65 protein-coding genes, 6 tRNA genes and 2 pseudogenes (2 of these 73 only partly in view) are annotated in these 54981 nt (G+C 46.8%); 52 read left to right on the top strand and 21 right to left on the bottom strand.

The features are described from left to right. Positions 1–427, bottom strand: the 5' portion of a protein-coding gene (locus tag H6780_01705; GenBank protein ID USN89114.1) for a DUF2202 domain-containing protein. 338 nt of this gene lie to the left of the window's left edge; 427 of the gene's 765 nt are visible here — the first part of the coding sequence; it begins with the start codon at positions 425–427; the stop codon falls past the left edge of the window. Positions 428–437: 10 nt separating this feature from the next. Next, complete coding sequence (locus H6780_01700; protein USN89113.1) at positions 438–695, bottom strand: metal-sensitive transcriptional regulator; 258 nt, start codon at positions 693–695, stop codon at positions 438–440. A gap of 83 nt (positions 696–778) precedes the next feature. Here H6780_01700 and H6780_01695 point away from each other — a divergent pair, with 83 nt between their 5' ends. Genes H6780_01695 through H6780_01685 form a run of 3 tightly spaced genes read left to right on the top strand, consistent with a single transcriptional unit; the run spans position 779 to position 5791 of the window. Then, the gene (locus H6780_01695) at positions 779–2350 is read left to right on the top strand and encodes an HlyD family efflux transporter periplasmic adaptor subunit (GenBank protein ID USN89112.1); all 1572 of its coding nucleotides are present in this window, start codon (positions 779–781) and stop codon (positions 2348–2350) included. A 3-nt stretch (positions 2351–2353) separates the two neighbouring features. Then, positions 2354–5542: an efflux RND transporter permease subunit gene (locus tag H6780_01690; GenBank protein USN89111.1), complete on the top strand. Its 3189-nt coding sequence runs from the start codon at positions 2354–2356 to the stop codon at positions 5540–5542. A gap of 18 nt (positions 5543–5560) precedes the next feature. Then, the gene (locus H6780_01685) at positions 5561–5791 is read left to right on the top strand and encodes a hypothetical protein (protein USN89110.1); all 231 of its coding nucleotides are present in this window, start codon (positions 5561–5563) and stop codon (positions 5789–5791) included. Between the two features lie 36 nt (positions 5792–5827). Here the strand turns inward: H6780_01685 and H6780_01680 are convergent. Continuing rightward, a tRNA-Ser gene (locus H6780_01680) sits at positions 5828–5914 on the bottom strand. Between the two features lie 244 nt (positions 5915–6158). Here H6780_01680 and H6780_01675 point away from each other — a divergent pair. Beyond that, positions 6159–6629 (top strand): hypothetical protein, encoded by a 471-nt coding sequence (locus H6780_01675; protein ID USN89109.1) that lies wholly within the window; start codon positions 6159–6161, stop codon positions 6627–6629. 187 nt (positions 6630–6816) lie between these two features. Beyond that, positions 6817–6888: transfer RNA gene (locus H6780_01670), tRNA-Arg, on the top strand. Positions 6889–7406: 518 nt separating this feature from the next. Here H6780_01670 and H6780_01665 read toward each other — a convergent pair. The 3 genes and pseudogenes from H6780_01665 to H6780_01655 form a co-directional block, all read right to left on the bottom strand. After that, positions 7407–7739, bottom strand: a pseudogene (locus H6780_01665) (recombinase zinc beta ribbon domain-containing protein). Between the two features lie 204 nt (positions 7740–7943). After that, a pseudogene (locus H6780_01660) lies at positions 7944–8402 on the bottom strand (recombinase family protein). A gap of 32 nt (positions 8403–8434) precedes the next feature. Beyond that, a complete protein-coding gene (locus H6780_01655; GenBank protein ID USN89108.1) occupies positions 8435–8842 on the bottom strand; it encodes a hypothetical protein in 408 nt (135 codons plus the stop codon). Between the two features lie 65 nt (positions 8843–8907). Here H6780_01655 and H6780_01650 point away from each other — a divergent pair, with 65 nt between their 5' ends. From H6780_01650 to H6780_01570, 17 genes are all read left to right on the top strand, one after another. Then, the gene (locus H6780_01650) at positions 8908–9114 is read left to right on the top strand and encodes a helix-turn-helix transcriptional regulator (protein USN89107.1); all 207 of its coding nucleotides are present in this window, start codon (positions 8908–8910) and stop codon (positions 9112–9114) included. A gap of 4 nt (positions 9115–9118) precedes the next feature. Continuing rightward, positions 9119–10108: a DNA cytosine methyltransferase gene (locus H6780_01645; protein ID USN89106.1), complete on the top strand. Its 990-nt coding sequence runs from the start codon at positions 9119–9121 to the stop codon at positions 10106–10108. A gap of 1 nt (position 10109) precedes the next feature. Further along, positions 10110–11153 (top strand): hypothetical protein, encoded by a 1044-nt coding sequence (locus tag H6780_01640; protein USN89105.1) that lies wholly within the window; start codon positions 10110–10112, stop codon positions 11151–11153. After that, complete coding sequence (gene vsr, locus H6780_01635) at positions 11137–11595, top strand: DNA mismatch endonuclease Vsr (protein ID USN89104.1); 459 nt, start codon at positions 11137–11139, stop codon at positions 11593–11595. The genes H6780_01640 and vsr overlap by 17 nt, the downstream gene beginning before the upstream one ends. 4 nt (positions 11596–11599) lie before the next feature. Further along, the gene (gene radC, locus H6780_01630) at positions 11600–12244 is read left to right on the top strand and encodes a DNA repair protein RadC (GenBank protein USN89103.1); all 645 of its coding nucleotides are present in this window, start codon (positions 11600–11602) and stop codon (positions 12242–12244) included. Between the two features lie 883 nt (positions 12245–13127). After that, the gene (locus H6780_01625; protein ID USN89102.1) at positions 13128–14642 is read left to right on the top strand and encodes an HlyD family efflux transporter periplasmic adaptor subunit; all 1515 of its coding nucleotides are present in this window, start codon (positions 13128–13130) and stop codon (positions 14640–14642) included. A gap of 2 nt (positions 14643–14644) precedes the next feature. After that, positions 14645–15892, top strand: coding sequence for an ABC transporter permease (locus H6780_01620; protein USN89101.1), 1248 nt, complete (start codon positions 14645–14647; stop codon positions 15890–15892). Positions 15893–15894: 2 nt separating this feature from the next. Next, on the top strand, positions 15895–16602 hold the full coding sequence (locus tag H6780_01615; protein ID USN89100.1) for an ABC transporter ATP-binding protein: 708 nt from the start codon (positions 15895–15897) through the stop codon (positions 16600–16602). Between the two features lie 61 nt (positions 16603–16663). Next, entirely contained in the window at positions 16664–17050 is a 387-nt protein-coding gene (gene ruvX, locus H6780_01610; GenBank protein USN89099.1) for a Holliday junction resolvase RuvX, read from the top strand. Positions 17051–17053: 3 nt separating this feature from the next. Then, complete coding sequence (locus tag H6780_01605; protein ID USN89098.1) at positions 17054–17383, top strand: tRNA-binding protein; 330 nt, start codon at positions 17054–17056, stop codon at positions 17381–17383. Positions 17384–17387: 4 nt separating this feature from the next. Further along, the gene (locus H6780_01600; protein USN89097.1) at positions 17388–18002 is read left to right on the top strand and encodes a hypothetical protein; all 615 of its coding nucleotides are present in this window, start codon (positions 17388–17390) and stop codon (positions 18000–18002) included. A gap of 60 nt (positions 18003–18062) precedes the next feature. Then, entirely contained in the window at positions 18063–19151 is a 1089-nt protein-coding gene (gene pilM / locus H6780_01595; protein USN89096.1) for a pilus assembly protein PilM, read from the top strand. A gap of 2 nt (positions 19152–19153) precedes the next feature. Further along, positions 19154–19699: a hypothetical protein gene (locus H6780_01590; GenBank protein ID USN89095.1), complete on the top strand. Its 546-nt coding sequence runs from the start codon at positions 19154–19156 to the stop codon at positions 19697–19699. After that, positions 19696–20229 carry a hypothetical protein gene (locus H6780_01585; protein ID USN89094.1) on the top strand — a complete coding sequence of 178 codons (534 nt, stop codon included), beginning with the start codon at positions 19696–19698 and terminating at the stop codon, positions 20227–20229. The genes H6780_01590 and H6780_01585 overlap by 4 nt, the downstream gene beginning before the upstream one ends. Beyond that, entirely contained in the window at positions 20216–20668 is a 453-nt protein-coding gene (locus H6780_01580; protein USN89093.1) for a hypothetical protein, read from the top strand. The genes H6780_01585 and H6780_01580 overlap by 14 nt, the downstream gene beginning before the upstream one ends. A 338-nt stretch (positions 20669–21006) precedes the next feature. After that, positions 21007–21660 (top strand): SGNH/GDSL hydrolase family protein, encoded by a 654-nt coding sequence (locus H6780_01575; protein ID USN89092.1) that lies wholly within the window; start codon positions 21007–21009, stop codon positions 21658–21660. After that, a complete protein-coding gene (locus tag H6780_01570) occupies positions 21657–22178 on the top strand; it encodes an NUDIX domain-containing protein (protein USN89091.1) in 522 nt (173 codons plus the stop codon). The genes H6780_01575 and H6780_01570 overlap by 4 nt, the downstream gene beginning before the upstream one ends. Positions 22179–22415: 237 nt before the next feature. On the opposite strand, the gene H6780_01565 is transcribed toward H6780_01570, so the two are convergent. The 4 genes from H6780_01565 to H6780_01550 all read right to left on the bottom strand — a co-directional run bounded on the left by H6780_01565 (position 22416) and on the right by H6780_01550 (position 24002). After that, positions 22416–22487, bottom strand: a tRNA-Arg gene (locus H6780_01565). 175 nt (positions 22488–22662) lie between these two features. Then, on the bottom strand, positions 22663–23034 hold the full coding sequence (locus H6780_01560) for a hypothetical protein (protein USN89090.1): 372 nt from the start codon (positions 23032–23034) through the stop codon (positions 22663–22665). A 122-nt stretch (positions 23035–23156) separates the two neighbouring features. Further along, positions 23157–23585 carry an NUDIX domain-containing protein gene (locus tag H6780_01555; GenBank protein USN89089.1) on the bottom strand — a complete coding sequence of 143 codons (429 nt, stop codon included), beginning with the start codon at positions 23583–23585 and terminating at the stop codon, positions 23157–23159. Between the two features lie 344 nt (positions 23586–23929). Further along, positions 23930–24002, bottom strand: a tRNA-Val gene (locus tag H6780_01550). A gap of 108 nt (positions 24003–24110) precedes the next feature. On the opposite strand from H6780_01550, the gene H6780_01545 reads away from it, so the two are divergent. From H6780_01545 to rplS, 4 genes are all read left to right on the top strand, one after another. Further along, positions 24111–24383: an acylphosphatase gene (locus H6780_01545; protein ID USN89088.1), complete on the top strand. Its 273-nt coding sequence runs from the start codon at positions 24111–24113 to the stop codon at positions 24381–24383. Positions 24384–24388: 5 nt separating this feature from the next. After that, complete coding sequence (gene uppS, locus H6780_01540; GenBank protein USN89087.1) at positions 24389–25069, top strand: di-trans,poly-cis-decaprenylcistransferase; 681 nt, start codon at positions 24389–24391, stop codon at positions 25067–25069. After that, a complete protein-coding gene (locus H6780_01535; GenBank protein ID USN89086.1) occupies positions 25038–25811 on the top strand; it encodes an RluA family pseudouridine synthase in 774 nt (257 codons plus the stop codon). The genes uppS and H6780_01535 overlap by 32 nt, the downstream gene beginning before the upstream one ends. Before the next feature lie 129 nt (positions 25812–25940). Next, positions 25941–26501, top strand: a complete 561-nt coding sequence (rplS, locus tag H6780_01530) for a 50S ribosomal protein L19 (protein USN89253.1) — start codon at positions 25941–25943, stop codon at positions 26499–26501. Between the two features lie 105 nt (positions 26502–26606). Here rplS and H6780_01525 read toward each other — a convergent pair whose 3' ends face one another. Then, positions 26607–28541 carry a peptidoglycan-binding protein gene (locus tag H6780_01525; protein USN89085.1) on the bottom strand — a complete coding sequence of 645 codons (1935 nt, stop codon included), beginning with the start codon at positions 28539–28541 and terminating at the stop codon, positions 26607–26609. A gap of 163 nt (positions 28542–28704) precedes the next feature. On the opposite strand from H6780_01525, the gene H6780_01520 reads away from it, so the two are divergent. The 3 genes from H6780_01520 to H6780_01510 all read left to right on the top strand — a co-directional run bounded on the left by H6780_01520 (position 28705) and on the right by H6780_01510 (position 29920). After that, positions 28705–28788 (top strand) — tRNA-Leu (locus tag H6780_01520). 57 nt (positions 28789–28845) lie between these two features. Continuing rightward, complete coding sequence (locus tag H6780_01515) at positions 28846–29289, top strand: NUDIX domain-containing protein (GenBank protein ID USN89084.1); 444 nt, start codon at positions 28846–28848, stop codon at positions 29287–29289. An 88-nt stretch (positions 29290–29377) separates the two neighbouring features. After that, positions 29378–29920, top strand: a complete 543-nt coding sequence (locus tag H6780_01510; GenBank protein USN89083.1) for a hypothetical protein — start codon at positions 29378–29380, stop codon at positions 29918–29920. 122 nt (positions 29921–30042) lie between these two features. Here H6780_01510 and H6780_01505 read toward each other — a convergent pair whose 3' ends face one another. Next, the gene (locus tag H6780_01505; GenBank protein ID USN89082.1) at positions 30043–30414 is read right to left on the bottom strand and encodes a response regulator; all 372 of its coding nucleotides are present in this window, start codon (positions 30412–30414) and stop codon (positions 30043–30045) included. Positions 30415–30495: 81 nt separating this feature from the next. On the opposite strand from H6780_01505, the gene H6780_01500 reads away from it, so the two are divergent. Then, positions 30496–31776: a hypothetical protein gene (locus tag H6780_01500; GenBank protein USN89081.1), complete on the top strand. Its 1281-nt coding sequence runs from the start codon at positions 30496–30498 to the stop codon at positions 31774–31776. Between the two features lie 9 nt (positions 31777–31785). Continuing rightward, positions 31786–32670, top strand: coding sequence for a hypothetical protein (locus H6780_01495; protein ID USN89080.1), 885 nt, complete (start codon positions 31786–31788; stop codon positions 32668–32670). Position 32671: 1 nt separating this feature from the next. Here the strand turns inward: H6780_01495 and H6780_01490 are convergent, their stop codons facing one another. From H6780_01490 to H6780_01475, 4 genes are all read right to left on the bottom strand, one after another. Next, positions 32672–33781 carry a hypothetical protein gene (locus H6780_01490; protein ID USN89079.1) on the bottom strand — a complete coding sequence of 370 codons (1110 nt, stop codon included), beginning with the start codon at positions 33779–33781 and terminating at the stop codon, positions 32672–32674. A 50-nt stretch (positions 33782–33831) separates the two neighbouring features. Continuing rightward, on the bottom strand, positions 33832–34278 hold the full coding sequence (locus tag H6780_01485) for a pyridoxamine 5'-phosphate oxidase family protein (GenBank protein USN89078.1): 447 nt from the start codon (positions 34276–34278) through the stop codon (positions 33832–33834). Positions 34279–34407: 129 nt separating this feature from the next. Further along, positions 34408–34629, bottom strand: coding sequence for a hypothetical protein (locus tag H6780_01480; GenBank protein USN89077.1), 222 nt, complete (start codon positions 34627–34629; stop codon positions 34408–34410). 147 nt (positions 34630–34776) lie between these two features. Next, positions 34777–35106, bottom strand: a complete 330-nt coding sequence (locus tag H6780_01475; protein ID USN89076.1) for a hypothetical protein — start codon at positions 35104–35106, stop codon at positions 34777–34779. Positions 35107–35280: 174 nt separating this feature from the next. On the opposite strand from H6780_01475, the gene H6780_01470 reads away from it, so the two are divergent. From H6780_01470 to cyaB, 5 genes are all read left to right on the top strand, one after another. Beyond that, positions 35281–36354: a metallophosphoesterase gene (locus tag H6780_01470; GenBank protein USN89075.1), complete on the top strand. Its 1074-nt coding sequence runs from the start codon at positions 35281–35283 to the stop codon at positions 36352–36354. Between the two features lie 68 nt (positions 36355–36422). Further along, positions 36423–36953, top strand: coding sequence for an NUDIX domain-containing protein (locus tag H6780_01465; GenBank protein USN89074.1), 531 nt, complete (start codon positions 36423–36425; stop codon positions 36951–36953). Positions 36954–37245: 292 nt separating this feature from the next. After that, the gene (locus H6780_01460; protein ID USN89073.1) at positions 37246–37887 is read left to right on the top strand and encodes a nucleoside monophosphate kinase; all 642 of its coding nucleotides are present in this window, start codon (positions 37246–37248) and stop codon (positions 37885–37887) included. Between the two features lie 2 nt (positions 37888–37889). Further along, entirely contained in the window at positions 37890–38837 is a 948-nt protein-coding gene (locus H6780_01455; GenBank protein ID USN89072.1) for a radical SAM protein, read from the top strand. 21 nt (positions 38838–38858) lie between these two features. After that, complete coding sequence (gene cyaB, locus H6780_01450) at positions 38859–39410, top strand: class IV adenylate cyclase (protein ID USN89071.1); 552 nt, start codon at positions 38859–38861, stop codon at positions 39408–39410. 71 nt (positions 39411–39481) lie between these two features. On the opposite strand, the gene H6780_01445 is transcribed toward cyaB, so the two are convergent. Both H6780_01445 and H6780_01440 read right to left on the bottom strand, forming a co-directional pair. Continuing rightward, the gene (locus tag H6780_01445; protein USN89070.1) at positions 39482–39955 is read right to left on the bottom strand and encodes an NUDIX domain-containing protein; all 474 of its coding nucleotides are present in this window, start codon (positions 39953–39955) and stop codon (positions 39482–39484) included. 120 nt (positions 39956–40075) lie between these two features. After that, positions 40076–40147, bottom strand: a tRNA-His gene (locus H6780_01440). A 206-nt stretch (positions 40148–40353) separates the two neighbouring features. On the opposite strand from H6780_01440, the gene H6780_01435 reads away from it, so the two are divergent. After that, positions 40354–41493 carry a YibE/F family protein gene (locus tag H6780_01435; GenBank protein USN89069.1) on the top strand — a complete coding sequence of 380 codons (1140 nt, stop codon included), beginning with the start codon at positions 40354–40356 and terminating at the stop codon, positions 41491–41493. 42 nt (positions 41494–41535) lie between these two features. After that, positions 41536–41934 carry a large-conductance mechanosensitive channel protein MscL gene (gene mscL / locus H6780_01430; protein ID USN89068.1) on the top strand — a complete coding sequence of 133 codons (399 nt, stop codon included), beginning with the start codon at positions 41536–41538 and terminating at the stop codon, positions 41932–41934. A gap of 34 nt (positions 41935–41968) precedes the next feature. Here the strand turns inward: mscL and H6780_01425 are convergent, their stop codons facing one another. After that, positions 41969–42259 (bottom strand): hypothetical protein, encoded by a 291-nt coding sequence (locus tag H6780_01425; GenBank protein USN89067.1) that lies wholly within the window; start codon positions 42257–42259, stop codon positions 41969–41971. A 476-nt stretch (positions 42260–42735) separates the two neighbouring features. On the opposite strand from H6780_01425, the gene H6780_01420 reads away from it, so the two are divergent. The 10 genes from H6780_01420 to rplK all read left to right on the top strand — a co-directional run bounded on the left by H6780_01420 (position 42736) and on the right by rplK (position 51201). Next, the gene (locus H6780_01420; protein ID USN89066.1) at positions 42736–44049 is read left to right on the top strand and encodes a ribonucleotide-diphosphate reductase subunit beta; all 1314 of its coding nucleotides are present in this window, start codon (positions 42736–42738) and stop codon (positions 44047–44049) included. Between the two features lie 37 nt (positions 44050–44086). Then, positions 44087–45769 carry a ribonucleoside-diphosphate reductase subunit alpha gene (locus H6780_01415; protein USN89065.1) on the top strand — a complete coding sequence of 561 codons (1683 nt, stop codon included), beginning with the start codon at positions 44087–44089 and terminating at the stop codon, positions 45767–45769. A gap of 104 nt (positions 45770–45873) precedes the next feature. Next, on the top strand, positions 45874–46419 hold the full coding sequence (locus H6780_01410; GenBank protein USN89064.1) for a hypothetical protein: 546 nt from the start codon (positions 45874–45876) through the stop codon (positions 46417–46419). 121 nt (positions 46420–46540) lie between these two features. Next, on the top strand, positions 46541–46924 hold the full coding sequence (locus H6780_01405) for a pyridoxamine 5'-phosphate oxidase family protein (protein USN89063.1): 384 nt from the start codon (positions 46541–46543) through the stop codon (positions 46922–46924). Between the two features lie 220 nt (positions 46925–47144). Beyond that, positions 47145–48080 carry a matrixin family metalloprotease gene (locus H6780_01400; protein ID USN89062.1) on the top strand — a complete coding sequence of 312 codons (936 nt, stop codon included), beginning with the start codon at positions 47145–47147 and terminating at the stop codon, positions 48078–48080. A gap of 7 nt (positions 48081–48087) precedes the next feature. After that, positions 48088–48882: an SIMPL domain-containing protein gene (locus tag H6780_01395; protein USN89061.1), complete on the top strand. Its 795-nt coding sequence runs from the start codon at positions 48088–48090 to the stop codon at positions 48880–48882. Positions 48883–49158: 276 nt separating this feature from the next. After that, positions 49159–49347, top strand: a complete 189-nt coding sequence (gene secE, locus H6780_01390) for a preprotein translocase subunit SecE (GenBank protein ID USN89060.1) — start codon at positions 49159–49161, stop codon at positions 49345–49347. A 3-nt stretch (positions 49348–49350) separates the two neighbouring features. Continuing rightward, positions 49351–49896 carry a transcription termination/antitermination factor NusG gene (gene nusG, locus H6780_01385; protein USN89059.1) on the top strand — a complete coding sequence of 182 codons (546 nt, stop codon included), beginning with the start codon at positions 49351–49353 and terminating at the stop codon, positions 49894–49896. A 110-nt stretch (positions 49897–50006) separates the two neighbouring features. Then, positions 50007–50630: a hypothetical protein gene (locus tag H6780_01380; GenBank protein USN89058.1), complete on the top strand. Its 624-nt coding sequence runs from the start codon at positions 50007–50009 to the stop codon at positions 50628–50630. A 145-nt stretch (positions 50631–50775) separates the two neighbouring features. After that, complete coding sequence (gene rplK / locus H6780_01375) at positions 50776–51201, top strand: 50S ribosomal protein L11 (GenBank protein USN89057.1); 426 nt, start codon at positions 50776–50778, stop codon at positions 51199–51201. A gap of 50 nt (positions 51202–51251) precedes the next feature. Here rplK and H6780_01370 read toward each other — a convergent pair whose 3' ends face one another. Both H6780_01370 and H6780_01365 read right to left on the bottom strand, forming a co-directional pair. Beyond that, the gene (locus H6780_01370) at positions 51252–51758 is read right to left on the bottom strand and encodes a dihydrofolate reductase (GenBank protein ID USN89056.1); all 507 of its coding nucleotides are present in this window, start codon (positions 51756–51758) and stop codon (positions 51252–51254) included. Positions 51759–51817: 59 nt separating this feature from the next. After that, entirely contained in the window at positions 51818–52645 is an 828-nt protein-coding gene (locus H6780_01365; protein ID USN89055.1) for a thymidylate synthase, read from the bottom strand. 201 nt (positions 52646–52846) lie between these two features. Here H6780_01365 and H6780_01360 point away from each other — a divergent pair, with 201 nt between their 5' ends. The 4 genes from H6780_01360 to H6780_01345 form a co-directional block, all read left to right on the top strand. Further along, positions 52847–53503, top strand: a complete 657-nt coding sequence (locus H6780_01360; protein ID USN89054.1) for a thymidylate kinase — start codon at positions 52847–52849, stop codon at positions 53501–53503. A gap of 99 nt (positions 53504–53602) precedes the next feature. Next, on the top strand, positions 53603–54007 hold the full coding sequence (locus tag H6780_01355) for a hypothetical protein (protein ID USN89053.1): 405 nt from the start codon (positions 53603–53605) through the stop codon (positions 54005–54007). 48 nt (positions 54008–54055) lie between these two features. Next, positions 54056–54715 carry a dTMP kinase gene (tmk, locus tag H6780_01350; GenBank protein ID USN89052.1) on the top strand — a complete coding sequence of 220 codons (660 nt, stop codon included), beginning with the start codon at positions 54056–54058 and terminating at the stop codon, positions 54713–54715. Positions 54716–54726: 11 nt separating this feature from the next. Beyond that, positions 54727–54981, top strand: partial view of a dUTP diphosphatase gene (locus tag H6780_01345; GenBank protein ID USN89051.1) — the 5' portion only. Its footprint extends 141 nt past the window's final position; 255 of the gene's 396 nt are visible here — the first part of the coding sequence; its start codon is at positions 54727–54729; its stop codon lies beyond the right edge, outside the window.

Below are 54981 nucleotides of genomic sequence, written 5' to 3'. Positions count from 1 at the left end.
TGTAGAGATTAGCCAACGTTTCGTTGGTAAAGACGCCAATTGTGTCGTCAGTCACTGGATCATCTAGATTATATTTCTCCAATAAGTCTCGAACTGCTTCGGTGTGCGTTTGTTCACTTTGCGCAATGTTTGCAAAGGTGCGAATATGCCACGTTTCGTAGAGAGTTTGATATACGTCTCGAGCGAGCTTCTCTTCTTCACGCATAAAGAGTAGTCCAGCGATTTCTTCCTCAGACAATGTTTCGTTCGGTAGAGTAGCAACTTCCGGTCGAAGCGAAACATAATCAGCGGCTTGTGGCGCTTCGGCAAGTATTTGGGTGCGCGTCGCTTCAACGCGTGCATTTGTGTCGTTGTTGGTAATAGTGGTTCCGGCTGCCCAGCCTCCAATGAGGGCGACAATGGCAGCAATAATGGCGGTTGTGTTCATATATTATTTTTTAATCACTCGCGAGTACCTTTAAGGCTTCTTCGATTTGCTGCTCTCGTTCTTTCTGAGGAAGGGCTTGGCAGGCGTGAATATGCTTGAGAACAAACTGTTCGCTAGTGCGTTTAAGAGCCGTGCGAGCGGCTTTAATTTGTGAAATAAAGGCTTTGCAATCGCACACCTCATCAGCCTCAAGGGCTTTTCTAAGGGCGCGGACTTGTCCCTCAGCACGACTTAAGCGGTCGATGAGGGATTTGGTTTCGATATCCATAGGTGAGATGGCGAGTTATGTTTTCTAAATAAGGAGGGGAGTGGGACTTTACAGAATATACCCCCTGGGGTATATTACCACACATGAAAAAATGGACAAGTATTTCAATGCTGCAATTGGTAGCAGCCTTGGCTGGAGTTGGTTTGGTAGTCTTTGTGGCAATATTGTTTCGCTCTGAAGCAACAGTCGAGAATGTGCTGTCGCCAAAAGTTGCGGAAGCAATGTATCTTGCGACATCAACGCTGCCACTTCGCGTGAGTGGTGTAGTGGAAGCAGCTGATAGCGTGGTGGTGTATGCACAGGCCGCTGGTGTGGTGACCGAGCTCACAGCGCGCGAGGGTGCGTTGGTAGAGCAGGGGGGTTTGCTTTCAGTACAATCTACACCGGTAGCCAATGCGCAAGTGGCACTGGCGGCTGCAGAACGAGACTTATCGCTCTTGCAGCAAGGTTTGGCGGTTGAGACTGCCGTCGGTGGGGTAGAGAAGGCAACAGTCGCTGCATATTCTGCCGACGAAATCGCGCGACTTCGGTTCTCAGGAAATGATAATCGTGTACAGGAAGCGAGTGACGCGCTTCGAGTTGCACTCACTGGAGCGGCGAATACTGCTGTGGCAGGTATTTCATATGTCGACGCACAACGCCCGCTTTTTACGAGTACAGGTCTTGAAGAGTATGAGTCTGTGACGACAGAGCTGTATGGCCAGATGCCTGATTATTTTGATAATGGACTTCGCACGAGTGGTACGGCAGTGGATGCGACCGCGATTCTTAAAACACTGCGAGCAGACGCTGCTTTATCTTCCTCTGACGTGTTGGTGCTTAGTAGTGTTTTAGGAACGCAACTTCAGTCACTACATGAGGTGCTGCAAACGGCAGAGTCTGACGTGTTTGAGGATTTGTCTGCTGGAGAAGTGGCTGAGTATCTTGGTGTGCGTCAGGAAGTTGTCGCGGCGCTGCAGTCAGTTGTTGCGTCAACGGCTGCATTCCAACAGGTGGCGGATACTGTGCTTGAAGATGCGGCCTTACTGGATCAGTCGGTTGCAATTACAGCGCTCGATGAGTCAGTTGCCCGTGTGACCAGTCGGTACACTAGTCTTATTGAATCACAAACAGCGGTAGTAGGCAGTGCGGCTGTGGGAGTGGCTGAAGCAGCTCGTTCGCTTGGAGTGGTAAGAGCGCCATTTTCTGGTCGAGTTGGTGAGGTATACGCTTCGGTAGGTGAATACGTCACGCCAGGTGCGCCACTGATGAGTTTGGCAGGAAATGGCGCGCGAGAAGTCGAGGTGACCGTACCAGCCACATTCGTTCCCTTTATCAAGATAGGCACATCTTTTGTGCACGAGGGCGAAACGATTGGAACGGTAAGTCGAGTTGGTGGAGTAGTGACTGGCGGTCGAGGAGTGGTGGTTATTGCTTTGCAGACAGATGTTCTGGTTGGTGCAACGGTGACCGGTCAATTGCAAGTACGTACTGATGACGTTTTTGTGTTGCCACGAAAGTTTGTGTTTTTTGATGTAGATGGGCCGTACCTTACCTATACTGACGGAGAAGTGTCTCGGATTGAAATTGTCTATGACGCAGGCGCTAAACTATACGTGACTGTTTCGGCGGTAAAGGTCGAGGCGCTGGTACCAGCGATAAGTATTTCACTCTAGTGTATGACAGATGTACATATTGCCGGGCGTATTAGTCATTTCTTTGCGGTCAATCGACCACTTTCAATATTACTGCTTTTGGCGGCCCTTGTATTTGGGTTGGTAGCATTTTTTCTGACTCCGAAACAATACAATCCAGAAATTACCCGCCCAGCCTTTGCTGTCACTATCGCGTATCCCGGCTCCGATACTGAAACGGCAATTAATCGAGTAGTGTACGAACTTGTTGAAAAAATCGATACGGTGCCTGGGGTGGAGGATGTGTATACAGAAGTGCATGACGGTTCAGTTATTAATACGACCGTTATCTTTGCAGTTGGGTACGATAAAACTAAGGCGAAAGTAGACTTACTGTCCCAGCTCAACCAACATAGCTACCTAGCGCGCGGCAATATTCAGACTCCGTCGGTGATGGAGATTAATCCAGAGACCATTCCGGTTTTGCAGATAGTTTTTGGTTCCAACTCTCTCGATGTGGCGGAATTGCGAGCGCGGGTGCAGGGATTGGTGCACGAACTCTCGCTTGTGTCTGACGTAAGTGAGCTCTCTGTCTATGGTGGCTATGTTCCAACGATGGTGGTGGAGGTTGATCCGGTTCGGCTTGCGCAAGCTGGTAGCACACTTGATGCTGTTTCTGCCGTACTTGCTAGCAGCCAATCTCATTCACGGTTGTCAGGAGTGCGCAGTGGCGGCTATGTGCTCGATGTGGTATTTGACGGCTTGGCAACATCACCGGCTGAGCTTGGTGATGTGTATATTGGAAATGGCGTAAAGTTACGCGATGTTGCCAAAGTATATGAAGGAGCAGGAAGCGATCGCTCGTATGTATATTTCGATGCCGGCGCTGGTCGCGGGGAGGTAGTGATGGTATCAGTGGCGAAAGTTGAGGGAGCGAGTGCGCCGGTGGTAACGAAAGCATTTTTGGCGACACTTGATGCGACGCTTGCGAAAAGTGAATATGCTGACCTGAGCTATCAAGTGGTAGGGAATGATGGTCAGACTGCAGAAGCAGAAATTTATGGACTGACGCAAAATCTCGTTACGTCAATTGCGATTGTAGCGGTGGTGTTGCTTTTATTTCTCTCAACCAGAGCGGCGTTGGTGGTCTTGATTGCAATTCCTGTCACACTTCTTGTGGTGTTTGGCTTGGGACTCTTATTCGGTCAAACCATCAATCGCATTACGCTCTTTGCGTTAATTTTATCGCTCGGTCTGTTGGTCGACTCAGCGATTGTGGCAGTAGAAAATATCTACACGCATCTTCGGCGGTGGCGACACGATCCGTCTGTAGCAACTAAAGAGCGTGTCGTAGCTGTGGCGATAGATGAGATTGGAGTAGGGTTGTTACTTTCGACGCTCACGTCAGTGATTGTGTTTCTACCGATGAATTACATCACCGGCATGATGGGGCCATACATGGGACCGATTGCTTTTTTTGTGCCGGCAGCGCTAATAGTTTCATTTCTTGTGGCAATTGTGGTGACGCCGTTTATTGCGAGTCATGTACTACATGTAGAGGACCGCCAAAGCAAAGTGTCGGTTTGGTTTGGGGTATTGATGCAGCGGATTACAAATTGCTACACAAAATTCTTAAAACAGGTACTTGAAAGTAGAACGCTGCAAAACAAGCTGTTGCTTGGTGCGCTAGGAGTTTTCATGATATCGCTTATTTTACCGCTCACTGGACTGGTGCATTTCCAGATGTTGCCACGCGCAGACAGGGATCAATTCTACGTGTACCTCGATTTGCCTGTCGGTACGGATATTGAAGTAACAAATCATGTGGCCAATGAACTGGCGACAGTGCTGCTTGGGGATGATGAGGTGCAGCATGTGCAGGAGTTTGTTGGGACGGCGCCGGTGCTTGATTTTAATGGAATGTTTAAGGGTGCAAACGGACGAATCGAGCCTTGGCAAGCGACCTTGCGCGTGAATGTATCTCCGGCAGGGAAACGTTCACTTAGTTCTACAGATATTACGAGTCGGTTGCGTCGTCAGGTGCGTGAACAGCTTGGTGATGTTTCTTCGGCTGTCCGGTTTATTGAAGAACCGCCAGGGCCACCGGTGCGAGCGACTTTGGTGGCGAAAGTGTCGGCGGGAGATAATGATACGCAAGTACAGGCCGCTGCAGATATCAAGAGATTTATTGCTGGTGTTTCTGGGGTGGTGGATACGTATGTTAGTGACGAGGCGGCGGTTGGACGGGTGCGATATCAGTTTGATTACGCGGCCGCCGCCTCGCTTGGTGTATCACCTGAGGCGGCAATGCGGACGCTTGGTATACTAAATGGTGGATATGGAGTGACAGAACTGATTGGTGGCGCGCAGCGTGAGTACACGCCAATTGAACTACGTCTGCTGGCTGAAGTTACTGCAACACCTAACTTTATTGATGTGCTCAGCGTGGTAAGTGATGCGGGTGATATCGTGTCACTTCGTTCAGTTTTAACAGTGGGAGAAGAGTTACGGCCATCGTCCGTACAGTTTGAGGATGCTAAGCGACTATCGTATGTAACGGCCGAAGTAGAAGGTAAATCTATTATGTACGTCACGATTGATGTATTGAAGCAGTTGCTGGCAGGTACAATGAGTGGCTATCAGGTGATTGATTGGAATCTCTGGAGTCTGACCTTAGAGGATGAAGGTGGGCAAATTATTGATCTAGTGTGGGGCGGTGAATGGGAAATGACCCTAGAGAATTTTCGTGACCTAGGGATTGCAATGGGGGTGGCACTCTTGATGGTGTACGCGCTCTTGGTGGCGCAGTACAATCGCTTTGATACACCAGGATACGTCTTGGTTACGGTGCCGCTTGGGCTGGTCGGTATTCTTTGGGGATTCTTAGTACTCGACGGAGGCTTTGGTATTTATCTTACCGCTACTGCCTTGATTGGCTTTATTGCGCTGATCGGCATTGTGGTTAATAACGCAATTATCTTCTTGGAGTACGTCGATCAGTCAGTGGCCGCAGGCGCGATGTACAAGGAGGCGCTCATTGCGGCAGGGGAAGCGCGCCTGCGGCCAATCTTCCTCACCTCCCTCACCACCGTGCTTGGATCGCTCACAATCGCGAGCGATCCAGTCTGGTCCGGTCTGGCGTGGTCGATTGTGTTCGGGTTATCATTTTCGACAGTGCTGACGTTGGTAGTGTATCCAACGCTCCTTATTCGATTTGCTCGGCATGAAGATTAAAATGTAATTAGGTATTTTATGTACACACTGAAAACAAAAGGTTTAACTGAAACAGTCACTCTTAAAAATCTCCCATCACTTCGCATTGCGTTTGTGGTGGCGTCACTTTTGATTGTGGTGAGCTATCTCTTTGAAGGGAAGTACCCAGTCCTGCACTGGTTGCCGCTTTTGCCGGCATTTGGTCTTATGTTGGCTGGCCTCTCTGGCTTTTGTCCAATGGTCTACTTTGTACAAAAGTTAATGAAGTAAAACAAAAAAACCGCCAAAGGCGGTTTTTGTATTGTGCGGAGAGAGAGGGATTCGAACCCTCGAAGAGCTTTCACCCTTAACGGTTTTCAAGACCGCCGCCTTCAACCACTCAGCCATCTCTCCGTGATATTTGATTGTATTGTAGTAGGTGGTTGAATATTTCATCCACCTCATGCCTCATAAATATTGGCACGTCCGCGCTCTAAAGATCGCGGAACGGAAGAAAAATGAAGCAGTTCATTTTTCTTCCACTCAGCCATCTCTCCAAATACGTGTATGTTCCAAGTGTCCTGGTGGGGAAGATAGTATCAGAATATACGTGAATTGTACACCATTTTGGTTTTTGTGTTGTGGTACAATTTTTGCAATGGAACCTGCATTACGAAGTATTACTTGGGAAGCTCCCGAGCATCACCATATTGAAAAAGGAAATGATTGGTTTTTTGCCCTAGCTATTATCGTTGTCTCTTTGGTGGTGGTAGCAGTGATGCTCAACGATGTGTTGTTTGCGTTGCTGCTTGGTCTTGCCGGTGGTGCGCTCGCGGTTTCAGCGGCAAAGCGTCCATCTATTATCCCGTACGCAGTTACAGTCCGTGGAGTGACTATTGGCGATCGCATTTACCCATACTCTGCACTTGAGAGTTATCGTATTGATGAGGACGACCCCCATGGTCCGCAGCTTCTTCTCAAGTCCAATCATCGTTTCATGCCGCTTATGGTTATGCCCCTTCCGGTTGAGCAGATTGATAATATCGACGACATTCTCAAAGAGCGACTGATTGAAGAAGATTTGCACGAACCTCTCTTCGTCAAGGTACTGGAATTATTTGGATTTTAATGTATTATGTGGCGCACCTGTAGAGATACGGGTCTGCATGCTGAGAGCTGCACTCGCAACACAAAAGAAAGTTGGCTTTCTTTTGGTCACTCGTTTGCTCTACTGTCTTCTTCGGCTAGCGCCTACGAAGGACAAGAGCTTCGTTCAAATCTTGAGTGAAAATAAATTTTCACTCATTCCTTCACTCGCTCTCGTAGTTTAATGGATAAAATGCTGGTTTGCGGTACCAGCGCTCCAGGTTCGATTCCTGGCGAGAGCACATAACAAGACTTCTGACGAAGTCAATGAGCGCGGCGAAGCCGTGCGAGAAAAAGAAAAAGGAGAAATACGCCGTCGCTCCGCAACGAAATGGCTGGGCGACGGCACGGAAAAGCGGGCAGTTTTGTCACGAACCGCATGGTTCGTTCCGATTTTTTGGACGAAGTCGGCAATTTCGGAGAAATTGTCAGACGAGGACAAAAAAGCGGCTTGTTTCGTATCTTTTACCCACTCCCGCAATGGTTCGATCCAAGTATTTCCCCGACGTTCACAATCTTTCAATTTCTCCTTCAAAGTGGCGAGAGAGCGCATGGTAGCATCCTTCTTTTTTAGATAAATCTCTTTGGGTATGTCTCCGTCTAAATACGCAGATACTAGTTTTTCCATGCGCTCCTCGTCCGCTTTGATTCTATCGGAAAGATTTTGAACATCACTTTGCGATGAGCTAGTTTCTTCGTGCTCCCATTCGTCAATTTTCGCTAACATCCAATCAACGTACTCATCGCAAAGCGATATTGTTTGAAGCCGATTTTTGATTTGTGCAACGAGGTCTTTTTCTTGCACATACCCTTGCGAGCAAGCGCCGTGCTTTTTGGTGCAACGATAATAGCGATACATACCGCCATTGCCTTTTGCGTGTTGTGCCGTAAACATACCACCACACTCACCACAACGGAACAATCCCAAAAATGGAAAATCATGGCGATTTCTTCGCTTCGGCGCACGCGCCTTGCTCGCAAGAACTTTTTGCACGGCTTCAAACAATGTCGGGGAAATGATTGGCTCAAATGTGCCGTCAAACCATTCTCCGTTATGGCGTACAAACCCGAGATATGCTCGATTGCTCAACATATGTTTGACGGCACATTTGGCAAGTGGCTTTCCTTTAGAACTGGTAACGCCTAAATCCGCCAAAAACTGCGACAAAGAAACAAGCCCATGTGTACCTTTCGCATATTCCTCAAAAGCGCGAGCAACAATCTTTGAATTAGTTGGATGAGGTTCGATATTCCGCGTACGCGGATTATTCACATACCCAAATGGCGCTTTTGTGAGCCACTCACCTCGTCGCAGTTTTTGGCGGATGCCTCTTTTCACATTTTGCACCAGATTATCCGAGTAATATTTAGACTGCCCAAAAGCCACTTGCAACATAAAGAGCCCTTGCGGAGTGGGTTCAAACCAAAATGTCGGAAAGCGCAAAGACACAATTTTCTCGGTATCAACCGCATAGATGACGCGCCCACCATCAATACTATTTCTCGCCAGGCGGTCTGGGTGCCACGCTAAAATCCCGCTTGCTTCACCAGCTTCAATGCGCGTCATCATCTCGTTAAAAACTGGACGGCCGGGTGTCTTCGCGCTTTTCGACTCTTGAAATTCCACTAGGATTTCAAGATTTTCTCTGCTCGCAAATTCACGAAGCTCAAAAAGCTGTGCCTCGATAGACATGACTTGTTTATCATCATCTTCGGTGCTCTTGCGAGCGTAGAGAAAATATTTTGGTTTGATCATAATTTTTTCCTATTAAAAAAGATTGATAAAAATTATGCGAACAAAACAAGAGACAAAACTGCCCGCTTTTCCGTGCCGTCGCCCAGCCATTTCGTTGCGGAGCGACGGCGTATTTCTCCTTTTTCTTTTTCTCGCACGGCTTCGCCGCGCTCATTGACTTCGTCAGAAGTCTTGTTATGTGCGGAAATACTGACCTTTGCTCGAACCCATTTCGAGAAAGGACAATGATCGTGCCGCGCGGAGCGCGTGGTGATGCGAGAGCGAAGCGTACGCATTGGGGAATACATGCGCCTTGGGACGCGCTCCGCTATCGCTGCGCGCGTGCATCCCACCACCATTTCCTTTGCCTTTTTAATGCGGCTCCTCCCCAAACCCCTCCGCCGAAGGCCAAAATATTGAAAAGGAAATGGTTGGTGGGTGCGGGGGTGAGTTATCAACATGTGTTGTATTATATAACATTGGATAGTAAAACAATAGTAAGTATAATTAAAACTGTGGAAATGTTATGACGACTGCAATAGAAAAGCTGGCTAAAAATATTAAGATTATTAGGGAATTAAAAAACATGTCACAAGGTGACATCTGTAGAGATCTGGGCTGTGACCGTTCTTTCATAAGTAACATTGAGGCTGGTAAATCAAACCCAACGCTTATGACCATAGAACGTATCGCCGCCGCTCTCGGTGTTACTTGTGATGAGCTTTTGAAATAAACGCATGTCTAAAAGAGGAGAAAAAAAGAAATATAGTGTCACGTCACTTTTTGCGGGATGTGGGGGGCTCGATTTGGGCTTTTTGGGTGATTTTGAATCTCTTGGAAAAAAGTACTCGAAAAGGAATTTTTATATAGATTGGGCTAATGACGTTGATCCATCAGCTTGCTTAACGTTCAAAAATTACTTCAACCACGACATAGTATGCGGTAGCATAGTCCATATTTTAGATGGTACACATAACTCTATTTTTGACATGCCCATTCCAAAGTCAACGGATGTAGTCTTGGGTGGCTTCCCCTGCCAAGAATTTAGTCACGCAGGCAAAAGGCGTGGCTTCAATAGCGAAAAGGGGGTTTTGTATAGGAGTATGGCAGAAGTCATAAAGAGAACAAAACCGATGGTGTTTATAGCAGAAAATGTTAAAGGTCTGCTCACTATTGATGGTGGTACTGCTATCGATATTATCAAGGAAGACTTTGCTTCGCTTGGTTATCATGTAAATCACAAACTGCTGTTTGCGGCTGATTATGGCGTGCCTCAAACACGAGAACGAGTGATAATTGTTGGAACAAAAAAAGGTGTTTTGCCGAGATTTGAAGATAGTGATTACCCAAAGCCAACACATGCCAATAAGCATGTTTCTGTGGGAGAAGCGCTGTCTGATTTAGAAAGCGTCGAGGAAGGTGGCTTTTCCAATCATTATTGGTCGAAGGCAAAAAAGAATAAGGGGCAAGGAAATAATGTTATTCACAAAGACAAACCGGGGCCAACAATGAGAACAGAACATCATGGAAACATAGAATTTCACTGGAACGGAAAACGTAGATTATCAGCGCGTGAAGCTGCTCGTATACAATCATTTCCTGATGATATGGAATTTCTACCATCTACCTCTCAAGCATATAAACAAATAGGCAATGCCGTACCCCCTATTTTAGGGTGGCACGTGGCAAAATCCGTAGAATCATTCCTAAACAGAAACTTGAAATAACATGATATACGCAGAAAAAGAAAATCCGAGCGAAGAAGTTTTTCTAGAGTTACTGGAAAATTCAAAAAATGGTTTGGTTGAAAAACTGCAAAACGATGAACCTTTGCCAAACTCAACGCAATTTGAAGTTTTGGTCTGCGAAGTAATGCAAGGAAGAGCAGTTGGTACAGAGTTCGAAGGAACAATTAGACAAACAGGAGTTGCGGCTTTCCCAGATATTGTTGCAAACGGTTACTTTGGCGTTGAAGTTAAAATGACCATAAAAGATCACTGGCGTTCTACTGGTAACAGCGTCCTAGAAAGTTTACGTGAAGAAGCTGTTGAGAAGATTTATATAATGTTTGGAAAGTTGGGCGGTACTCCTGATGTTAAATATCGTCTATATCAAGAATGTTTACCCTCGGTTAGCGTAACCCATTCGCCTCGTTATCAAATCGATATGAATCTAGCTTTGGGAAATTCCATTTTTGACAAAATGGGTACTTCTTATGATGAATTAAGAACAAGTGGAGACACTATTCAGATAATCAAATCATACTACAGGGGTCAACTTAAGGAAGGTGAAGGTCTGTGGTGGATTGACGAAGAATCAGAGGCTCCTTCACCAGTGATTAAACAATTTCGAACTTTGGAAACTGGAGACAAGGAAAGGTTTAAGATTGATTGCATGATTTTCTTTCCTGAATTGTTTAGAAATAGAGCAAATTACGATCGTGCCGCCGCATACCTTATCACCGAGTTTGGTGCTGTTTCAGCAAGTCTGAGAGATGAGTTCAGTGCGGGTGGTCGACAAGAAGTGATGGTTGCGAGAGAAAAAAGAAGTGTTTCGCAAGTACTTTCGCAACTTCGAGGATATGCCCCACAAATCACAGCTCGAATCCAAGAGCTTGACGAGGGCCTTTTAAAATTTTATTGGAAAGTCTCGTCCATAGAAGAAGACAGGATTCAACAATGGAAAGGTTTGATTGACAAAGCGGCTGCGGTCGGTCTTGGTGATGATCTTCCCTCAGAAGTTTTTGAATCAGGTCATGAAGAAGCGAACTAACAACAACCTAAATCGTAATTTTTCAAAAGAAAGAAATTCGGATACATTAACGGTTCGTGAGAGGTCAAAGCGCATGTCGCTTATACGTTCAAAATCAACAAAATTTGAGAGGGATTTTATTGAAGAGCTTAAAAAGAAAACACGTAAAACTTTTACCGCAAACGATACGAGCGTTTTTGGTAAGCCAGACGTGGTGTTTAACAAATACAAGGTCTGTATATTTCTCGATAGTAATTTTTGGCATGGGTGGCAATATCCGAGATGGAAGCATTTACTTAAAGATGATTTTTGGAGAGAGAAAATTGAAAGAAATAGAAAACGTGACAAAAAAGTAACACGTAGGCTTCGTGCCGAGGGGTGGATTGTGTTTCGTTTTTGGGAGCATAAACTTAATAAGAGTCAGACTAATTGCATAGAAAAAGTTTTGGATAGTTTAAAATAAAGTTATGAAAGTCACTGAACTAAAGAAAACAGAACTTCCTAGAGAAAAGATGGAAAAGTATGGAGCAAAACGCCTCAAGAATTTTGAGTTGATTGCGATTGTTTTGGGTTCTGGAATCAAGGGTTGTAACGTACTAGAATTAGCAAGAAAAATTGAAAAACTCATTATTCAAAAATCAGCAAACAACGTAACTCTTGAAGATTTGCGGAAGATTCGTGGGTTGGGAAAAACAAAAGCTATACAAGTTCTTGCCATAATTTCTCTCGTCGACCGCTTAGGAAGCGGACAAAATTCAAACATATTATCCATTAAAGACGTTTGGAATTTATGTTCTGATTTTCGATCGTCAAAAAAAGAACACATCGTTGCTTTTTATCTTGATACTCAACAAAAACTAATCGAGAGGCGAATAATTTCCGTTGGAACGCTCGATACCTCTCTTGCGCACCCGCGAGAAGTTTTTGAGCCTGCCTTGCAACTCTCTGCCGCTGGTGTGGTCTTAGCACACAACCACCCGTCAGGAAGCGTTGAGCCATCGGATGATGACATTGCCATTACGAAACGCATGGCGGATGCAGGCGATTTACTGGGCATTACACTTATCGATCACATTATCGTCTCTGATAAAGAATTTCGAGCAATAGACTAAATTAAGGTTGGAAAATAACTCTATTTAAAGTAAAATCGGGAAAGAGCGGTGGTTTGGGAGACGTGTTCACTCATTCGCGTTTACGCGAGATAAGGTGGTCACTTATCTCCTTTATCAGAACATTTAACTTTAAGCTACAATGCCTAAAACCAAATGTCGTCCGACTCGGACTACTGGTAAGCCAGGACCAAAAACGGTCACGGTTAAACCGCATAAACGCTCTACACCGAAACCACTGAAGAAGTGCTAGTAGGAAGAATCGGACGGCGACGTAAGTCGTCGTTCGTTTCGTTAGAGTAAACCTCGCATAAAGCGAACATCCGACAGTACCGAGCAGGCCACGCGAACGAATGTGAGCGGCTCATGCGAGGTAGTGGCGGATTTGTGAGCGCTGGTTGATATTACCCACCACACTCGAACGACGAGCGCCTTGGACGCCACAAGGACGAAGAAAGGCGAAGTGAAAAACTCTCAAGTTGTATGGAGATTTGAATGAAGCTTTTTGAAGGACGATGTGGCGAGCAGACCACCAACCATTTCCTTTTCAATATTTTGGCCTTCGGCGGAGGGGTTTGGGGAGGAGCCGCATTAAAAAGGCAAAGGAAATGGTGGTGGGATGCACGCGCGCAGCGATAGCGGAGCGCGTCCCAAGGCGCATGTATTCCCCAATGCGTACGCTTCGCTCTCGCATCACCACGCGCTCCGCGCGGCACGATCATTGTCCTTTCTCGAAATGGGTTCGAGCAAAGGTCAGTATTTCCGCACCATAAAAAAAGCCGGCTTGCAGCCGGCTTTTCTGATATCTGTGAACACCGGCTTCAGACAGTGTAAAGAACAGGGTCGAAAAAATCTGTTACGCAAATGATATACTGAAGTGGTATCTATGCGATTACTTTTTGCGCGCTATTTTTGGTGGTATGTTCTGCTTGTATTCATGTTTGTGGCTGCTGCGTGGTTTGGCTGGCTGACTGCCGGAACAGCTTCCGGACCGACAGTCGACAGCGTGCAGGTCACGAGAGGGGATGTTATTAGACTCGTTACTGCTTCCGCTCGTGTTGAGGCAAAAGAGATTGCTCGATTGGGTTTTCCTGTGTCGGGCACTATTCAATCGGTATACAAGGAAGCTGGACAGCCAGTAGAAGCAGGAGAGGTGATTGCGTCACTCACCAGTGATTCATTGATTGCTGAGTACAACGCCGCACGTGAACGAGTGCGTCTGCATGAAGAGCAGAAAGCAGAACTACTAAGAGGCGCCAAATCAGAAGAGCGGGTGGTAGCCTCTCGCGAAGTTTCGGTAGCGGAAGTGACGTTGCAAAAAACAATTCAAGAGTATGACCAGGCTATTTCTAATGCTTGGCATGATTTGCTTACGACCGATATTCGAGCATACCCAGAAAAGGATGACGTAGACGATGTTCCGCCGACTATCTCAGGGAATTATTTGTGCAACAATCCTGGCACGTATCGTCTAGACCTATTTGCTTCTTCTGCTCAAGCTGGTTTTTCATATCGACTTTCTGGTATGGCCACCGGCACCTTCCCTGGGAACGTTGTGACTCCAGACCGACTTGGTGATTGTGGTTTGTATATAAAATTTGACCCTAATGAAGTGTATCGTGACGCGACGTGGATCATAGAAATTCCAAATAAGCGCGGAACCGGCTACGTTGCTCTTAAGAACGCACACGAATTGCTTCGCACTCAAAAAGAAACAGCAGTTCGATATGCGGAGCAAGAACTGGCAGTGGCCAGGAGCGCAGAACAAGTAGTCAATGCAGGTGCAGGATCTGAAGAGTTGGCACAAGCGGATGCGGCTATTGCTGAAGCAAAAGAGCAACTTGCTATTTACAGTGCGCGGATTGCTGATTATACAATTAGAGCGCCATTTTCTGGTTTGGTATCAGCCGTGGCTATGAAAGTAGGAGAGCCGGCTGGAGTGCAGCATACCGTAACCATCGTTAACGAGGGCGGATTTGATTTAAAAGCAAAAGTGCCAGAAATCGATATTACAAAAGTAAAGGAAGGGGCTTCAGTTGAAGTAGTATTTGATGCCGAAACAAACACAGCTTTTGTTGGCGTGGTTACTTTTGTGTCTCCTGTTTCGACAGATGTAAGTGGCGTTTCGTATTATGATGCGTACATTTCTCTCGACCAAGCTCCCGAATGGATGCGCGAAGGACTAAATGCTGACGTGATGATTGTCGCTGACAGGCTTACTAACGCGCTAGTTTTGCCTGCGCGATATATTGGCACTGATGCACAAGGCTCGTGGGTCTTGCGGCAGACTGAACAGGGCATTGAAAAGGTTCGGATTGAGACAGGGCTTGTCGGTACCAATGATACGGTCGAGGTATACAATTTATCAGTCGGAACTACGGTCTTGCTGCCAAGTCAGTAAATATGCGTGCATTTCGACTCGGAGTATTTCTTGGCTGGAGACAAATCCAACATGCAAGTATGTGGGCAACGGGGTTGATTGTGGTCATTATCTTGTTTACCTTTTTAAATCTCGTCGCACTGAGTGGTATCTTGCTTGGAATCGTTGATGGTGCACTGGATCAAGTTCGAACGCAGGCGCTTGGTGATATCAATGTATCGCCGCTTGATGGTGAGACAAGGGTTTTGGAAACAGAGCGTTTCCTGCAGATACTTGAAACATACCCTGAGATAAAAGCATATTCAGCTCGATATGGGGGGTTGGTGACGATTGAGGCAAATTACAAAGAGCGACGCAGCCTGAATCAAGACCCAGATATTATCGCGGTCAATGTGACAGGAATTGATCCAGTAGCAGAAGCGGCCACTACTGATCTTGAAGATTTGGTGGCCGAAGGAGAGTATCTTGATCCGAATGAAAGTGGATACATTTTGCTTGGGAAGTACAATGTGGACCGGTACGCGGCCGAGTATGGCAATGTGTATGATTCACTAAAAAAGATTAAGCCAGGGTCACCAGTTAAAGTCACTGTCGGTGATGAGACACGAGATTTTATTGTAAAGGGGATTATTGATTCCAAAGTCGATTTGATTTCTGTGTCAGTGTATATGCCTGAACGGGAGTTTCGTCGAATGTTTGATCGATATGATCATAACGCAAACCAGATTGCAGTACGGCTGGTCGACGGTGTTGATGAGGCAGCGGTCAAAGCGAAGCTTGAATCGAGTGATCTGAGTGCACTTGGAGAGATTAGTTATTTTAGTGAAGACATACCAAAGTTTGTGGTCGATGTGCGCGATACCTTCCAGAAGCTATCACTTATTGTGGGAGTAATCGGTATCACGGTAGCCTCGATTACTATTTTTATTGTTATTTTTATAAATGCATTATCTCGAAGACGTCAGATAGGTATTTTAAAAGCGATTGGTATCACCCGTCGAACGATTGAATTTGCCTACATTACCCAAGCTTCTTTTTACGTAATCATTGGCTCAGTTATCGGTATTTTGGTAACCAAATTTGGATTGGTGCCGTATTTTATGGAGCATCCAATTGATTTTCCTTATGCGGACACTGCCTTGCTTATTGATGATGCTGGGCTTTTGCTACGGTTCGGTGCGCTGCTCTTGGTGGCGCTTGTAGCTGGCTTCATACCAGCGTGGATGATTACCAGGCAAAATACGCTCGATGCGATTTTAGGTAGAAAATAGGTATGAATATTATTGAAACAGTTGGATTGCGTAAGACATTTACGAATGGCGACGTTGAGCAGGAAGTTTTGAAGGGTGTTGACGTGAGTGTTGCTGCTGGTGAATTTGTGGCGATTATGGGTAGATCTGGGGCGGGAAAGTCAACTTTGCTGTATCAGTTGTCTGCCCTCGATGAACCAACGACTGGTCGTGTGGTGGTTGATGGACAAGATCTCTCGCTGATGACAGAGGCTGAGGTGACGGAATTTCGCTTGTACACTATGGGGTACGTTTTTCAAGATTATGCTCTAATTCCTGACTTAAGCGCCGCAGAGAATATTATTACGCCGCTTTTGATGCGAGGTATCGCGTGGGGAGAGGCTGAGGAATTGGCGTTGGCGGCGCTTGATGCCGTCGGCTTAACAACAAAAGCCAATAATCTTCCGTCACAACTGTCTGGTGGCGAACAACAGCGTGTGTCCATCGCTCGGGCCATCGCCGGCCGCCCAAAAATTATTTTTGCTGATGAGCCGACCGCCAATCTTGATAGTGTGTCGGGTAAGGCAGTGATTGATCTTTTGATTTCGCTTCATCGCACGTACAAGCAAACCATCGTTATGGTTACTCACGAAGCGGAATACACAGCATTTTGCGATCGAGTAATTCACCTAGAAGACGGCCAGATCATGACTGAAGAAACTGCCATGCGACCACCCGTTACAAGCTCGTAGCGTATGGGAGGGGCGAAAGCAAGTCGGTCATTTGTATCGATTGTGGTATTCTGTCCAATGTATGAAACGAATGGGTATTGACTTTGGTTCAAAAAAAATAGGAATTGCGATAACCGATGATGCCGGAGTGATGGCGTTTCCGTATGGTGTTATTCCCAATAATGCGCAGTTTTTTGCGGCCATCGAAAAACTGGTGACCGAGCGTAGCATCGCTGAGATAGTGGTTGGGCATTCGCTTGATAATAATGGTGAGCCCAATAAAATCCACGCTGCAGTCGAGGAGTTTATTACTGATGTGACGCTGCAAATCGGTATTCCTGTTCATCTGGAGCCCGAACAGTATTCTTCTCAAATGGCAGCTCGCGTCACCGGAAAAAACGCACAGATTGATGCCGCTGCCGCTGCGCTCATTTTGGAAAGTTTTATTACTAAAGAAAAGACTAGATAAAGTATGTCCATTACATTTGATGATTTCGCAAAATTAGAGATTCGCATCGGTACTATTGAAGCAGTGGAGCTTGTCGAGGGGGCTGATAAGCTCCTTAAGTTGACAGTCGACGTTGGTGAAGCACAGCCCCGTCAGATTCTGTCGGGCATCAGACAGTTTGTGGCCGAGCCGGAAGCCTTGGTGGGGAAGCAGTGTCCATTTCTGCTCAACCTTGAGCCGCGAGTGATTCGAGGGCTGGAAAGTCAGGGGATGATTATGGCTGGTGGTGAAGGTGACGTGTTTACACTCTTACATCCCGATAAAATAGTAGAGCCTGGAACCATAGTACGATAAATACATGTCACTAAGTGAGCAGGTTGAAGATGAGGTGCGAGACGTGCTTAAGACCAGTACGGTTGAAGGTGCTAAGAAAATCGTCCGTGGAAAACATGCGGGGCCAGCAATGCTTGGTCTGATTTCCTTTTTTGAAGCAGTGCTACCATTGCCGATTTTAACGGATCCGTTTTTGATTGCAGCGATTTTACTAGATCGTGCTCGCGCGCGAAGTCTGGTGCTTTTGACTGTTGTGTCATCAGTGTTGGGAGGGGTGGTGGCGTATCTAATGGCCCTGTTTTTATTTGATTTTTTGATGTCATGGCTGTCACCGGCTATGATTGATCAGTTTAATATGATGGTGCGTGAGCAAAATGCCAGCACTTTCATGCTGACGGTAATCGGTGCAGTGACGCCAGTGCCATACACAATCGTGGCGTGGGTAGTGGCGGTGCTGCAAGGAAGCTTGCTTGTTTTTACTCTAGCATCAGTACTTGGTCGCGGCTTTCGTTATGGGGTGGTTGGTTATGCTACGTACCGGTTTGGTCCAGCTGCAGTTTCATACATAAAAAAATATCTTGGCGTGGCGTCGCTGATTGTGCTGGTCGCAGCCGCAGCCGCGTATTTCTTTTTAAAGTAAGGTCCGCTGTGAGTTCTCGGCTCGAAACAAAGCTCACAACAGCGTATACTAAGGATACATATGTCGGTTCTTTCTCGCTTGATTCCTCCGCCGAGCTATCTCACCATGCCTTGTGTCGGGGTGGATATTTCGGATACGTCACTAAAATACGTTTCATTTCATTCAAACGCTTGGTCAAAAGCTGATCGTCAGATAAAAGACTGGGGAGATATCCCCGTTCCGAATGGTGTGCTTGATCGCGGTCAGGTGGTTGATCCGCAACAATTGACTGCGGTGTTGAAGGAGTTTAAAACAGCAACCAAAGGAGAGTTTGTGCGAGTGTCGCTTCCTGAAGAGCGAGCATATCTTTTCGAAACTGAAATTAGACGAAGTACACCAGCTAAGGAGGTGCGTGGACTTCTAGAATTTCGTTTGGAAGAGAATGTGCCGATTCCATCAAAAGATGTGCTGTTCGACTATGTGATACTACCATCAGATAGTGATAGCCGAGTGGCGCAAGTGGTGGTCGCAGCGTACGCGCGCGAAACAATTATGCAGTATTACGAAGCGTGTGTTGCGGCAGGACTTCGTCCGGTGTCGTTTGAAGTTGAGGCGCAAGCCATGGCGCGGGCAGTGGTTCCGAAAGATGTCACAGGCGCAGTGATGCTTGTTGATTTCGGTAAGACCAGAACTGGTATTGGCATTGCGTACAAGGGGGTTTTGCTCTACACCTCAACCATTGACGTGGGTGGCGACGTATTGTCGCAAGCGTTACGTCGAGTGTTGGGGGCAGAGATTGCTGAATCTGAGCTTACCAAAATAAAGAATACTCGCGGACTCATTCGTGGAGTTGATTCAGGTGAAGCGGCAGACGCGCTTTTAAATGCTGTGTCAATCATTAAAGATGAGATTGCTACACGTATGCAGTATTGGCATTTACGGAATGGTAATAGTGACATGCGACGGATTGGATCGATTGTGCTGTGTGGTGGTAGCGCAAATCTCAAAGGTCTCCCTGCGTATTTTTCTGAAACCTTAGGTGTGCCGACGGTGCGTGCCAATGTTTGGGAAAATACTTTTTCGCTCGATCACATCGTGCCGCCGATTGATCGAAATCATTCTTTTGGCTACGCAACAGCGATTGGTTTAGCACTAAAGGATTCAGCATAACCATGATCAATTTGATTCCAAAACATGCCAAGAAAAGTCTTCGCGTCGAATATTTGATTCGCGTCGTTTCGGTGTGGATGATTTTGTGGAGTGTGGCCCTCTTTGCTTCCGCAAGTATTTTACTGCCAGCATATGTGCTCATTGGAACACAGGTTGCTGGATATGAGCAGTCAGCTTTTGAAGCAATGGAGCGGGTGACTCAGTACGAAAACACCTCAGCCGCACTCATTCTTGCTAGCCAAGAAGCAAAGCAAATAATTGACAGCTCTACGGTTGCGCCGTTTTCTGTATATGTCGCTATGATTGAATCGCTTGAAGGTAATCATGTGCGAGTGACTCAGATTGGCCTAAATCAGGTCGGTGGGGTGGTGTCACCGATTGTGGTAAATGGTATTGCGAATGACCGTCAGGCGCTCGCGTCTTTCAGAGACAGACTTCTCGCTGATGCACGGGTCGATTCTGTTGATTTGCCTATTTCAAACCTGACCAGTGACCGCAATATCACCTTCAATATCACCGTTACATTGGCTAAAGAAAGTAGTATATGAGTGGCAGTACTAAAAAAACAGTTATAATCGCATTGATTCTTACGTTAGCGTCGGTGGCAGTTTTTGGATTTATGGTATTTCGGGTGTTTGAGCAAGGGGATCGTTTAGTGGCGCAAATCGGCGCGCTTGAAGAGCAGCGAGCGCAAGAGGCAGCTCACCGTAACTTGCAACGTATCGCTACTGATTCACAAGCTGATCGAGATAAAATCAAAGAATATTTTCTTGAAAAAGAAAGTGAGAGTATCGATTTCTTGAATCAGGTGGAAACACTAGCGCCGCAGGTAGGAGTTGCGCTTAAGACGACAAATTTACAGCTTGTGACAGAAAAGAACACGAAACAAGCTTGGATTGAAGTCACATTTGAATTTTCTGGTACTAGAATGTACGTACAAAACTTTATTCAGATTTTAGAAACGCTGCCATATGTATTACGGCTAAACTCAGTCACTATGGAGGCCCGTTCTCGGTCAGAGTGGCAGGCAAGTGTCACGATGCAGATTCAAGTATTGTCTTATGATGCACAAAAATGATTTTAAAAAATTAATTAGTAAGATACGAGGATCTGACCAAGGTCTTCGTGTACCGAAATTGATGAACCCGGTACGCGACTGGTGGATCGGCTTACTTATTTCGCTCCTGATTTTCACGATTGCTTCAGTCTGGAGTAGCTACACATACACGAGACATCGCGATATGGTGGTGGAAGAGGTCGCTCTCGTTGATTCTTCTACGGTCGTGTATCGTGAGGCGATGGTGAAATCAGCGTTGGAGTACTTTGCAGCTAAACAGGAGCAACACGAAGCGCTTATTCGAGCGGCACAAAGTCTTGATGTGGAGGCGTCTCTGTTAGATGTTGACAGTAGCGTGACTGACGACACCCAGTCAGCCTCTTCTTCAGTTGTTGAAATTGAAGTGCCAATGAATCAAGACAGTGAAGCTGGGGATGAGCCAGTGAGTCTGGGTAATTAATCATTGCTGTGTAAAAAGAAAACTGGCCGGAAGCGAAGCTTCCGGCCAGTTTTTCCTGTGTGCCTGTACGACCACGCTAGAACTTATTTTACGACAAAAGGCTGAAAACGAGAACCGCACAAGCCCCGCCACCTATTTCGGACGTAGCCGAAATGCGCCCCGCCAGAAAAACCCTTTGCATTTTTGAGATTTCCCCCGCCGATTTTTCTTTTTTAAGGAAAAGGCCGTTTCTGTCGGGTCGCCTGCCGTAAACGGCAGAGGCGGCGTGGTTCGGTCGGCATAGCCGACACGCTTCGCAAGCGAAGCGTAAACAGAAGAAATTCTGTTATAATTAGCGTATGAATACAAACCCACAAGCAAAAGTAATTCTATGTTATGGCGACAGCAACACTTGGGGTCAAAATGACGACAAAAACACTGGCAGCAGATACCCTGTAAATGTTCGCTGGACTGGCAAATTACAAGAACTTTTAGGTAATGACTACTATGTTATTGAGGAAGGCTTGGGCGGACGCACCACAGACCTAGAACATTACAACCCCGACAAGCCATCACGCAACGGACTTACTTATTTTGTGCCTTGTCTAACAAGCCACTCGCCAACTGATATTGTCGTCATTATGCTTGGCACAAACGACCTAAAAGTACAATACTCACGACCAGTTGCCGAAATCGCTGACGCACTAAAACCATTTATTAACGCAGTACGAGAAGCCTCGCAAGAAACGAAGATTTTGTCAGTAAGTCCAATTTATGTAAATGACCGTGCGCCGAAATTTGACGAATACTATCACGATACATACGACCAGCAGTCTGCCGAAAAATCAAAGCAACTGGCAACCGAAATACAAAGGGTAGCCAGTGAAACTGGCTCGCTATTCTTTGACGCAAGCACAGTTGCAAAGGCTGGACTTGACGGCATACATTTTGACCAACAGTCGCACCCTGCGCTTGTGCAAGCCGTAGCGGAAATATTCAGGAGCAGATTATGAAAAACCTACTTACAATTCACGAACAAGACATTGTGCCAGAAGCACCAGTTATAGACACTGGCAATTTTCGCAAGCGTGAAGCCGCTCGTGCGGTTGTGTCTGACAATGCTGGTAAAATTGCCCTGTTGCGTGTCGGGCTTTACGATTACCACAAATTGCCTGGCGGTGGTATTGACGAGGGCGAGAACATACCAACAGCACTAGAACGGGAGTTGTTAGAAGAAATCGGCTGTAAAGCTGAAGTAACTGGTGAAGTTGGCGAGATTATTGAATATCGTAACCAATTTGAGCTAGAGCAAATATCTTATTGTTTTATTGCTACGCAAATTGGCGAAAAGGGCGAGCCAGACTTTACCGAGAAAGAACTGCGAGAACAGTTTTCAATAGTTTGGGCAGACAACATTGATGGTGCTATTGCACTTCTTGAACAAGACAAACCGACAAATTACGAAGGCAAGTTTATACAAAAACGCGACCTTGCATTATTGAGAGCAGCAAAGTCGCCTGCAACGGTGTAATTGTTGAGCGCACCGACAGAAAATACCCTTTTCCTTAAAAAAGAAAAATCGGCGGGGGAAATCTCAAAAATGCAAAGGGTTTTTCTGGCGGGGCGCATTTCGGCTACGTCCGAAATAGGTGGCGGGGCTTGTGCGGTTCTCGTTTTCAGCCTTTTGTCGTAAAATAAGTTCTAGCGTGGTCGTACAGGCACACAGGAAAAACTGGCCGGAAGCTTCGCTTCCGGCCAGTTTTTCCTGTGCCCCCACCAGGAATCGAACCCAGATCAAAAGGATAGAAGCCTCTCGTTTTATCCATTAAACTATAGGGGCAAACAAGCACAAATTGCTTCGTGCCATACTAGCGCAAAAATAGTGAGAAGTCATCAATTATGTTCGATTAAGTGTCATTTGCCTGGTGCACCATGTGGAATGACGTTAGAACTATTCTGGCGCAAGAAGAAAAGGAAAACACCTACGGAAGGTAGGGTTTTCCGTAGGTGTGTTGTCAGACTGCAATCCTGGCGCGGATATGTTGCTCGATTACGTACAGGCGACTTTTCTGGTAACTCACTGGGAGAGTGTCGCCAGGAGTGGTGATATCAAAAAGTGCTTTTGATATCTTTACCTCCGTGTCGCCGTGGGGAGTGCGCACTTTGATCAAGTGCGCAGGCGGAATATATGCAGTTGTGCGTCCTCCGAGGGGTGAGCTGCCGACCACACATGAGTATCCATCGCGATAGCGGGTGGACAAAACAGTCGCTTTTGTTACATGAATTTCTTGTCTCCAGAACTCCAAGTCAAAAAAACTCAATAAATGATCCCAAAAATTGGGGGCCGGGTCGGTGAGGTCGGGAATTGAAAGTTGCGTCACTTTCATTTGTAGTCATCTCCGTTGAAATTGATAGGAACTTGTAGAATCAGGCGTGCTGAACTTCAAGACTGTCTAAACAATACTATTTAAAACAGAGAATGTCTAGTGCACCAAAATGTGGAACGACGTTAGAATTTTTTTACGTGATTTTGAGGGTCAAACATCTCGCCCAGTTGTTTAATAGTGGGGAATACATTCATGCTCTTAATGTCTTCTTTGTCTACAAATTTAATGTTTACGCATTCGTCTGAAGGAGTAAAACTCAAATCTTCAACTTCAGCTTCGTACACAACGTTAACAATCCACTGCTTGCGATTCATTGTTTGATCTGTGATGAAGTAAGAAGGATTATTTGCAACCCATGTAGTTTTAAGTTCCATCTCCTCACTTATTTCTCTTGGCAAATCTTCCTGTGGGGTAGCGCCCCAATCAAGACCACCACCCGGCAATTCCCAGACCCCATTATCTTCTTCACAAACAAGAAACTTATCTCTTTCTTCATTTAAAATTAGCGCTTTGACACTGACACGGTAAAAGCATTCTGGTATTTCATTCATGATAATTTTTTATATTCTTAAGGAGTGCCAAGTACGCTTTGTCTCCGGCTCTGTATGCTTGAAAAATACACTAAAGTTCGAGAGTAGTCCATTTTTTAATTACGTCTACAAAAAATGAGCCTTGCATTACAGGCTCATTTTCTTTGTGTGCGATGAGAGACCTGGTCACCTTCACATCAATATTTTCTGCGCAAGCTTGAAAATATTGTGCTACGCGACCCCGACGCTCGAATCGTGCTTGTTCCACTCCGCGCGATATACTCGCTTTCTTCAAGTCTCTCCTCACTCTGCCAAATCTGAGACACAAGAAAGCCCAGACAGACGTCTGAGCTTTCTTGGTCTAGTGCGCGATGAGAGACTTGAACTCCCGACCTTCTCGGTGTAAACGAGCTGCTCTACCAACTGAGCTAATCGCGCATATATTTATGTAGGCATTATCCTACCCAATTTTAAGAAAAACACAATACCCTCTGCGGGGAGGTGATTGGTTCGCGCTTTGGGTGCATAGTGGGTATACTGCTCGGTATGATTGAAATTCACTGTGTGGTGACGGGGCAGGTGCAGGGAGTAGCGTACCGCGCCTACGCGCAAGAGTCAGCGACTGAGCTCGGGCTGGTGGGGTACGTGAAAAATAAGCCAGATGGCACCGTGTTTGTGGTGGCGCAGGGCGAGCCAGACGCACTTAAGTCTTTTGTAGAGTATCTGCATGAAGGGTCGCTCATGGCAGTAGTAGAGGGGGTGGCAGTGGAATGGCGGAGTGCCGGCAAAACCTACCTGGAATTTTCAGTGTTACATTAATTACTATGGTTGAAGTAAAGGTAATACCAACTTGTGTTGGTTTTATTATGGACGGCAATCGCCGCTGGGCAAAAGCGCAAGGGTTGCCGACTCTAGAGGGGCACCGAAAAGGTGCTGAGGTGTTTGGAGATACTATCAAATGGCTACAGGAGAGTGGCGTTGCGCATGGGGTCTACTATGCATTCTCAACCGAGAATTGGCAGCGGGACAAAGCAGAGGTGGGGTATTTGATGGATTTATTTCGAGAGGTGCTTAGGACTACTGCCAAGGAGCACGGCGTTCGTTTGCGAGTAGTTGGGAGAGTGAATGACTTTGCAGATGATATTCAGAAGCAAATTAGTGAGATTGAGTCCGAGACTGCAGCGCAGGAATACACGACGACTATTTGGGTAGCGCTCTCGTATGGTGGAAGGGCAGAGATTGTGGCAGCGGTAAATGAAGCGATTGCGCGCGGTGAGAAAGTGACTGAAGAAAGTTTTGAAAAAATACTTTGGACGGCTAAGATGCCCGATCCAGACATTATTGTGCGTACCGGTGGGGAACAGCGTTTGTCGAATTTTATGACCTGGAAGTCCGTCTATAGTGAATTTTTATTTCTTGAAAAGCCGTGGCCCGCTTTGACCAAAGCTGATTTTATCGGCATACTGGATGCCTATGGAAACCGAGAGCGACGTAAAGGAAAATAATCTAACGGAGCCGGTGGTGCTGTTTGAAAATGACGATGTGCTCGTCATTAATAAGCCGTATGGCTGGATAACGCACGAAGATGGCGTAGGTGATGATCCGACCGTGGTCGAGTGGTTTTGTGCGCGCGTGCCCGAAGCGAAAGGGGTGGGGGAAGTGGGCTATTCGCCGCAGGGTGCGGAGCTTGATCGTTCTGGGATTGTGCACCGGCTCGACCGCGAGACGTCTGGTGTCTTGATTTTGGCCAAGCATCAAGAGGCATACGTGCACCTAAAGCAAGCCTTTAAAGACCGGGCGGTATACAAGGAATATCGCGCCGTAGTGTATGGGCGAATGAACGACCGTTGGGGCACCATCAACCGCCCTATCGGGCGCAGTACGAAAGACTTTAGAAAGCGCTCAGCCGAGCGCGGGGCGAAAGGTGAACTTCGTGAAGCGATTACTGACTTCGAGCGGATTGGTATGGGGGAATACGAAGACGAGGCGTTTTCCTACGTGAAGTTGATTCCCAAGACAGGTCGCACGCACCAACTGCGCGTGCATTTGCGCGCGCTCGACCGACCGATTGTGATGGATGCTCTCTATGCAGATTACAAAATCCCTAAATCAAACAACCTTGGTCTTAATCGTCTCGCGCTTCATGCGCATATGCTTGAGCTTACACTGCCGAGTGGAGAAGAAGAGCGTTTTATTGCCCCAGTGCCAAAGGAGATCGAAGAGGCGGTTGAAAAGATCGTAGAATAGTATCGGCCGCCGGGTCGTCTGACCTCTTTCTTTTTGGCATTGCAGAATAGGGAGCTTTATGGTAGATTGTGGCACGTTTTAAACGGCTCATTCGTTTAATTTATTAAAGAAAATATTATGAAAGCAGCAATGACAGGGGTGTCTGTATCACCCGTAAATATGGAAGAACGCAAGGCGCTTGGTATTTCTGCCGGCGATACGGTGCGTGTTCACCAGAAGATTCAGGATAAGGGTAAGACTCGTATCCAGATTTTTGAGGGCCTTGTATTGGCTCGCAAGCACGGAGATGAACCAGGAGCAACTTTTACGGTACGTAAGGTAGCTAGTGGTGTTGGCGTGGAAAAGATTTTCCCACTCTACTCTCCACTCATCGACAAGCTCGAGATTGTAAAGCGTGCCAAGGTGCGCCGCAGCAAGCTGTATTACATCCGCGAAAAGGTAAACCGCGAGATTAAGCGTCAGATGCGTCGAATGAGCTTGGTATCTATGGCTACAGAGTCAGGTGCAGAAGCAGCTGCTCGTGAGGCAGAAGAGGCTAAGAAGGCCGAGGAGGAAGCGGCTAAGGCTGCTGAAGCGGAGGCGGCTAAGGCAGCAGAAGTTGCTGCTGCAGAAGCACCAGCTGAAGAAAAGGCTCCTGAAGCTGCTCCAGAGACTCCAACAGAAGAGGCGACTGAAGAAAAGAAAGACTAATAAAAAACACCGCAATGCGGTGTTTTTTATTTCGGGTGAGTAGGGAGAGTAAAAAGCGGCGGGCCCGAAGGGCCCGCCGCTTTTTGTTTACATTTTAACTAAGTACTAATTTACGATTGTGACGACATTAGTTCGGTACTTGTTCTCTGGTCTTGCGGTCCAGGTGGTGTCTGGGGTCACGGTATCATTGCTGTAGCCGATGCCCATGAGTTGGAGTCGGGCCACAGTGTTTGTTGCACCGGGTACGTAAGTCACTGTAAGGGTTACGGTTTCTGTACTATCTTCAGCGATGAAGAAGTAGTTGCCGCGCTCATCAGCTGAGCTGGTTACAATCGCAGTTCCAGAAGCGGTTAGGGCATTGCCGGTTGCATCAGTAAGTTTGTACACAACGCTCGTGCCTGAATTTGGAATGTACACATCTTGTCCAAACGCGGTTACGGGAACAGTGATGCTGAAGGTTGCGTAATCGTTTGCTTCTCCGTTAGCGGTTGTGACAACAGCTGAGGTAGCAATAGTAGTGGTGTTCACTGCAGTGCCTTTAGTGGCCATGGTGTGTGTGTCGCCAGTTGCAGTGCCGCTTAGCTGATCGAGGCTAAGATCGTCTGTGCCTTCAGCCACTATATCGTCAGCAACCACAGCTGCTCCAATAGTGGTGCCTTCGTGTTCGGCTGACAATGCCTTGAAGTCAACTTCCACCGTTGCGGTGATTCGGTCACCTGCATCGATGATGAAATCATCTCGGTCGAATTCAAAGGTTACTACACCAGTTTGTCCATCTACGGTCACTTCATCCGTGTAGGTTTTGTTTCCTACTACGAGACGAATGTCACGCATGAAGGTCGAGAGAGTGCTTGTGCTGACAGTGATTGATACGGGGATTTTGCGGACCTCTATATCATTTTTGCTATCATCGGTATCTAGGTCAAAGCTAAAGATTGGCAGGAAACCAGAACGGTTATTGTCTTTGAGTTGAAGTGTGGTTGCGTTGAGGTCAGCGTTTGAGCGTCGGACGAGCAGTTCGTCAGTTGCGCCAGCGCGGTCAATGTTGAGTGTTACAGCATCGGCTGTATTGCCGGCGTAGACTACGGCCTTATCAGCATCTAGCCCGCGAATACCATTGGTTGGAACAAAGACATTCCAGATTTCTCCATTGGCTGTGCCTTTTACATTTTTCTGAATGCTCGCTTTCACGGTAAGCTCGACAGTTTTACTTTCTTTCACGATGTAGTTCAGGCCAGATAGGCGAAGGGTGTAACTGCCATTCATTGGTTCGTCTTCACGCCAATTCTTTTCTTTGCTCGCGTCTACTTCAGCAATCTTTTTGGTACCTTGGTAGATGGATAGGGTGCCAAACGTGTCCCAAGGATCGTTCTCGTCGTTGCCAGAATCTGGAGTGAAGCCAAGATCGAAGCGGTTGATACGCACATCTCCATCCGAGACTCTAAACGATACTTCCATGATTTCAGCGTTTTTATCGCCTTCTTCTAGATCAGTGTCGTCGCCGTCTTTGACATCAAAGCGTTCAATTGAAGCTTCGCCACTAAGTATTTCTTCGGTCGGTGTTTCAGTGGTTGGGTTGCTTGGAGCAGGAGGGGTGGTCGTTGGCGGAGTCACGACAGGAGTACACATATTTTGAACACGGCCACGAGTTAGGGGTCCAAAATATCCTACGGCAGGACTAATTCCTTCTGCTTTTTGGAACTTCACCAATGCTTGCTGGGTTTGTCCTCCGAAGTAGCCGGTGGCACCGGCAGGAATGGTATAGCCTTTACTAATCAGGAAATTTTGCAACCTGGTGACTTCGTCTGATTGAACACCAAGCGTAAGGTCACGATTAAAAATCGAGCAGCTTTGGCTTGGTGTGGTTTTGGCCCCGAGCTGGCTTTGCAGCGCAGCGATTTGTGCTAAGAGCGACTGTATTTGTGCTTGTAGTTCAGCTGCGGTTGCTGCTGAAGCGTAGGGAGCAGGGAAGGTAATACCAACGAGCGAAAGCGCGATGATACCACCAACCATACTCTGTTTGAATGTTTTATGTTTCATGGTGGTTTGATTTATATTTGTTAATACGACTTGTACCGGTTTACCTTTCGTATATCGTATATGACGATTGATGGTGGCAAGACTTACACGCGTCCGGTCGGACTTGAATTGCGTGCTGTTTTCAGGCATAATGGCCCGACCTCAGTAGATGTATACATCTCATGTCCAGGTGGCGAAATTGGTAGACGCGCTACCTTGAGGGGGTAGTGGGAGTTTTCCCGTGCTGGTTCAACTCCAGTCCTGGACACAATCGTACAAACCGGCCGGAAGCTTCGCTTCCGGCCGGTTTTGCTATACTGCATTCATGCAGACTAAAAAAGATATATCATACGGAATTATTCCCATTAAAAAAATTGAAGGAGCGTGGAAGGTGTTTCTTATTAATCAATTCAGCAAGATTGGCAATAATACCTACTGGGTCTTGCCGAAGGGGCACCCTGAAGCGGGGGAGTCTCCGCTTCAGACGGCTGTCCGCGAACTAAAAGAAGAAACTAACATGCACGCAACACAGGTTTTTCAAGAGCCGGTTTTTACATCTGAATATTCTTTCGTCTATGATGGTGCGAAGATTGAAAAGTCTGTTCATTTTTTCATTGGCATTATTGAGGCGGCGGAAGTGATGCTTGATCCTCAGGAGGTGAAAGAAGCGGGGTGGTATGGTTTGGAAGCAGCAATCGAACGACTTGATTACAAACAAACCAAGGAGTTGTTCAGAGCAGCCAAGCTACATATTGAGCAAAAGCTCTAGAAGTTGATATATTTTATTTTCTGTGTTATAATAGAAGCAGTAAAGTCACGCAATCAAGCTGACTTAAAATTTTAGAAAGGAGGACGCTATGCGTCTTGCAATCAAAATCAAACTGCGTTTTTTCTTCCCGCTCTTTTTGCTAATCTGGCTCATTCCGGTGCAAGCAGGGCAAGAAGTTCCTTACAATCTGGTTTGCTTTTCTGAAGCCGGCCTCAAGAAGGTGCTTCGCGAAGTGCAGGGTATACACGAGTTCATGAGCAATCGTATTCCCTATGAGCTGCATAACAAGCAGGGATGCTCCTATGTGCAGGTTCCGTCGGGGTCTGTTGCTCGCTTGGTCGAGTTTCATCAGACCGGTAAGGGTTTCATTTTCCCAATCTTTCAGGTGCGGTACAGTACCACTCACCAGAAGATGTACTCCAGTGATGGAATGTTTTTGGCCAGAGACTGGGAGATTGGTCATGGCCGGCGAAAGTGCGGTGGCGACTTTGAAACCTGCTTGCGTCCGCGCTCGTGTGAGGCGCTCGAAGGCGTGATTGGTCGTCAGCCTGAGTATGTTCAGGTGCCGCGGGAATGTCGCCGGGAAAGAATCACGTATCCTCAGTATCATCGCTTGGTGCGAGGATACTAATTCAAAGGGCCGGAAGCTTCGCTTCCGGCCCTCTTTATATTTAGTGCAAGAACACATAGTACATCAAGAAGCTGCCGATGCAGATGCCTGTTGCGCAGGCCAGGAGCTCGTGTTTCATAGGTTTATTCGTAGATCGCAATACGGACTTTTTGCAAAATGTCATCGAGGCTGCTGTGGGCTTTAATCAGATAGTCGGTAATGGTACCCGTGTGTGCTTCAGCAATATTTTTGACATCGTCCATTGAGGTAAGCATGATTACTTTAACATCTTTACCCCAAGGATCATTACGTAGTTTTTCGAGCATGGTGTGACCATCCATGATTGGCATGACAATATCAAGTAGAATAAGGTCTGGCTTTTCAGCTAAGGCTTTTTTGAAACCCTCATCGCCATTGGTGGCGGTGCTTACGATAAAACCAGCATCTGCGACGGCCTCAGCCATTGCTTCACGAATGTCTGTTTCGTCCTCGACGACTAAAATGTGTTTTTCCATAGTGGATTCATAGTAGCATTGTCTGCTTTTACAAGCGATAGTCCCTGTCGGGGGAGCGCAACACCTGATACTATAGAGCTAATGTTTTCAACAAAGCGACATCTAATTTTGCGAATGTTTGAGCGCTTCTTGTTGGTATTTGTGGTAGTGTGGGCGCTTGGGTTGGGTTTTTGGCATGGTGCTGAAGGACTATCGTCACATGAGCTCATTGCCGGTGGTGCAATTTTAATATTGTCATTTTTGTTACGCTGGTACATTCAGCATGTGATTGATGTCGATGTCTCGGTGGTATTTTCGCAAAGCAATTTTGCGTACGATGATATATTTACTGCATTGTTTGACCGTAGTCCTGTCGCGTATCTTATCATTACGGTAGACGGTGTTATTAAGGAAGGTAATGCCGCTGCGGTTTCATTACTGGAAACAGAGACAGGAGCCCTTTCAAAGCTAAACTTTTTTGAGCGACTTGGTATTGCTGAGCACGTAGATGTTGAGGTGCTGCGTGCTAAAGTTCGAGCTGGCGTTACACTCAACGAGCTTGAGTTGCCGCTACAGACAGATGGCGAGCGAGAAGTGTGGGTCTTATTTTCGGTCTTTTCATATCGTAGTTCGAATGAACGGCTCGTATCGCTGGTTGATGTGACTGAGCAAAAACATATTGATACGGCAAAGTCTGAATTTGTTGCATTGGCAACCCATCAACTACGTACGCCGATTGCGGCAATCAGATGGAACGCTGAACTACTTGAAAAAAATCTCAAGGATACAATGACTGATGCGCAAGGGCGTTATCTCGATAAGATTAGCCGCAATGTGTTGCGCATGATCAATTTAATCAACGACTTCTTAAGTGTGTCGAAACTCGAGATGGGGACCTATGCCGCTGCGCCAGAAGAAATTAATTTATCAGAATACTTTACCGGCATTTATGATGAATTTGCTGGAAAGATTACTGAAAAACAGATAGAGCTTGTGCGGAGCGAGGTACCGCCACAAGCGACTATCAAGGTGGACAGTCGACTCTTTCATATTGTGGTGAGTAACTTAGTTTCAAACGCAGTGAAGTACTCAATACCGCAAGGCAGGCTTGCGTGTTCCTACGAGCTGCGGGGAGAAGAGCTTACGGTGGTGATAGCCGATAATGGTATCGGTATTCCGACTGGTGAGCTCGATAAGCTTTTTACAAAATTTTACCGAGCAAGCAATGCGCAAGCGCATCAGACCGAAGGAACGGGTCTTGGTTTGTATATCGTGAAGCAGTCGGTTGAGCAGATGGGTGGTCGGATTGAAGTGGTGTCTGAAGAAAATCAGGGCGCCCGCTTCACGGTGGTATTGCCGGTTCGCGTAGTGGCCGCTCAGTAATGCTCGTGTATGTTTAAATCACTTCGTACATTTTTTCTCGCCGGATTGCTCAGTTGCATTTTACTGGTACCGCAAGTAACACGAGCAACTACTACGACTACAGATGACGCCTATCGTGCGTATCTGTTGCAGGTCATTATATTATTGCAAGAGCAGATTCGGATGCTGCAGCTTGAATTGGCCGAGCGGCAAACCAATGAATCAGCTGCTGTTGATTCATTGAGCAGCCAGGTGACCATGCTGTCTCGGTATGCGGTAGGCAGTCTTGATGATGCGGTGCACATTCCTGAAGAAGCTGAGCGGGCATATTTTATGCGTGTTGCTGAGCTGGTGCCAGACACGTATCACAATCGTTTCGTTGGTTTGGGGGTGTATGGTGGCCAGGCAGATTTTGATGCGTTTGTGGAAACGCTCCCGCCGCAGCATGAGACTTGGTTGTATGCTGCGCATGAGGATTTGTTGATTGATCCGACCGCCAGCTGGAATACCGAACTTATTGTGCATGAGTTGGCGCACGTGGTCTCGCTTGATTCGGTTGAAGATTTGGCTCGAGATGAACTGTATAGGTGCGAAAGGGAGATGGCGGTGCCTAACTGCCCACCAACTGATTCATACGTTGGTCAATTTATAAAGCAGTTTTGGGGCGATGGGAAAATTGGCGCGGTAGAGCACGCAGTCGCAAATGATCGTCTTTCATCATATTACAAAGTGCACGATGATGAGTTTGTGAGCGAGTACGCAGCATCGGCGCCGGAAGAAGATTTTGCCGACTCTTTTATGTTTTACATGCTCGGAAAGCGGAGTGAAGGGCGTGTGGCAAAGGAGAAAACCGCTTTCTTCTCAGGTTACGAAATGTTTGCCGATATCAAGATTCATGTACAGGCGGCAAAGTAGGTTAGGGTTCTAGCTGCAGTGTTTCCTTGGCGGCAATGATGCGGTCGTAGCTAGCACGGATACGTGCTTCGTTTATGGTGCCTGCGATCACTGCTTCTTGGACGGCAGCAATGGCGGCGGTAACTTTTTCTGGTTCCGCAGCGAAAAGACAGATATCAGCGCCAGCTAAAATCGCTTGTACAGCAGCTGCATCACTTGGAGTGGTGGTCGCGATTGCTTGCATGATGAGGTCATCAGTGATGATAACGCCCGCAAAATCAAGTTCGTCGCGCAGATAGTCGGTCAAGAAAAAATGCGACAGTGTCGCTGGCTGGTTGTCAATCAGCGGGTAGCGCACGTGCGCTGTCATGATAGCAACGGGCGGGTTTTGCTTGATGAGCGAGCGGAAGTTATTTGTAAAGATATCTAGCTCGCTACGTGAGATTGATACTTCAGGGAGGGTGGCATGAGAATCGTCAGGCGTATCCGCGTGTCCGGGGAAGTGTTTCACTACTCCTGCTACATGTGATGTCGCCATGCCAGATATAAGTGCCGATGCTAAGGCTACACGATTGCTACCAGCGGGGAAGGCGCGTTCATAGAGGAAGGAGTTTGGATTATTGGCTGTCTCCAGAACAGGAGCAAAATTGAGATTGATACCAAGGTTATGTAAGTCTGCACCGCGAGCAAGGCCGATGGTGTAGGCTTGTTCTGGAGTGGTGATTTGGCGTTGGCTCGTGGTGGCATATGGTGCCTGTTTCAGTCGGCTGACTGGGCCGCCTTCTTGGTCAATCGCGACAAACAGAGGAGAGTCTACGGCGTTGTTCCAGCCGGTGACCCAATCGGATATGGTGAGTGGATCTTCGGGTGCACTCATAATAATTACGCCGCCAATGTGGTGCGCTTTGAGCAGGTCGGTGGTGCTGGCAACGGGCTGGTTTGCCCAGTGACCAATCATAAAGAGCTGGCCAATCATTTTAGCGAGTGGCGGGTAGGTTGCTTTGATTGATGTCGTGCTGGTTGCTGTCGGTGGCGGAGTCGTGACCGGCAAAAATGGTGGACTGAAAAACAGTGTCCCGAGAGTAATAACAATAAGTGTGGCCAGGAAGATGAGGGGGTGGATTCGTTTCATGGTGTGAGTATAGCAAAAGCGCGCCGACTACGTCGGCGCGCTTTTTACATTTACGGACGAATCTCCGTGAGGTCAACAATTGATAGTTCGCCGCTTGCTGCATCAAGCCAGCGTACGAAATGTGGGGTGATTTTAAACATCACAAAATCTTCAGCTCCCTCAACGTAGTATTTCGATGGATTTTTTTCCTTAAAGAAGGCGTACACCTTAGCCTGGTCTTCTGGTGAGAGTTGCTCGGCGGTACCACGAATATCGACTACTTTCAGTGGGTCGAGCACATCTTCAATCACTGAAAGTGAAACAACCGGGTGCTGTAGTAAGTGTTCATATTTTGAGAAGGCGCGGCGAGTGCCAAAGAACACATTCATTTCATCGTCGATCACATAGAGGAGTAGAGAGGTGGTCGGTTCGCCGTGTTCATCGAGAATAGCGAAGACCGCTTTCCGATGATTATTAAGAAAATCGATAATGGTTTGACGAAGGGTGGCTTGATTCATAGAAGCTAATTAGATTACTTGTATAGAGATAGTATAACTCTACATTTTGTTGCCGAGGCTTTGAGTGGGGCATAAGAAAACCCTGTGAGGTCATTTGACTTCACAGGGTTTTGGTTGGGGCTACTACCATCACATGCAGCCCTTGTTCATGAGGTACTTCTCGCGGTCGACTTTCGGCCAGCTGGCCGTGGTTTTCTTGGCCCGGTCGCAGCGGCCCTTGTTGGCAGAGCCGAGCACCACGGCGTTGGCAGCAATGCCGGCACCGCCAGCAGCCAATCCCACGAGAGGGAAGCAGCCCTGCAGCATGAGCGCTGCACCAGCAACGACTCCAATCAAAGCCATCTTTTTCATGACTTTCTCCTTGTAACAATTTAGAAAAACTACCTACCGTAATCTACTAACGAGCATGGTTTTTGTCAAGTTTTGAGTTCATTTGTAGCGGGAGGTAGTACCAAAAGAAACGACCAGCGGGTGCTGGTCGTGGTGGAGAGTGGGGCGCTAGCTGCATCCGGCTTTTCGCATGCGTTCGGATGCTTCGGCCGGGTTGCCGCCGCCGCGATACAGACTTCCCGAAAGCTTTTTGCAGCGATCGGTGTTGTCGCTTCCGCCGCGCCGCGTGGTGTTCTTCGGCTCATCGGCTGACTGGTCGTCGCCACTTTTCTCGCCGCGAAACGCATCGGCCGTGCTGTGATACAGATTCACTGCGCCATCTTTTGTGCTGTGGTAGAGCCCGACGGCGCCTTCTTTGATGGAAGCGCAACCGGTCGTCATAGAAGGAATCATGATTGTCATGAAGGCAATCATGAGTGTACGGAACAGAGTTTTCATGACTTTCTCCTTGAACGTAACTCTATTCTGAAAATATCATTTTTATCTGATTTGTCAATAGTTCCGGGGTGTTTCGGTAATGTATCGCGCTGAAGAGTCATTTTGGGTGTGACAGTTGCTCGGAAGAGCGGTAAGAGTGGCGTGGTTCGTTCGTAATAAGGTACTATGAGATTTATGTCTATGGTTATATTCATCGGTATTGCGTGGGGAGTGATGTTTTTGCTCCACGTAGTTGCATATGTGCCTATTGCTCGTGCATTTCATATATCAGTACCGTATTGGCCCCTAGTGCTGGCAGTGGTATCGTTCTCTTATTTTTTAGCCAGTATGGGAGTGCGTCTAATGGGCGGTAAATTGGCTGATTTATTTTATTTTGTTGCTGCGGCGTGGCTTGGGGTGGTATTTTTGTTGTTCTCAGTGATGGCGCTGTATAGTTTGGTGTATGTGGCGACGCGGCAGGATTATCCAATGGTTGTAGCAGGACTTTTAGTGCTAGTCGCTGGTCTTTCGGTGTATGCGCTCATAGCGGGGCGGAGCTTGGTGACCAGGGAATACACTATCCCTATCAAAAATATAGTAGAGCCAGTAACCATTGTGCATGTATCTGATATTCACATTGGAACAGTGCATCAAGAGAAGTTTCTAGAGCGAGTGGTAGCGCTCACCAATGAAGCCAAACCAGACTTGGTTTTAGTGACCGGAGATTTGTTTGATGGATCAGCGCCGGTCTATCCTGAGATGCTTCAAGCGCTCGATACGCTCACTGCGCCGAGTTATTTCTCGCATGGCAATCATGAAGAGTACGAAGGACTGGGGTTGGTGAAGGAAACAGTGAAGGACTTAGACATGCAGCTTCTTGAAAATGAATTGGTTGTATGGAATGGGCTGCAGATTGTGGGAGTAAACGACCGACAAAGTTTGCGCAATACTTCACTCGATGCGGTTTTGAGTGGTCTACCACTAGACGCGACCAAACCAACCATTCTTATGTACCATACGCCGTCTGATTGGGAGGTGGCGCGTGCGCATGGGGTAGATATAATGCTCTCTGGTCATACACACAATGGGCAAATTTATCCGTTTACACTTTTGGTGCGCCTGGCGTTTCCGTACATCAATGGGCTCTATGAGGAAGCGGGGAAGTATCTCCATGTCACGCCTGGCACTGGTACCTGGGGACCACCAATGCGCCTCGGTTCGCGGAATCAAGTGACGGTATTGCGCTTGGAGCCGTTGGTGCAAAATTGATGCAGTGAGTGCTGTCGAGCAGGTGTGTGGGAATAAAACACTGACCACTCTGTTATATATTTGTGTATATGAAACAAAACTTTGTGCTTAGAGATACTGATATTTTTCCGGACCCTGAGTTTGCTGTGTCTGAGATATATAGTAAACGTCAGACCGTGAAAGCAATTGCTGTCCGGTCAGATGGCCGATATGGTTTTGTGACTAATCCTGTACACAAGTGTGTTTTATTGCCGGGCGGGGGAGCGGAGTCGTCTAATCTAGAACAGGAGGTCATTCGTGAATGTGCTGAAGAGCTTGGTTGTACCGTGCGGGTATTACGAAAGATCGCTATCGCGGAAGAGTATAGAAATAGAGATAAGAATCAGTACGAAACCACCTGTTTTTTAGTTGAAGTCACTCATAAAAACGAAGAAGACACTAGAACCAACGAAGAAAAGGAGAACGAACTAACTGCTATTTGGCTTACTGCAGCTGAGGCAACAAAGAAACTTTCGTCACAAGAGCAGCGTGTACGTCGTGGAGACTTGGCTTTTTATAATACTGCTTTTAATGTGATCAGGGATTATAAGTTCTGGCTTATGTACCTGGGAAAGAGGTAGTAGCTTTACCGTGATTCCACTACGGACAGTAGGCACTAAAAAATACCTTCAAAATATGTTGCTATACCTAGCTTCTTAATCTGGGCACGTACTGTCCATGGGGTGGAACCAGTTTGAAGAAATGGCTGTAGGGTGGTTGGAGGAAGCGAGGGGTATATTTGGTTAATGTTGTTTTCAATATAAAACACATTTTTATCAACTAGCAAGAATATCATTGACATAGTATTAAATTTATTACATTCTGTCAGCAGAAATCTAAATACGTTCATCAAATCGCAAGCAGGAGAAATGCATGCAAAATATAATTGGCTTATATGGAGACACTTGTTCGGGTAAAAGTACACTTGGGCAACAACTAAGTGAACACTATACTGCCTGTCAGTATCTATCGTACGGAGATTTGAAAAGAGCTCTTCTTGGCTCTGGCAATAAGGTTGCCGTTGAAATCGCGAGTTACGTAGGGAAGGGCAAGCCTATTCCAGTAGAATTAAGTACTCAAGTGCTTGAGGGTAAACTATGCCAGGGCATTAACCTGGTTTCTGGATATCCCATATCAGAGAATGAGGTTAAGTCTCTGAAAAGTCTTAATTCACGACTTATTGGCATTGTAGAGATCAAGGTATCTCATAATGTTCAGCAAGCTCGTTTCTTCGATAGGGTTGAATGCCCAGTGTGTTATCGAACGGGAAAAAGAGGAGATCTTTGTTCTCAACATCAAATACCAATGGTTACCAGGTCTGACCTGAGCTCGACTGAATTGCGTGCTAGGAACAATCTATATGACCAGAGAATTGTAAATTTTCTACGAAGCACACAGCTTACAAAATTACCGCGAATTGTATGCAACGGAGACAACGAAGCAACTTCTCTTTTCAAAGAAGTTGCTGAGTGGTTGTACACAGAATTCGCTGGTCTTCTCGGGAAAGGAGAATAAGGATGAAAGCATCAATAGTAAAATCATCGGCTGCGTCACTTCGCGTCAAGGTGACTGGTGTCTGCAACCGATCATGTCACTTTTGTAATGAGGAAGGAGACATGAAGGGAATTGGAGGCATGCAAGCAGATGACGATTTCAAATATGCAATGACTATTCTGCAAGAAACCTTCAGTATCTCGAAGATTATGTTCACTGGAGGTGAGCCCACAATCCATCCGCATTTTGGAGAACTAGTTTCTGCAGTTGATGCTGACGAAGTTTCAGTAACTACGAATGGTGTGAGACTTCTTGAGGTGGAGGATTGGAAGAAACTGAGAGACTCTGGCCTATCGAGAGTGATTCTGAGTATTCACGATGCATCACCACAAGATTTTCTTGCTTTGGAAACAAGAAAAAGAGGCATTGGCTGGGCTATGAATTCTCTTGAAAACCAAAGGCAAAATTGTCTGAATGCTGCTCAAGCTGGTCTCAGAACACGTGTAAATGTCGTTCTGCATTCTTCGACAGAGAAAGCTTTGTCAGTCCTTGAAATGCTCACTCCAATCCAAGAGCAAGCAAAGATTGGTGTCAGAATACTAAACGACTTGTCAGCAATAGATCGCAGTAAGGCAGCCATACGATCGCTCTGCCAGGCTCTCGAAGCAGCCCCCGTTTCTTCTTCTTTAAGGAAAGGGAGTTCTAACAAGGTAGATACTTGGGTTTCTTCAGATGGGTTTCAATTCGAAATCAAAGAAGAGTACTCGTACTTTCTGGACGCTATATGTGGCGGATGTCACATGAAACATCAGTGTAGGGAAGGGTTCTACGGTATACGTGTTGAAGTCAGAGGCGGCAAGTACTTCGTTCGTCTCTGTTTGTATAAGAACTCTTCAGACGTGTTGATGCCACTGGAAGATTTTTTAGTCAGTCCAGTTGCAAAAGCATATAAGGAAACTCTAGCGTCTTAACCAAATCGGAAGGAGAAAACGATGACTAACCAGAAAGAAGTTGAGATACGTTATCAGTTGAGAGATGAGGCGGAGATAGTTCAAGTAAGGAATGCGCTAAGTAAGCTTCACTGGGTGCCGTGTGATCCAGTCAGACAAGAGGATTTTTATTTCTGTAATGCAGCGTTGAAAGATGCTGGCAAAACTAAGGAAAGTCCTTTTGTGCTGAGGGTGCGAAGTGGTGGCGACGAAGCGAGGCTTACGTATAAGTCTTTTAATGGCGCAACTGATGGTAGTTGGATTGAGATTGAAAGTTCGATCTCAAATCCAGATGCTATGAAATCGATACTTGCGGCCATTGGCCTAGCTGAATACGTGCGTATTATCAAAACACGTGAATCAGGTCATATCCAAGACGTTGAGTTAAACCTCGATCATATTGAAGGTCTTGGTTCTTTCGTTGAGATGGAGGTGATGACCAATGATGTTGAAAAGGGCCGTCGCCATCTTAGAAGTATTGCTGCATCCTTGGGTATCCCAGATTCCCAGGTCGTTACAGTTGGCTATGTCCAGCTTGTTGAAGACAAGATGTAAATTATCAGGTCATTCGACCATCAAAAGACCCACACAAGTGTGGGTCTTTTTTCTTTTACTGCATGGATGTTCTAGTACATCCCCGTTTCCTTTAGCTCATTCAGACTAATCTCGGAAAACGGTTCATTTTTACCAATACACTCTAGGGCAATCCTAACGTGAGGAGTGGTGTTTTCAGGCATCTTTTCAATTGTGGTCCATAAAAGATGATCGCACTTGTCTGGTTCGCAATTTGTGACTTCTCCTTCCCAAGTCTCAACAATGAAAAAATAATCAACTCGATCACCAGTCTCATCCATCATTGGCCTAAAGGAAGTGTGTGCAAATTTTACATTCTCGGGTTTGATAGTGATACCTATTTCTTCTTTGACTTCACGAATTAGAGCTTCGCTCGGAAGTTCACCCGCATCAATATGACCAGCTGGAACTTGATAATTACCGTCTTGATATCCTGTGTTACATCTGCGAGCAAACAGGATTTCGTTATCTTTTTGCAATACTAAATACGATGCAGTGGTTGCTTTGTTTCTTGGAGCTTTTGTCATAAAAATCACTTTATCATTAAACGGTTAATTTCTGAAGCTATTTATATATGGTTCCATTAAGGATAATAGACACTAGAAAATACCTTCAAAATACGTTGTTAAATATAGCTTCTTAATCTGGGCGGCTACCGGGAATCGAACCCGAACTGCCGGTACCACAAACCGGAGCACTAACCGTTATACTATAGCCGCCATTTGCTAGGCGGGATTTTGCGTCGGGCTGGCGCCCGGCAAAATCCCGCCGTAGTGGCACATTTATACCTATTTTTTTACCAAAAGTCGAGTCTTTGGACGTTAGCTTCTTGGGGTGACTCTGTAGTAAAATGCCTGCATGGATCAAACGTCATTAATTGTGACACTTTTTTTCACTTTCATGCTTGGTGCTGGCATTGGTTTTTATGTGGCGAAGTTACTTATTTAGTGTACTTTTAGGGACGGCACTTCTGGTTCCATGTCTCGGAGAAGCTCAAACATTGCATCAAGAGACCAAGGATCGCTGGTCAGCAGAAGTCTTAGAGGTGGTTGATGAGTACGATCGAGAAATAACCGGAACCACTGCGACTGCGACGGTGCAGATTATTCGGGCAACTCTTACTGAGGGGGAGCGAGCTGGTGAGGTGATACGGTTTGAAAATGAACTAACCACGCTTCAGGCGGGGGACAAGATATTCGTCAATCACATGCAGCTGATTGACGGGGATGAGTATTTTTCATATGCGGATTTTGAGCGACGGCCAGCGTTGTTGTTCCTTAGCGTCTTGTTTGTGGTGTTGCTGCTTATTTTCTCAGGCTGGCAGGGTGTTCGAGCGCTACTTTCCTTGGCAGCGAGCGTGCTTGGTATTTTCTTTTTGTTGGTACCAGCGCTGCTAGCTGGATACGACCCGGCACTCGCAAGTGTGGGTATTGGTGGTGTAATCTTGGCTTTCATTTTGTTCGGTACTCATGGGTTTACCGCGCGTACAATTATTGCCTTTGTTGGGACGTTTAGTGCAGTGATTATTACGTGTGTTATTGCCTGGGCGGTGACGGTCGCTTCTCGCTTTTCAGGTTTCGGATCAGATGCCTCGGTGTATCTTAATTTCGCTACCGACGGCACACTTGACTTGGCCGGATTACTACTAGGGAGCATTATCATTGGTATTTTAGGAGTACTTGATGACGTTTCGATTACACAAGCTTCGGTTGTCGAGCAACTGAAGTACGCTAATCCAACGTTTCATTTCAAAGATTTGTACCAGCGGGCGATTATAGTCGGACGTGATCACATCGGGTCGCTTGTGAATACGCTCGCTCTGGCGTATGTCGGCGTTTCATTACCGCTTATATTGTTGTATGTGCATGCCGACAGCTCACTACTGACCTCACTCAATCAAGAAGTGATTGCTGCTGAGATTGTCCGCATTTTGGTGGGGAGTATCGGCCTAATGCTGGCAGTGCCAGCTACTACAATTGCTGCTGCTTGGTACTTCAGTCGACATAAAATTGACAAAGAGCCAGAAGTGTCGCCTTGCGCACATGGCCATGATCACCACCATTAAAATCAAGCTATAATTAAAGTATTACTTATAAGTAGTTTTTGTATGGTGGCATTCATAAATGAATTTAAGGCCTTTGCCATGAAAGGCAATGTGATTGACTTGGCAGTGGCTGTGGTTATTGGAGCGGCGTTTGGAAAGATTGTTTCATCGTTGGTGGACAATATTATTACGCCACTTATTGGTCTTCTGATGGGTGGAGTTAACTTCTCTGGCATGAGTTACCAGGTGGGTGGAGCAGTGGTCACCTATGGAGCATTTATTCAGTCAGTGGTTGATTTCTTGATTGTGGCGTTGGTTATCTTTATGGTAATTAAGGCTATCAATAAGGCTCAAGATGTGCTTGATGGCGATGAGGCTGAAGAAGCAAAAGAAACAAAGCCAGCTGAGCCGTCAGAAGAAGTTAAGCTTTTACGCGAAATTCGCGATAGTCTGCAGCGTTAAACGAAGTATTAAAAAACTGCCCGTCCGGGCAGTTTTATTTTTTGAACCACAGATCTGGTGATGTGTACCAAACGTTCATAGGCGTGCCTGGCGAACCGGACGGAGCCTCGCTTGAGCCTTCGGGGAAAATCACTCGTTGTCCAGAAAGTACTTTGCAAAATTCTGCCGTGTCAACTCGAGGGCAGTGGCGAAGCTGCGGATCATTCTGGTCGCAAGAATCAAATTTGGGGCTCAAGCCGCAGCAGTGATTCTTGGGGAAGAACACCACCAGTAAGTTTTGCAGGCCATAAAAAGGACAGCCGGTATCGGGAATGTTTCTATGCATAAGGCCCTCGTTTGTTGGTTGAATGGTCTGTCGGTAGAGTAGTACAAAAAGTGGGTAAAACGCAAGTTTCCTCCTCAAGTCGGTGACCAAGGAATAAAAAACTAAACCTGTATATATTGGCAAAAGGTGATTATTGATTCGTACTTTTAAGACAGCGTGAGTTATCCCAAAAGTTATCCACAAGAATGACAGAATACCTTTATTTATCGGTGTGGAGTCTCGAGCACGTCCAGCGCTACGGTGGTACTATTAATACATCACACGAGAGATCGTGTGTCGGAGGTAAGACACACGCTCCGCTCTACTTACATACTAGAGAAGAGCAGACACTGTGAGTATGCACGGTGGTGTGTTTGTCGCGACCTTAGATTGCGCTTAGACCTAATCACTGCGGTCGAAAGACTGCAGATTTCTTCCACTGATTATGTCTGCTCGCAATTGCTGTAGTTACTCAATAAACTTTCTTAACGATTGCTATGGAAATTGAAAATATCCGAAAGCGAGATGGTTCGGTCCAGCCGTTTGATCTCTCAAAGATCACTAGTGCCATTGCAAAAGCATTGGCTGAAACGGGAGAGGGAGACCGTGCTGCTGCTGAAGATGTCGCGGAACTAGCACACCAAAAAGTGGTCGCGATGTGCGTGCAGGCCGGTACTGCAGCGCCCGATCACCCGATGGCGAAGAAGTGTGTTGATGGTAATCCTGCCGTGGAAGAGATTCAGGACTTGGTTGAGCAGGCGCTGATGGAGAAGGATTACTACAATACCGCCAAAGCATATATCATTTATCGTAACGAGCGTAAAAAGCTACGTGAGCGTGATATTTTTGCGAAGCGTCAGAATCTCAAGCCGTACGAATATCCAGAACTTTATGAGTACACCAACGCAATCCGTCACTCATACTGGATTCACACTGAATTCAACTACACCGCTGATGTGCAGGATTTTCATATTAATGTGAGTGAGGCTGAACGGACTGCGATTAAGCACGCCATGCTGGCAATCGCACAGATCGAAGTGGCGGTGAAGACCTTCTGGGGCGACATCTACAAAAAGATGCCCAAGCCAGAGATTGGGGCAGTGGGCGCCACGTTTGCCGAGTCGGAAGTGCGCCACGCTGATGCGTACGCGCATCTCTTGGAGATTCTTGGTCTTAATGACGAGTTTAAGAAGATAAAGGAAATTCCGGTGATTCAGCAGCGCATGGACTACCTGGAGAAGGTGATCGACCTCTCTCGTACCACCGAAAATCGTGAGTACGCTCATGCGGTAATGCTCTTCTCGCTCTTTGTGGAGCACGTGTCACTCTTCTCACAGTTCCTGATTATGATGAGCTTCAACAAGCACAAAAACTTGTTCAAAGGCATCAGTAACGCAGTGGAAGCGACTTCAAAAGAAGAACAAATTCACGGCATGTTCGGTATCGATGTCATTAATGTAATCAAAGACGAGCATCCAGAGTGGTTTGATGAAGACTGTAACAATCTCATCATGAAGGCGTGTGAGGAGGCCTATGAATCCGAAGCAAAAATCGTGGACTGGATTTTTGAAGCAGGGGAGCTGGACTTCTTGCCAGCAGCCAATGTAAAGGAATTTATTAAGCATCGCTTCAACAACTCCCTCGCTTCAATCGGCTTGCCACGCATCTTCGAAGTGAGTGAGGCGTTATTGGCAGAAACTGATTGGTTCGACAACGAAGTGATTGCTACGAAGCATGTCGATTTCTTCCACAAGCGATCAATCAACTACAACAAGCGCTCATCGAGTGTTACAAGTGATGATCTCTTCTAGACGTATTACGAATTAATTCTGAATTATCCTGAATTCTATGGAACCCTGGTACTGGTTGAACGAAAATAGTCGCGCGTTTTTAGCCCGCGGATACTTGGCTCCAGGCCAAACCGCTGAAGATCGAATTGAAGTTATTGCCAAAGCTGCCGAGCAGTATCTCGGTCGCGAAGGCTTTGCCGAGAAGTTTATTGAGTATATGTCGAAGGGGTGGATTTCACTCTCTTCGCCGGTATGGTCAAACTTCGGTATTCCGAAAGGTTTGCCGATTAGTTGCTTTGGATCGTACGTTTCGGACAACATGGGCAGCATTCTCCATACGCATGGTGAGGTAGGAATGATGAGTAAGTATGGTGGTGGTTGTTCTGGGTACTTTGGTGACTTGCGCGCTCGCGGGGCGGAGATTGCCTCAGACAACGGCCATTCATCAGGCTCAGTGCATTTCATGCAGCTCTTTGAGACACTGGTGGATGTGGTCAGTCAGGGGTCGGTTCGTCGCGGACACTTCTCCCCGTATTTGCCAGCGGAACACGCTGATATCATGGAGTTCCTTGATATCGGCACCGAAGGAAATCCAATCCAAAAGCTCACCCATGGTGTAACGGTAGGGGATGAGTGGATGGAAGAGATGATTGGTGGTGATGAGAAGAAGCGCAAGGTTTGGGCGCGCATCATCCAGCGTCGTGGTGAAATGGGGTATCCGTACATCATGTTCTCTGACACTGCCAATAAGAACACCGTAGACGTGTATAAAGACAAGGAGCTAAAAATCTACGCGAGCAATATGTGTAGCGAAATTATGCTCCCGTCACGCGATGACTGGTCATTTGTGTGTTGTTTATCATCAGTGAACCTCCTGCACTATGATGACTGGAAGGATACTGACCTCATCGAAACCATGATTGCGTTTCTGGATACGGTAATTGAAGACTTCAACGTGAAGCTTGAAGCCCTCCGTGATCATGAAGAGCATGAAAAGCAGCTCGCATTCCGCTTTATGGAGCGAGCGTACAACTTCTCAAAGGCCAATAGAGCTCTCGGCTTAGGTGTCCTTGGATACCACTCTCTCCTCCAATCAAAGCAGTTGCCATTTGAAAGTAAGGAAGCGGCAGCGCTCAACACAGAAGTCTTTAAGCTCATGCAAGAGAAAGCCGATGCTGCGACCAAGCAGCTCGCTACCGAGCTTGGTGAACCAGAAGTGCTAAAGGGCTATGGTCGTCGCAACACCACTACGATTGCGATTGCACCAACTACTTCGTCTGCGTTTATTCTTGGGCAGGTATCGCAAGGTATCGAGCCGATTTGGAGCAACTGCTATACCAAAGACGTAGCGAAGATGAAGGTGACCATCAAGAACCCAACGCTTCAGGAATTGCTGGCAGAGAAGGGGGAAGATACTAAGGTGACCTGGGATAGTATTCGCGACAACGACGGCTCAGTGCAGCACCTTAAGTGTCTCACTGACGACGAAAAGGCAGTCTTCCGCACGTTCTCAGAAATCGACCAAGAGGCGATTATCGACCAGGCTGGTGAGCGACAGGCGTTCATCGATCAGGGGCAGTCACTCAATATTATGGTGGCGCCAGATACGCCGGTGAAGGATATTAACGCTCTCTACATCAAGGCGTGGAAGCAAGGTGTAAAGAGTTTGTACTACCAGCACAGTATGAATGCGGCCCAGCAGATGGTGCGCAAGAAGTTGGCGGAACAGGATCAGAAGTAATTAGAATAAAGCCAAAACCTCCCGTCGGGGGAGGTTTTGGCTTTATTTATACAGGAATTCAGGATACTATTATTTAAAATTATAAGACTATACACATCAGTATCATGTCACTAGAATCATTTGGTCAGGGAAAAGGCAGAAACGCAGAACAAGAGTATCGGAGCGGTGCAGAGGGTCAGGGCTATGACCCTTACAACAACAATCCTTACGAGACGCTTGACCGACAGGGAGATGTTGATGGTTCGGAATTGACGCCTGGATATGAAGGATTTCAAGCGGTAAAAAATGAGGCTGAACGAGCAGGTGCTGTGCCAGAGCGCACTGATGCTCCAGAAGGAGCTTTTCCAGAGTTACACATGGGCCTAGACACAGGAGAAGATTCGGAAGCAGTGGACACTGAAGTCTTGAATGTCGCTACTCTAGACGAGGGAGAGGCACTAACGAGCGAGCAGGCTGTGGCGTCGGAAGACGTGTCCGCGGTTGTTGGTCAAACGGCACGGGCAGACGAAATGCGTACAGCATCGCTTAATGCGGAGAGAGAAGCGCGTTTAGCCAGCATGGGAAAAGAGGTTATGAATCCTCATGAGTCAACAACTCCGGCCACTTCAGTGCAGAAAAAAGGTTGGTTGCAACGTTTTTTCGGGGGTTAAACCTGATTATTGTTTCCCAAAGCCGCCGGTTTTGGATGTTTTTGAGTAGTAGCTGACGGTTTTGGTTGGGCGGTAGTGTTATCGAAACAGAATTTTATCAAGTGGTATATAATAGTCGAGTATGACAGCAGACATCGAAAAGAAGATAGCGGAATCGACCGCGTTTGCATTAGCAACTAATGGTCCAGAAGGGGTGAATGTGGTACCGCTTTCGGTGGTGGAAGTGCATGGTGAAGAAATTTGGTTTTTTGACTTTTTTATGGGGAAGACGGCAGTGAATTTGCAACAAAATTCAATGGTGGCATTTACGTGTTGGCAAGGATTCGTTGGTTTGCAAATCAAAGGGCGGGCTGTATATGAGACAGATGGGGAGGCGTTTAAGGCACAGGCGGTAGTTATGAAAGAACGTTTCCCAGATCGAACGTTGCGCGCGGTAATCCGACTAACTCCAGACATGGTATACGATGTGGCTCCGGGAGCTACGGGAGAGAATATTTTGATGTAGGTGTTCTAACGGAGGGCAAGCCCCGTCCCATACCTGTTGAAATCTTTTTAAACGTGAGCCGTGTTATGCGGTATAATCTTTGTACGTAAGAGCACTGCTCTTGCAAACATGTTTCTATTTTAAATTCAAACGGCGCCTATCAGGGACTACGTATCGCGACTACGCAGTCCCCGCTGGGCGCCGTTTGTGTTGTCTGAATTCTTATGATTAGCTTATAGTGATGAAAGACATATTACTTATTGTGCTGCTTCTGACACTTGTTAGTGTTGGTGCATATTGGTACCAGTCGACGGCAGCTATTTGTCCAGCGCCGCTTGCGTATCGGATTGGCGAAGTTGACACATCGTTTGGAATCACTCGTGAAAAAGCCCTCGAGTACGCGTTGGAGGCTGAGACAAAGTGGGAGCAGGCGATTGGCCGTGATTTATTTACGTATAACGAAACGGCAGATTTTCCCATACATTTCATCTACGATGAACGTCAAGAATTGGCCGATACTGAAGCATCAGAACGTGCGGTATTGGACGCACAGCGTGAAGAGAGCGAGTCAGTCATTTTAACGGTTGAGAAACTACAGGCAGAACACCATAAGCTGTCGCAATCGTATGATGCTAAGCTGGCGGATTATGAGGCGCGTCTAGAGGCCTATAATACTGAGGTTAATCGCTACAATGACCGTGGCGGGGCACCTGCAGATGTGTATGAAGGGCTAGAGTCTGAACGAGTTGAATTGCGTGATGATGCTGACGAGTTAGCCAAAACAGCGGCGCAGCTTAATGATCTGGCCGCAAATATCAATAAGCTTGGGAAGCGTGGCAATGATTTGGTTGCAGATTACAACACGCAAGTGACTGCATACAATGAAGAATATGGTTTTTCCAGAGAGTTCACACAGGGTGATTATCAGGGAGACAGTATACATATATACAAATTCTCGAATGAAAATGAATTGGTTAAAGTATTAATGCATGAGTTTGGGCACGCGCTCGGTATTGATCATGTTGCTGGAGAATCTTCCGTCATGTACTATTTACTGGAGAATCCTGAAGTGGTTCCAAAGCTCAGCGAAGAAGATTTGGCAGCATTTGAGTTGGTTTGCGGATATGAAGAAACTACTTCGCAGCGAATCCGTCGGATTATTAGGGAGTTATTATAATAATTATATGTCAGAAAGTATGTTTAATTCACCACAAATGCGCCTTTTAGCCGGCCTTTTGATGCTTATGGGAATCATTGCACTTGGCTCATATGCACGACTTAATTTTGAACAAGCGAAGTTTGCCAATCCAATGCCGGCCACCATTTCAGTGTCTGGTGAGGGAGAGGTGTTGGCGGTGCCCGACATTGGCCGTTTTTCATTTTCAGTTACCGCTGAAGCAATGACTGCGGCAGAAGCGCAGGCTGCGATGGGTGAGAAGGTAAACGCAATTTTAAGCTATTTGCGTGAACAAGGAATTGAAGACAAAGATATAAAAGTAGAGAATTATAATTTGTATCCAAAGTGGCGGTATGAAGAGCGGGTGTGTGCGTTTGGTGTGTCATATTGTCCGCCAGGTGAGCGCGTGCAGGACGGCTTTGAAGTGACTGAATCGGTGGCGGTGAAAGTGCGTGATACTGCCAAAGCTCCAGAAGTGATTGGTGGTGTTGGTGAACGGGGGGCAACTAACATCAGCAATCTTGATTTTACCGTCGATGATACCAACGCTCTTAAAGCCGAGGCTCGGGCGAAGGCCATCGCTGACGCTAACGAGAAGGCGGGAGTGCTTGCAAAGCAGTTGGGAGTGCGTGTGGTGCGCTTAGCTTCGTACTATGAAGAAAATAGCTACTACGAACCGTACGCAAAAACTATGTCCTACGATATGATGGCAGAAGAGGCGATGGGTATGGGAGGTGCAGAGCTGCCTGTTGGCGAGGATAGCACGACGGTGCGAGTGAACGTGACCTTTGAAGTACAGTAAATAATTAGCTGCGGTGCCGCAAGGCCGGCGAGTCCAAAGGACTCGCCGGCCTTGCGTTTTTTAAGAAGGAGCGTATGATTGTGAGCAATAGAGCCCCGAGAGGGGTTTTTAAGTGAGAAAAGGAGCGCGAAGCGCGACTATTTCGAACTTATGCCGGCGCTTCGCTACGATTCAGCCCCATCCTAAGGCTGAATCTAGCGGCAGCGAGCGGCAGTGAAAGCGTTGGGTATCCATCACTTTCTCTATTACCTTATTTCCCACTTTTAAATCTTCACAATGAATTCACTCGTAAAATATTTTCGTGATACGGCTGCTGAATTGCAGCAGGTACACTGGCCAACCCAGCATCAAGCGATGATGTACACCGTTTTGGTGGTGGTTATTTCTATAGTAGTAGCCCTCTTTACTGGCGCGTTTGATCACGTGTTTTCACTAGTGATTGAACGAGTGGTTAACCGTTTCTAAGTCATGGCAAAACAGCACAGCAGTGGTGAACGGCATTGGTACGCCATTCACACATATTCTGGATACGAAAACGCAGTAACGCGTAATCTCAAGCAGCGTATTGATTCGCTCAATATGAATGACAAGATCTTCAACGTGGTGGTACCAACTGAAAAGAAGATTCGGGTTAAAGGTGGTAAGCGAGTGACTGAAGAAGAGCGCATCTATCCTGGATACGTGCTCGTGGAAATGATTGTGGATGACGAGTCGTGGTTTGTGGTGCGTAATACACCGCGGGTGACTGGGTTCGTTGGGAGTGGCACGCAGCCAGTACCGCTTTCGGAGGCTGAATACAACGCACTCATGAAGCGTATGAGTAGTGAGACCGTGAAGCATAAAGTGGACTTAAGCGCGGGTGACCTAGTCAGTATCGTGGACGGCCCATTCAAAGACCTTGAAGGCAAGGTGGGTGAGGTGGATGAGGAAAGTGGAAAGGTGAAGGTGATGGTGTCTATGTTTGGGCGCGAAACACCAGTCGAGCTTGATTTTCTCCAGGTTAAGCGAGTGTAATGTACACACACAAAAGGCCGGCGCATAGCGCCGGCCTTTTGTGTGTGTACCCCATTGACCAAAGAGCTGCTTCACGGCATTATGCTGCTGGACTTTCAAGGAGCATTTCAGTGAACTACGAATATATACCTGGTCTGGTATTTTGCGCGGGCTACGTGCTCTACGTGTTTGAACTTTCCAAAAAAGGAGACGATGGTCCGGCGCCTGCGATTCTCGCTTTCAGTATTTGGCTGGTAGTCGACTTACTGCAAGTGGTGAGTGCGGTGGAGCTTGGAGTATCAGCGATGATTCCAGGTGCTGCTGCGATCGGAAGTGCGGCCCTGTTGATCGCTGCATTCATGCGTGGTCGCTATACAGTGTCGACTGATCGGTGGAGTCAATCGTCGCTTGCGCTAGCGATTGGAACCATGATTGTGTGGGGTGGAGCACTCGTGTTTTATGATGGTGACTCTAGGACGCTCGCGTTGTTGGTGCTGGTGTGTAGTTTGATAGCCGGATTACTGCCGGTTGTGCCATTGTGGCAAGCGCTGGTAGCTAATCCTCGTACACAAGGCACGCTGCCTTGGTTTCCATGGCTTCTCGGTACTGTGCTTGAAGTGTGGCTACTTCAATACAGGGCTGGAGTGTTGCCGCAAGAGTATCTTTTGCCGTGGGCTTATTTCCTCATGACGTTCTTTAGTGCATTGCTTCGTTTTGTTCCAGTGCAGCAATATATCTCTAAAAAACCTGCTTAACAGCTAGATTGTTGGGCAAAAGCCGCTCATGCAGAGCGGCTTTTAACTTGCAAAACCAGTATTTCTCTTGTACGATACGCGAGCTTCTAGTGGGGGTAGTAACTATGGACTATTACTCGTACGCAACAGTTTTAAATAAAACAACATGGCAAAGAAACTTCTTAAGCAAGTAAAAGTTCAAGCTGTGGGTGGTAAGGCTACCCCAGCTCCACCGCTTGGTCCGGTACTCGGTCAGGCTGGTATTAACATTGGTGAATTCGTTAATCAGTTCAACGAACAGACTCGTGAACGTATGGGTGACGTTGTGCCTTGTGTTATCAATGTTTACGACGATCGTAGCTTTGATTTCATCGTAAAGGTATCACCAATGTCACGTCTGATTCTCAAGAAAATCGGCAAGGACAAGGGTTCTAGTAAGAACACGGTGTCACAAGCTGGTACCATCACTAAAGCGCAGGTGCGCGAGGTGGCAGAGGAAAAGATGCCAGATCTCAACGCTGCTTCAATCGAAGCGGCAATGAAGACGGTAGAAGGCACTTGTTACTCAATGGGTATTAAAGTGGTTGACTAACAGTCAGCAAAAGAAAAAGGCCGGCGCGTAGCGCCGGCCTTTTTCTTTGTTTACTCCCGTACGTAATCAACCCATTGAAACGTGACGCCTTCATGAGTTTGCGGCTCATAAATCGCTGTTTCAATAAACTCATCGAGAAACGAAGGGAAGAACGTGTCGGCTTCGGGCTCATTGTCAAACCAAGTCACATGTAGTTTGCTCACAAGCGGAATTGCTTGACGATAGAGCTCAGCGCCGCCGCCGATGTGAATTTCAGCTGGTTGCTCCTCATTTGCAATAGTAATTGCTTCTTCGAGGGAGTGAGCGATCTTAGCGGTGTTGTATCGATACGTTTCGTCGCGAGTAACGACGATATTGGTGCGGCCTGGTAGTGGCTTGCCAAGAATCGCCAGAATCGACTCAAAGGTCTTCCGTCCCATAATGATTGGGTGTCCTAGGGTAAGTTCTTTGAAGCGCTGGAGATCTGCTGGTACGTGCCAAAGCAGGCTATTATTCATCCCAATAGCTTGATGCTGGCGACTCATGGCAGTGACTATAACAATAGGTGGTTGAGGCATAGTAGGTTCCTTGCAGTGTCTTTCAGAAAGAAACCGCAGAGTAAATCTGCGGTTTCGTATTAAACCGCCATCTCAGCTCTGATGGTTTCATCGTGCTGGTAATCTTCCAGTTTGATGTCATCCATGGTGAAGTCGTAGATGCTTTTTACCTCAGGATTCAGCCAGAGCTTTGGTAGCGGGTGTGGGTTGCGCTTGAGCTGCTCTTCCACCGCGTCGAAATGGTTGTGGTAGATGTGCGCATCCACCAAAGTGAGAACACATTCGTGTGGAGTGAGATCGGTGACTTGTGCAACCATGGCTAAGAGTAGGGAGTATGATGCAATATTGAATGGTACGCCGAGGAACATGTCGCAGCTACGCTGGGTCATGTGGAGCGAAAGTTTGCCGTTGGCAACGAAAAACTGATAGGTCATGTGGCATGGCGGGAGTGCCATCTGGTCGAGCTCGCCTGGATTCCAAGCAGTGACAATCAGACGTCGGTCGTTTGGGTCTTTTTTGATTTTTTCAATCACTTCCGTGAGTTGGTCAATTTCCGTCCCGTCAGGCTTTTGCCAGTGTCGCCACTGTACGCCGTAGACACGGCCGAGGTCGCCAGGGAATTTTGCTTTTGGCTTCCAGTAATCAGCCTCAGCGTTGGCAGTCCAAATGGTGTTGTTTGTGCCGTTGAGTTCTTTGAGGCGGTTCTCATCACCCGTCCCTTCAATAAACCACAAGAGCTCACTTTTCACAGCTTTGAAGGCCAGTTTTTTGGTGGTCACTGCTGGGAAGCCGTCCTCCAGATTGAAGCGCATCTGCTCGGCCATCAATTTTCTGGTCATGCCATTGCGACCCTCGACATCAGTGCCGTGCTCGTAGATGTGTCGTAGTGTATCGAGGTATTGTTTCATATTCCTGCTCCTTTAGGTGTAATCAGACCATTGTAACAATCATTTCGCATGTAAGGAACGAAACTGTGTCAAACATAACAAAAGCAATCTGGTTACTGTTATTGACGAGTTGCTATAAGTGTTTCGTTTTTACTATTTTGAAAAATAAAGCATGTGATTTTGCAGGTTGTTAATTCGGTGTGATATAAAGATGATATCAGTATGTTTTTCGTAATCGATGGTAGTGACGGTTCGGGTAAGGCGACACAGGTAGCACTCTTGAAAGAGCGTTTGTTGCAAGAAGGAAGAAAGGTGGAAACGATTGATTTTCCTAAGTACAGTAGCAATACGTTTGGCGCACTCATTCGAGAGTGTCTGGATGGCAAGCGGGGCGACTTCATGCAGATTGATCCGCGAATCGCCTCGGCGCTCTATGCGGCTGACCGCTTTGAATCATCAGGGCAAATCCGTGAATGGCTTGAAGGTGGCACGGTGGTTATTGCGGATAGGTATGTGAGCGCGAATATGCTGCATCAAGGGGCAAAGCTTACTGATGAAACTGAGCGTGCTGATTTTCTAAACTGGATTGATGAGGTGGAGCATGGAGTGTTTGGGATTCCGCGACCAGATCTCATTATGTACCTAGAGGTGCCATTTGCGGTCCGTAAGGGGTTATTGGCAGGAGACGGTTCGCGCAAAGCGCTTGATTTGGCAGAGCTCGACGAAGCGCATCAAACGGCGACTGAAACTGCGGCACAGTCACTGGTGGCTGGCCTCAATAACTGGCAGAAAATTGCCTGCACTGTCGAAGGGGTGTTGCGGGCGCGGGAGGATATTCATGAGGAGATTTATCGGACAGTGCGTCAAGTGTTGTTGTAAGGGTAAAGTAAGGCCGGAATGAGCGAAGCTCATTCCGGCCTTTTGCGTTTCTGTCCCAGCTCGCTACAATAGGAATTATTTATCTCAGAATTTTTGCCTATGAGTATGTTTCAGAAGATTGTTGATTGGAATAATGAGCGTGGACTCTTAGAGCGTGGATTTCATTTCAAAAATGAGGTGTCATTCATTGCAGAAGAGTTGCTAGAAAGCACTGGTAAGTACGATAGTGTGAGCGGCCGCGAAGAGGCACTTCGTTTAGCGAATGAAATTGTGGGCGAGATTGAGCCAGAGGCTGAAAAGGTGGTCGATGCCATGGCGGATATTATCGTGTTTGCAACGGGAGCAATCGCGAAGCTGGGGTATGACCCAGCCAAAGTGATGGATGAGGTGTACAAAGAGATTAATTCACGTACCGGACAGTTGGTGGATGGCAAGTTTGTGAAGAATCCTGACGCGATTTTGTATCAGGCTGATTTACAAAGCTGTCGATATTCAACTGATTAAGTAAAGCGTCCGGGTTGTGGTACCATGAGGCCATAAATTCAGATAGATATGTCAGGAAAACTAATCGTTATTGAAGGAGCAGACGGGGCTGGAAAGGCAACGCAAGTGAGGCTTTTGGCCGAACGACTGCGTGGAGAAGGGGTTGCCGTAGAGACCTTAGAATTCCCACGTTATGAAGACAGTTTTTTTGGATCGTATATTAGAGAATGGATTGATGAGGTTCACGGAAATTTTCTTGAGCTTGATCCGCGCTTAGCCGCGATTCTTTTTGCCGGCGATCGCTTTGAGACAAAAGATTTGATTGCCGGCTGGCTTGCGGAAGGGAAGCATGTCATTCTTGATCGCTATGTAACTGCCAACATGCTCCACCAAGGAGCAAAAATTTCAGATGTTGAGAAGCGTGGCGCATTTCTGCTGTGGTTGCAGCGCCTGGAGTACGATGTATTCAAGGTGCCACGGCCAGATATGGTGGTGTATTTAGATATGCCAGCAGAAATGCGCCACGCTTTGCTCACGACAGACGAAAGCAAGCCAAATCTCGGTCATACGGAAACCGACGAATATTACCAAGCGTCGCTGCAGAAATGCGCTGCTAGTATTGCTGCGTTAGAAAAGTGGAAAATCGTCTCTTGCCTTATGGATGACAAGCTTCGCAGTAAGGACAATATCAATACCGAGCTATACGGACTTATTCGACCGTTGTTGTAAAATTAAATAGTATGGAAATTCTTATCAAACGACTACACGAAGAAGCGAAGTTGCCAGCCTATGAAAGTGAAGCTGGCCCAGGCATTGACCTCTACGCACTACATGAGGTGACCATTACTCCAGGGCAACGAGTAACGATACCGACAGGAGTGGCGATGGCGATGCCGGTTGGGTATGTTGGGCTTATTTGGGGAGAGAATGCAATGGTGACAAAAGATACCATCAAAGTAACGCACAGTTTTGTTGATTCGGGCTATCGCGATGAA

The sequence above is a fragment of the Candidatus Nomurabacteria bacterium genome, assembly GCA_023898565.1.
In the GTDB taxonomy this organism is placed as follows: domain Bacteria; phylum Patescibacteriota; class Minisyncoccia; order Phycocordibacterales; family UBA918; genus OLB19.
The sequence above is the reverse complement of the archived record's forward strand: the minus strand, read 5'-3'. Positions and strand labels throughout refer to the sequence as shown.

Bases quoted from the DNA above. Each gene is read 5' to 3' on its own strand.
- H6780_01700 (USN89113.1), bottom strand. From the start codon at position 695: ATGGATATCGAAACCAAATCCCTCATCGACCGCTTAAGTCGTGCTGAG.
- H6780_01695 (USN89112.1), top strand. From the start codon at position 779: ATGAAAAAATGGACAAGTATTTCAATGCTGCAATTGGTAGCAGCCTTG.
- H6780_01690 (USN89111.1), top strand. From the start codon at position 2,354: ATGACAGATGTACATATTGCCGGGCGTATTAGTCATTTCTTTGCGGTC.
- H6780_01685 (USN89110.1), top strand. From the start codon at position 5,561: ATGTACACACTGAAAACAAAAGGTTTAACTGAAACAGTCACTCTTAAA.
- H6780_01675 (USN89109.1), top strand. From the start codon at position 6,159: ATGGAACCTGCATTACGAAGTATTACTTGGGAAGCTCCCGAGCATCAC.
- H6780_01655 (USN89108.1), bottom strand. From the start codon at position 8,842: ATGTTGATAACTCACCCCCGCACCCACCAACCATTTCCTTTTCAATAT.
- H6780_01650 (USN89107.1), top strand. From the start codon at position 8,908: ATGACGACTGCAATAGAAAAGCTGGCTAAAAATATTAAGATTATTAGG.
- H6780_01645 (USN89106.1), top strand. From the start codon at position 9,119: ATGTCTAAAAGAGGAGAAAAAAAGAAATATAGTGTCACGTCACTTTTT.
- H6780_01640 (USN89105.1), top strand. From the start codon at position 10,110: ATGATATACGCAGAAAAAGAAAATCCGAGCGAAGAAGTTTTTCTAGAG.
- vsr (USN89104.1), top strand. From the start codon at position 11,137: ATGAAGAAGCGAACTAACAACAACCTAAATCGTAATTTTTCAAAAGAA.
- radC (USN89103.1), top strand. From the start codon at position 11,600: ATGAAAGTCACTGAACTAAAGAAAACAGAACTTCCTAGAGAAAAGATG.
- H6780_01625 (USN89102.1), top strand. From the start codon at position 13,128: ATGCGATTACTTTTTGCGCGCTATTTTTGGTGGTATGTTCTGCTTGTA.
- H6780_01620 (USN89101.1), top strand. From the start codon at position 14,645: ATGCGTGCATTTCGACTCGGAGTATTTCTTGGCTGGAGACAAATCCAA.
- H6780_01615 (USN89100.1), top strand. From the start codon at position 15,895: ATGAATATTATTGAAACAGTTGGATTGCGTAAGACATTTACGAATGGC.
- ruvX (USN89099.1), top strand. From the start codon at position 16,664: ATGAAACGAATGGGTATTGACTTTGGTTCAAAAAAAATAGGAATTGCG.
- H6780_01605 (USN89098.1), top strand. From the start codon at position 17,054: ATGTCCATTACATTTGATGATTTCGCAAAATTAGAGATTCGCATCGGT.
- H6780_01600 (USN89097.1), top strand. From the start codon at position 17,388: ATGTCACTAAGTGAGCAGGTTGAAGATGAGGTGCGAGACGTGCTTAAG.
- pilM (USN89096.1), top strand. From the start codon at position 18,063: ATGTCGGTTCTTTCTCGCTTGATTCCTCCGCCGAGCTATCTCACCATG.
- H6780_01590 (USN89095.1), top strand. From the start codon at position 19,154: ATGATCAATTTGATTCCAAAACATGCCAAGAAAAGTCTTCGCGTCGAA.
- H6780_01585 (USN89094.1), top strand. From the start codon at position 19,696: ATGAGTGGCAGTACTAAAAAAACAGTTATAATCGCATTGATTCTTACG.
- H6780_01580 (USN89093.1), top strand. From the start codon at position 20,216: ATGCACAAAAATGATTTTAAAAAATTAATTAGTAAGATACGAGGATCT.
- H6780_01575 (USN89092.1), top strand. From the start codon at position 21,007: ATGAATACAAACCCACAAGCAAAAGTAATTCTATGTTATGGCGACAGC.
- H6780_01570 (USN89091.1), top strand. From the start codon at position 21,657: ATGAAAAACCTACTTACAATTCACGAACAAGACATTGTGCCAGAAGCA.
- H6780_01560 (USN89090.1), bottom strand. From the start codon at position 23,034: ATGAAAGTGACGCAACTTTCAATTCCCGACCTCACCGACCCGGCCCCC.
- H6780_01555 (USN89089.1), bottom strand. From the start codon at position 23,585: ATGAATGAAATACCAGAATGCTTTTACCGTGTCAGTGTCAAAGCGCTA.
- H6780_01545 (USN89088.1), top strand. From the start codon at position 24,111: ATGATTGAAATTCACTGTGTGGTGACGGGGCAGGTGCAGGGAGTAGCG.
- uppS (USN89087.1), top strand. From the start codon at position 24,389: ATGGTTGAAGTAAAGGTAATACCAACTTGTGTTGGTTTTATTATGGAC.
- H6780_01535 (USN89086.1), top strand. From the start codon at position 25,038: ATGGAAACCGAGAGCGACGTAAAGGAAAATAATCTAACGGAGCCGGTG.
- rplS (USN89253.1), top strand. From the start codon at position 25,941: ATGACAGGGGTGTCTGTATCACCCGTAAATATGGAAGAACGCAAGGCG.
- H6780_01525 (USN89085.1), bottom strand. From the start codon at position 28,541: ATGAAACATAAAACATTCAAACAGAGTATGGTTGGTGGTATCATCGCG.
- H6780_01515 (USN89084.1), top strand. From the start codon at position 28,846: ATGCAGACTAAAAAAGATATATCATACGGAATTATTCCCATTAAAAAA.
- H6780_01510 (USN89083.1), top strand. From the start codon at position 29,378: ATGCGTCTTGCAATCAAAATCAAACTGCGTTTTTTCTTCCCGCTCTTT.
- H6780_01505 (USN89082.1), bottom strand. From the start codon at position 30,414: ATGGAAAAACACATTTTAGTCGTCGAGGACGAAACAGACATTCGTGAA.
- H6780_01500 (USN89081.1), top strand. From the start codon at position 30,496: ATGTTTTCAACAAAGCGACATCTAATTTTGCGAATGTTTGAGCGCTTC.
- H6780_01495 (USN89080.1), top strand. From the start codon at position 31,786: ATGTTTAAATCACTTCGTACATTTTTTCTCGCCGGATTGCTCAGTTGC.
- H6780_01490 (USN89079.1), bottom strand. From the start codon at position 33,781: ATGAAACGAATCCACCCCCTCATCTTCCTGGCCACACTTATTGTTATT.
- H6780_01485 (USN89078.1), bottom strand. From the start codon at position 34,278: ATGAATCAAGCCACCCTTCGTCAAACCATTATCGATTTTCTTAATAAT.
- H6780_01480 (USN89077.1), bottom strand. From the start codon at position 34,629: ATGAAAAAGATGGCTTTGATTGGAGTCGTTGCTGGTGCAGCGCTCATG.
- H6780_01475 (USN89076.1), bottom strand. From the start codon at position 35,106: ATGAAAACTCTGTTCCGTACACTCATGATTGCCTTCATGACAATCATG.
- H6780_01470 (USN89075.1), top strand. From the start codon at position 35,281: ATGTCTATGGTTATATTCATCGGTATTGCGTGGGGAGTGATGTTTTTG.
- H6780_01465 (USN89074.1), top strand. From the start codon at position 36,423: ATGAAACAAAACTTTGTGCTTAGAGATACTGATATTTTTCCGGACCCT.
- H6780_01460 (USN89073.1), top strand. From the start codon at position 37,246: ATGCAAAATATAATTGGCTTATATGGAGACACTTGTTCGGGTAAAAGT.
- H6780_01455 (USN89072.1), top strand. From the start codon at position 37,890: ATGAAAGCATCAATAGTAAAATCATCGGCTGCGTCACTTCGCGTCAAG.
- cyaB (USN89071.1), top strand. From the start codon at position 38,859: ATGACTAACCAGAAAGAAGTTGAGATACGTTATCAGTTGAGAGATGAG.
- H6780_01445 (USN89070.1), bottom strand. From the start codon at position 39,955: ATGACAAAAGCTCCAAGAAACAAAGCAACCACTGCATCGTATTTAGTA.
- H6780_01435 (USN89069.1), top strand. From the start codon at position 40,354: ATGTGGCGAAGTTACTTATTTAGTGTACTTTTAGGGACGGCACTTCTG.
- mscL (USN89068.1), top strand. From the start codon at position 41,536: ATGGTGGCATTCATAAATGAATTTAAGGCCTTTGCCATGAAAGGCAAT.
- H6780_01425 (USN89067.1), bottom strand. From the start codon at position 42,259: ATGCATAGAAACATTCCCGATACCGGCTGTCCTTTTTATGGCCTGCAA.
- H6780_01420 (USN89066.1), top strand. From the start codon at position 42,736: ATGGAAATTGAAAATATCCGAAAGCGAGATGGTTCGGTCCAGCCGTTT.
- H6780_01415 (USN89065.1), top strand. From the start codon at position 44,087: ATGGAACCCTGGTACTGGTTGAACGAAAATAGTCGCGCGTTTTTAGCC.
- H6780_01410 (USN89064.1), top strand. From the start codon at position 45,874: ATGTCACTAGAATCATTTGGTCAGGGAAAAGGCAGAAACGCAGAACAA.
- H6780_01405 (USN89063.1), top strand. From the start codon at position 46,541: ATGACAGCAGACATCGAAAAGAAGATAGCGGAATCGACCGCGTTTGCA.
- H6780_01400 (USN89062.1), top strand. From the start codon at position 47,145: ATGAAAGACATATTACTTATTGTGCTGCTTCTGACACTTGTTAGTGTT.
- H6780_01395 (USN89061.1), top strand. From the start codon at position 48,088: ATGTCAGAAAGTATGTTTAATTCACCACAAATGCGCCTTTTAGCCGGC.
- secE (USN89060.1), top strand. From the start codon at position 49,159: ATGAATTCACTCGTAAAATATTTTCGTGATACGGCTGCTGAATTGCAG.
- nusG (USN89059.1), top strand. From the start codon at position 49,351: ATGGCAAAACAGCACAGCAGTGGTGAACGGCATTGGTACGCCATTCAC.
- rplK (USN89057.1), top strand. From the start codon at position 50,776: ATGGCAAAGAAACTTCTTAAGCAAGTAAAAGTTCAAGCTGTGGGTGGT.
- H6780_01370 (USN89056.1), bottom strand. From the start codon at position 51,758: ATGCCTCAACCACCTATTGTTATAGTCACTGCCATGAGTCGCCAGCAT.
- H6780_01365 (USN89055.1), bottom strand. From the start codon at position 52,645: ATGAAACAATACCTCGATACACTACGACACATCTACGAGCACGGCACT.
- H6780_01360 (USN89054.1), top strand. From the start codon at position 52,847: ATGTTTTTCGTAATCGATGGTAGTGACGGTTCGGGTAAGGCGACACAG.
- H6780_01355 (USN89053.1), top strand. From the start codon at position 53,603: ATGAGTATGTTTCAGAAGATTGTTGATTGGAATAATGAGCGTGGACTC.
- tmk (USN89052.1), top strand. From the start codon at position 54,056: ATGTCAGGAAAACTAATCGTTATTGAAGGAGCAGACGGGGCTGGAAAG.